Raw genomic sequence first — 57,671 nt, forward strand, 5'->3', positions numbered from 1 at the left:
GATCACAACGCCAGTCAATCTCGCTGAATCCTGCATCTTCAGGTCGTTTGGGTATATCTGCAAATGGGGCTATCGCCCCACTTTCTTCTTATCTTTCGTCGACGATTTAAAGAAGTGCTTCCAGAGAATCTACAATCGCGACAGGATGGTAAGCTGCCAGCGTCGTCCTGTCATGGACACCCCATGTGATACCGATAGCATCTACGCCAGCATTTTGCGCCAAATGCATGTCGTGTGTTGTGTCCCCCACCATCACAGCCTCTTTTGCCTCAACACCAAGCTGAGCCAAAAGCTCATTGAGCATCAATGGGTCAGGTTTTGAAGCCGTTTCATCCGCAGTGCGAGTCGCCACAAAAAATGCTGACGTGCCGGTATCCGCAATGGCCTTATCTAAGCCCGGGCGGGATTTGCCTGTCGCAACCGCGAGCAAATGCCCTCTTTGCTTTAGCGTTTCCAAAAACGCAAAAGTAGAAGGATACAGGTCAATAGGCGTATCGTTATCGACACGAAACTGTTGCCCGTAATGGCGTTTCCACTCATCCAGTTTTTCTAAAGGCGCCCCGGGATAGAGAAATTCATACCCTTTGTCGAGGCTCAGGCCAATCATCTGTTTGAGCTCATCACCAGACAACTCTGGCAAACCACCCGTGAGATGGGCAGCAGCTTCCAGACTGGAAACAATACGCGCGACAGAATCCATCACGGTGCCATCCCAATCAAAAATGACCAACTTATAGTTAGCTAACACGTGGCGCTTTCCTTAAACCTTCCAGTGCTCTTTCTAATTGCTTATCCATCGGGGCGGAGATATCCATCAGTTCTTCGGTTCCCGGGTGGGTAAACTTGATATTGGCTGCGTGCAGGAAAAGACGGCTCAAACCAAACTTCTTGGTGTAAGCATCAAACCTTGGATCGCCATAGCGATCGTCCCACGCCAGTGGATGTCCCACATATTGCGCATGCACACGGATTTGGTGGGTACGGCCAGTTATTGGGCTAGCTTGCACCAAAGTCGCTTGCTCGAACTGTTCCATCACTTTAAAGCGGGTTTCAGACGGCTTACCATTCGGGTTTACACGAACAATGCTGTTCACTTCGTTTTTAAGAAGTGGCGCAGTTACCTTCTTCATAGAAGGCTTCCAGTTACCCATGGCTAGAGCAAAGTAGTATTTCTGCACCGTCTTCTCACGGAATTGCGCCTGCAAATGACGCAATGCTGAACGCTTCTTAGCAATTAGCAAGATGCCTGAGGTATCGCGGTCGATACGGTGCACCAGTTCTAGAAAGCGTGCGTCTGGGCGCAATGCGCGCATCGCTTCAATGGCGCCGAAGTGCAGACCACTTCCGCCGTGAACCGCAGTGCCTGACGGTTTGTTGAGCACTAACATGTGATCGTCTTCATAAATCACACATTTTTCCAACTCTGCAACACGATTCAGTTTGGTACTGGGTGCCTCAGCCTGCGCTGTCTCTGGGATCTTGATAGGTGGTACGCGAATAACATCGCCCGCCTGAAGCTTATATTCAGGTTTTATGCGTTTTTTATTAACTCGCACCTCTCCTTTACGCAGAACGCGATAAATCATACTTTTAGGTACGTTTTTAAGCCTATTTCGGAGAAAGTTATCGATCCGCTGGCCTGCAATGTCATCTGAAATGTCGATGAATTGCACTTTAGGTTTTTCAGTATTCATAGGGCGTAGATTCTACATTGCATCAAAGTAGTTTGCTGCAAAAAAGTGTCCCTGCTATAGTTGCGCCGTAAAGCAGAAAAGTTTGAAGCTTTTTTGCTCGCCACGACTAAAAAGTCGACAAATAGAGTAAATCTTTACCGCTTTATCTCAGACCCCTAACCGCCACTAGCACTATTTCTGAGTAGTATCTTGATCAGCTGGCAGTTAACGGTGTCTTAATCATGCAGCACTCGGCGTAAGACATGAGGAATAAAGCACCCGTTAGTTTGTTGGCACGACGGGATAAATAACCAGTGTCAAAGAGACTGTCGCCATTTGTGGCGAATAGCCGACTGAATAAACCGGAGTGAATATCTTAATTCCGTATCAGTGGGTGGATAAGTAGTGCCCTAGAGCGTCCCTGATTCCCCAGCCGTGAGGCTGCATTAACATCAGACTTGGGACCTGGCAGCATTGCGTTCTTTCTCTCGTATCCGACAACTAATAACAACAAATAATCGAGAACAATTTGATATGAAAAGAATGTTGATTAACGCAACTCAAAAGGAAGAGTTGCGCGTCGCATTGGTTGACGGTCAGCGCTTATACGATCTGGATATCGAAAGCCCTGGCCATGAATCGAAGAAAGCAAACATCTATAAAGGCCGTATTACACGTATTGAGCCAAGTCTTGAAGCAGCATTCGTAGACTATGGTTCTGAGCGTCACGGTTTCCTTCCTCTTAAAGAAATTGCCCGCGAATACTTCCCAGACAATTACAGCTACCAAGGTCGTCCAAACATCAAAGAGGTGTTGAAAGAAGGCCAGGAAGTGATTGTTCAGGTTGATAAAGAAGAACGTGGTAACAAAGGCGCTGCCTTGACCACTTTCATCTCTCTCGCTGGTAGTTACCTTGTTCTGATGCCAAACAACCCTCGTGCTGGCGGTATATCCCGTCGTATCGAAGGTGAAGAGCGTAGCCAACTGAAAGAAGCAATGTCTGGTCTGAAACTGCCTCAGGGCATGGGTCTGATCGTTCGTACTGCTGGCGTTGGCAAATCTGCTGAAGAGCTGGAATGGGATTTAAACTACCTGCTGAACAACTGGGAACGCATCCAAGGCGCCGCTGATTCTAAACCAGCGCCATTCCTGATCTATCAGGAAAGCGATGTGATTGCGCGTGCATTCCGTGATTACCTGCGTCGTGACATCGGTGAAGTGCTGATCGACAGTGAGAAAGTTTACAATCAGGCTCGTGAGCGTATTCAGGCTACCCGTCCTGACTTCCTGAGTCGCGTTAAACGCTACGAAGGTGAAGTTCCACTTTTCAGCCACTACCAAATCGAAAGCCAGATTGAATCTGCCTTCCAGCGCGAAGTGCGTCTGCCTTCCGGTGGTTCGATTGTTATCGACCCTACCGAAGCACTGACTTCTATCGACATCAACTCCGCTCGCGCGACCAAGGGTTCTGATATCGAAGAAACCGCCCTGCAGACAAACCTTGAAGCAGCGGACGAAATTGCACGTCAATTGCGCCTGCGTGACCTTGGTGGTCTGGTTGTTATCGACTTCATCGATATGACCCCAGTTCGCCACCAACGTGAAGTAGAAAACCGTCTGCGTGAAGCTGTCCGTATGGACCGTGCACGCGTTCAAATCGGTCGTATTTCACGCTTTGGTCTGCTGGAAATGTCTCGTCAGCGTCTGAGCCCTTCTCTGGCAGAAGCCAGCCACCACATCTGTCCTCGCTGTACAGGTACTGGTGTGATTCGTGATAACGAATCTTTGTCTCTGTCTATCTTGCGTCTGATCGAAGAAGAAGCGCTGAAGGAAAACACCGCCCAAGTAATGGCTGTAGTACCCGTTCCGGTTGCTTCTTACCTGCTCAACGAAAAACGCCGCTCAGTGCAGCACGTTGAGAAGTATCACAACGTCCGCGTTATCGTTGTACCTAACGCCAACATGGAAACCCCACACTTTGAAGTGGTTCGTATCCGCGGTGGTGACGAAGTGACTTCACTGTCTTACCGCCTTCCAGAACAACTGGAAGCAATGCGTGAGACTGAAGGCAAAGACGACGCACCAGCTGAGCGCGTTGTTAAGAAACGCGAAGAGCCAGCATTGCAAAGTTTCGCTGCCCCTGCTTCTCCGGCACCGGTTGCCAAGCCAGCAGCAAAAGCAGCAGTTGAAGCTAAACCTGGTCTGATCTCTCGTCTGGTATCTTTCATCTCTGGCCTGTTCGCAAGTGCGCCGGCTGAAGAAGAGAAGAAAGAAGAACCAAAACGCGAGTCTCGTAACCGTCGTGACCACAAGCGTTCTCAAGATCGCACCCGTCGTGGCTCGCGCAATGGTCAGCGCGACGAAAACAGCAAGAATGGCGAGCGCAATGAACGAAGCGAGCGTGGAGATAAGAAACCACGTCGTGGCAAAGAGCGCGCTGAAAATAACGAACGTTCAAATGAGCGTCCGGAAAAACAAGCTAAGAAGCAAAACCGCAAGCAGACTGACAAGGCAGAAAAAGCTGACCAACGTCAACAGCAAGCGAAAGCGGCTAAGCCAGTAAAAGAAGAGTCTCAAGCTAACAAGCAAGAGAAAGCGGAAAAGACGGAGAAAGTAAAACAGCGCCGTCAACGCCGTAAACTGAACAAGAAAGTCCGTGTTGGTGATACTGAAGAAGTTGAAATCGCCGCAGTAAACCCACTTCACGAAATGGGCAAAGCTGTAGCGGAAGAAGCGAAAGCAGAAGCGACCACTACTGACGCACCTCAGACCGCCGAGACGAACGATAATGGTGAGCAACGTGAAGAGAAGCGTCGTAACCGCCGTTCACCTCGTCACCTGCGTGCAAGTGGCCAACGTCGTCGTCGCAGCAACCGCGAAGACGAATCAGCAAACGCTGAGCAAGGCCTTGACCAACTGGACATGATGGAAACGGCTGTTTCTATCGTTGAAAAGCGCAACAAGGTCGTTCTGAAGTCTGGTGTTGCTTCTCCAGAAATGGCAATGGGTAAAGTATGGCCTTCGAAAGCTGCACTGAAAGCCCCGGTTGTGGCAGAAGCAGTGACAGAAGCACCTGTTACTGACGAAGCTCCAGCACCTAAGACAGTTGCTGTTGGTGGTGTAGCCTTCCCTGAAATGGCAATGGGTAAAGTCATTGTTCGTCGTTCAGCACCCACTGTGCTGGAAGAAAAAGCGAAGTACGAAGGTGCTGACGCCCTAAACGAAGAACTGCCAGTTGCTGTTAATGCACCGGAAGAAGTAGAAGCACCTGCTGCAGAGCCAGTTGTCGAAGCTGTAGCTGAACAGGTAGAAGCGCCAAAAGCTGAAGAAACCAATGTGAAGAGCGTGATGGAATCTAGCGAAATCCCTGCTGTAGAAGCAGAGAAACCTGCTAAGCCTGCTATTCGCATCGGTCGTGCAACGTCTCCAATGACAAAAGCGCCAGCACCGGAAAGCGCTGAATCAGCGATTGAAGTAGCCATTGCTGAGTTCCGCAGTGAGCGAGCTGAAACGCGCCAAGCAGGTAGCCAAACGGCAACCAACAGCGCCGCAGCGCCAGCGACCAAGCCGAACTTCCAGTAAGAAGTGATGAATCAGAAAGAGCCATGCCTAGCATGGCTCTTTTTTTATGTATCTGTACCCGAACAAAAAGCCACCTCTTGGGCTTTTAGGGTCTTATTCATCAAACTGCCATCGCTTTGATGTCTAATCAGTTTGGCTAATTGCAGCACGTCTTTTTTGTTATAACCCGCTGTTCTGCCTAGACGTAACCTGCTTTTAAGTTTCACAAATACGTTACCAAGATTGAACAAAATCACACTTTTAGGTAGTATCGCCGTCTTTGTCGAATTGCCAACAACCCACTTTTAGAGAAGTAACCGAACAAGATGTTTGAATTCCCCAAGTTTCCTAAACACTCGGCCAAGAACGACATTCTGTCGGGTCTGACTGTTGCACTCGCTCTGGTACCAGAAGCCGTTGCGTTTGCTTTCGTTGCAGGCGTTGACCCAATGGTTGGCCTGTATGCTGCGTTCATCATGGGTCTACTGACTTCTATCCTTGGCGGTCGCCCTGGTATGATTTCTGGTGCGACTGGCGCAATGGCTGTGGTCATGGTCAGCCTGGTCGCAGAACACGGTATTCAATATCTTTTTGCGGCAATCATGCTGGCGGGAGCTCTTCAAATTCTGGCGGGTGTATTTAAGCTCGGTAAATTTATCCGTATGGTGCCACACCCGGTAATGATTGGTTTCGTTAACGGTCTGGCTATCGTCATCTTCCTTGCTCAACTTGGTCAATTCCAGGTGCCTGGCCTGAACGGTGAAATGGAATGGCTGCAAGGCGAGCAACTGTATCTGATGCTTGGCTTGGTGGCGATTACCATGGCTATCATCCATTTCCTGCCCAAAATCACCACCGCAGTACCTTCTTCTCTGGTTGCGATTGTGTCTGTGACTGCGGCTGTTGTCCTGCTGGATCTGGATACCCGCACAGTTGTCGACTTCCTGCGCTCAATGAGTGGTGACGAGAACGCAACGCTTGCTGGTTCACTGCCGACTTTCGCTTTCCCAACTGTTCCATTCAATCTGGAAACACTATACATCATCCTGCCATACTCTTTGATTCTGGCAGCTGTTGGTCTGATTGAATCTCTGTTGACCCTAACCGTCGTTGACGAGATGACCGGCACCCGCGGCCGCGGTAACCGCGAATGTGTAGGCCAGGGTGTCGCGAACGTAACCTGTTCCGTATTCGGTGCGATGGGCGGCTGTGCGATGATTGGTCAGTCGATGATCAACGTTAACTCTGGTGGCCGTGGCCGTCTGTCTGGCATCGTTGCCGCACTGGCCCTGCTCTGTTTCATCCTGTTCACCTCTTCGCTGATTGAGATGATCCCACTGGCAGCGCTGGTTGGTGTGATGTTCATGGTGGTTATCGGCACATTTGAATGGGCAACGTTCAAGCTGGCCAGCCGTGTACCAAAACGCGACTTTTTCGTTATCGTGCTGGTGACTGTTGTTACCGTTATGACTGACCTGGCGATTGCGGTTATCGTTGGTGTGATTGTGTCGGCGCTGATGTTCGCATGGGAACACGCGAAACACATCTATGCATCAAGCCACATCAATGAAGAAGGTTCAAAAATCTATGAAGTGAATGGTCCATTGTTCTTTGGCTCAGTGGCTAACTTCCTTGAACTATTTGATGCTCAGAACGACCCACAAGACGTGATTGTCGATTTTGGTAAATCCCGTGTGGCTGACCACTCAGCCATCGAAGCGATTGAAACGCTGGCTGAGCGATACAGCAAAGCGGGTAAGACGCTCCACCTTCGTCATCTGTCACAAGACTGTTTGGCGCTGCTGACTAAAGCGGGCAGCCTGGTTGAAATTAACCACATCGAAGACCCAAGCTACAAGGTTGCAACCGACGTTCTGGCGTGATGAATTTCAATGATGAAGAAGCGGGCTGAATGGCCCGCTTTTTTATTACCTATTCTCTTCTTCGCAGAGCGATAGATAATGTTGGAAAGACTTTAACTCACCGGCTTCAAAATGCTCTTTGAGGGCTTCCATACGCTCAATACGATCAACGCGAAAGCTTCGATAATCATCCCGTAGCTCACACCATGCCACCAGCGTCCAGACTTTGCCCCAAAATACCTGGCCTAGAGGGTGAACAATCCGCTCGGAGTATATTCCTTCGCCAGTTTTATATTTGATGCGGACTTTTTGTTTTTCAGTCGTCGCTGCGCGCAAGCTTTCTCGCCATACGGTGCATTCTGATTCAATGTAAAAGTCAGGCACCGCAAGAGGCAAAGCGTCAATCTGGGCTTTAAGGTGTTCTGGCAGTATGGACTGGATTTTTCTTGAGGCAGATTCAGAAGCAGCCGCCAAACTCTTATCTGACCATGCTCGTACCATTTGCATGCCAAGTTCCAATGCGACGATTTCTTCTTCAGTAAACATTAGCGGTGGAAGGTGAGAGCCTTTGCCTAACAGGTAACCAATCCCTGCTTCGCCTTCAATGGGAACACCGGACAATTGCAGGGATTGGATATCACGGTAAATCGTGCGCTCACTGACCTTCAGCTCTTCCGACAACGACTTGGCCGTCACCGCGTAACGTTTACTACGCAGCAGTGTTAAAAGCTCAAACAAGCGCTCCGATTTACTCATTCACTCTTCCTAAGCTGTTTCAGTCATACAAGGACTCATTTTAATTTGCTCGTGGGCCATCACTAGCGTTGAAGCATCAATATAAGACACCATCTTCTGAGCACCTTCATCCTTCATGAAGTTGTCTGACGCTGCCTTAGCATCAGCGAGTGTCGCCCAGTAAACAATGTCTGTCCATTCTTGTGTCTGCTCATTAAGACTCAGCGAACGGTAAAGATAGCCTTCACATCCTTTAATAAAGGGAATAGTGCCTTCTGCTGCCTCAACAAATGCCTTCATATCCGCGCCGTCTTTCAGTTTGAATCTTACGGTTTCTACAATGTTATCCATGGTGTTATCTCCTTTCGTGTGGGGTTGAGAAGAGATTACTGACACCTACTGACAGATCGTGTCAGGAGCGTTTCCCAGAAACAAAAAAAGGTCAGCTTTTGGCTGACCTTCTATTTCAAGAGCTTAAACACATTACGGTAAATCGAAGACCAAAGCAGTGACGTTTTCTGAGCCGTTATTTTTCAGCAAGAGTTGGGAGAGCCCGCTAACTTTTGCACCGTCGCCAGCTGAGAGAGCATCGTCATTCACTGACAACTCACCCGCTACGACATGCACATACACATTGCTGCCCATTTCCGGGGTGAAAGTTTCCGAACTATCGTTTTCAAGGATTAACTGCAGTAATCGGGCATCTTGTTTAATGTGCAATGTGCCATCACGGCCATCAGGCGTTGCTATCTCAGTGAAGCCCAATGCTTTACCAAAGTCCTTCTGCTGATAACCTGGTGCTCCACCCTTCTCATTAGGCTGAATCCAAATTTGCAGGAAGCGAAGGTCACTGTCGGAAGAGCCATTGTACTCACTGTGGTAAATCCCCTTCCCTGCAGACATCAATTGAAATTCACCGGCTGGCAGAGACTGGATATTCCCTTCACTGTCTTTATGCTCAATCACACCGTCCAGAACATAACTTATGATCTCCATATCACGGTGACCGTGAGTATCAAACCCAGTCGATGGTTTCACCACATCATCGTTAATCACACGAAGCGCCGAGAAACCCATTTGCTCAGGGTCATGATAATGACCAAAAGAGAAGGTGTGGCGACTGTCCAGCCAACCAAAGCTTGCACGGCCACGTTTCTCAGATTTACGGATATCAATCATTTCGACCTCCTTTGCGCTTAACTTATTGCTTTAAAGGTTAAGCAATCCCAATCTTGAATAAAACCAGAGAGATTTGAGTTTGATGTTCAACTTTTTCGAACATCAAAAAGGAACAACAAAGGGCATGGCGCCAGTCAACTCGCCCGAAAGTAGTGGCTCAATGCGAGCATATTCAGGTCGTTTGGGTATATAATTGCCGTCTTCAAAGCACTAAAAAAGACCAAAGAAAATCGATGTCGCTAAGCCCAGAATTAGAAAGTTTGCTCGAGCCAGTGCGCGGGTTTCTGCACTGCGAAACGCCACAGACGTGGATTGATGAGGCCATTAAGCCTGAAAACGAAACCATACTTCTGCGTGATCACGCTAACTGCGAATTAAAAGCCAGCCAAACCGCAATGTGGCTTATCCGCAAGTACGCCATTGACGCGTCCAGCGGCGAGCTACTTTTGGAGTGGGCAAAACCCTATGAAGATTTCGTTTACCGTGGCATGCGTGATGGGATTTTCCACGCTAAAAAGAATGGGCTGAGCGCTCCACTAAAACCCAAGGAAGGTTTCGAACACGGCCCAGATTTAATCGACAAAATGGTTCGACTGATTAAAGAAGAATTCCATCATTTCGAGCAGGTCATCGAAATCATGGAAAAACGTGATATGCCATACAGCCCGCTCAATGCCGGCCGCTACGCACGAGGATTGATGTCAATTGTCCGTACGCATGAGCCAGCGATGCTTATCGACAAGCTGATTATTGGCGCTTACATCGAAGCTCGCTCATGTGAGCGCTTTGCCAAAGTCGCACCGTACTTGGATGAAGAACTGCGTAAGTTTTATATCTCTCTGCTGCGGTCAGAAGCACGCCACTATCAGGATTATTTGAAACTGGCGGCAGCCATTGCTGGCGGAGATATTTCCGACCGCGTGAAAGCGATTGGTGAGAAAGAAGCCGAACTCATCCAAACACCAGATGATATGTTCCGTTTCCACAGTGGCGTGCCGTCACTCGCCGCATAACTCGACAAAGTCAGGGCCTTGTCCCCTGACTTTTTCTTTATACTGTCTGTGACTTGCACCGACAGCCAATGTTCGGTAAACAGGGAATGACACTGAACAATCAAGGATTACTATGTTCAAGAAACTCAAAGCTTCTTTAGGTATTGGCGCAACCAAAGTCGATACCATCCTTCACAATGAATCTGTTTACCAAGGCGAAACCCTGCGAGGAACCGTTCATATCAAGGGTGGAGATGTCGAGCAAGAGATTGACTCCATCACACTGAAACTCTGCACTGAAGTCAAAGTTGAGTCTGACTCTGGTGTGGGTTATCAGGTCTTTGTCCTTGGTCATATTCAGGCAAATGATCCTTTCACCATTCAACCGGGTGAAGAAAAAGAAGTGCCGTTCGAACTAAAACTGCATGCCGAAACGCCAATTACGGCCGTCAATGCAAAGCTCAACCAGAGCCATGTTTGGGTAGAGACTGTTCTGGACATCGATTTCGCCATCGACCCAACTGACCGAGATTATCTGGAAGTTCGCCCACTGCCTGCAGTACAACGTGTGCTTTCCGCCATTGAACGTGAAGGTTTTAACTTAGTGAAGGCAGATGTAGAGAAAGGACATTTGCGTGGCAATGGCTTTGCCTCTGTTTCTGGCTGTTATCAAGAGCTTGAATTCAAAAACAGCGGCATGTTCAACAAGAAGGAAATCGAGCTTTCTTTCATCTTGGATGGTTCGGTTATCCACTGCCTTGCCGAGATTGACCGTTCATTCGGCCGCGGTGATACCTATCGCTCGTTCACCATTTCCCGTGATGCATCTGAAGGCGAAGTCTCACAGGCGCTGGCACCGATTTTGAGCGTCTGACATAGTACTGCAGCAATAATTGATAGGGCCTCATAGGCCCTTTTTTCTGACCTTTCGCCAAGCCTTCCAGAACCTCTCTACTTCCATCTCACAATCACAGCTTGTCCGCTTTTTGATAGTTAATACAGATCTTGTTTTATTAAGCATAAATCAACAATAACTGTAAACATTATTAACACTTCGAATATTCATTACCCGCATATTTAGCACTAACTAATTAAATTTATTATTCAATCACTAATGAGCTCAATTAGAAAACACTAAAGCTAAAAAAACCACAACGTCTCATATGTGAGTCATTCAATATAAAACCACATTAGTAGTATCAACATGCAATTGAAACATTTCCTTAACCCAAGTGTAACAATCCAAAGAGGAAGCTCATGAAGAAGCGATTAATTGCAGGTTTTATCCTTGCGAGTGTTATATCTATCGGCGCTAAAGCCGAATGTTATGGAAACGTCTATGCCATGAATGCAGGACGCGGACATGTTGGATTTATGATTGATTTACAGGAGACAAAAAAGCTGTCAGGCACCTACAACGGTGATCGGGCAATTAAAAAATCGCGCGCTGAGTTCAGCACCTCAGCCATGGCTTACGACAAAAACACCAACCGTATTTATTATGTGAGTGCGCCGAGACCCGAAGCCTATTATGTTGAGGGATTAGGGCAAGATACGTCGGCGGATGAATTTGCAAGCCTTGATTTCCATGCGTCCAAGCTAAAGCCTAACCAACTCGCTTATTTCGATTCTCAGACCAATACGCATACTATCGTCGGCAACATTCCCAGCGTTTTTCGGATGGCTTTTGAGCCCGCCACCGGGACTTTGTATGCGTCTGACAACCGAAAACTCTTTACTATTGACCCTTCAACAGCCAGTACCACTGACATCGCAGAGTTTGACAAGCCAACACTCGGTTACTCTGGTTTTTCAAGCTGGGGGGACTTTGTGTTTTATAAAGGCGATTTGCTATTTATTACTAACGGCAGAACCTTCAGCATCAACACCAGTAATGCTGTTGCCAAATTGGAATCTTTCCACTTTGTTGACTTCATCACTGCAGCCACCCTTGATCAGAACGGACAGGTTTTAATTGCAGCAAAAAACCAAAACGTAACGGGTAATATCAACAGCACCAAACTGGTTCGGCTGAACCCGGAGACAGGTGAAAAAGTCGTTGTTGGTTTATTCCCAAATCGCATTAGTGCTATGGCAACTAACACTCAGGAAAGTCACGAGTGCTATGACGCGACTATATTTCCAAGTGAGCGCAACATTGAAGTCTCAGATGTGTCAGATGACACCGTTACTGAAGGACAAAATGCAACCTTTTATGTGTCTCTTAACCAAAAGCTAAAAGCAGACAAGGACGTTGTTCTAGCAATAAAAGATAATACGGCCAAAGTGAATGTGGATTATAGCGCTGATGTAACGATTGGTTATGATGGTACAACCAAAGATGTAACACTCAATAATGAAGGCGTGAGCGTCAATTTTGAACCGGGCGACAATATATTCAGCGTTATTGTCCCCACTATCAACGATGACAACGATGAGCCTGCGAAAACCTTTACTCTTGATGCTTGGGTAAAAGAGGATGAATCAGACCTCAAATCAGGCACTGGGACCATCAATGATAATGACGAGCCATCGTTTAACTGTAACAACAGCGATAAGCTTTATTCTTACATACGAGGCTCTGACATTGATGCGCCATTTAGCGGCGGTTTAGTCATGGACTGTGAAAAATCAACAGTTCAGAAGTACTACATGACATCGAGAACCAAAGGAAGCATATCCTGGAAGACTGAGCTGGGTGGTTCACAATCGGTCGACGCGATGAGTATCGGCTACATCGGACAATCGGAGATCAAAACACTCACCAATGTAAATGCCTATATGACTGAGTTCTATAAAAATTACTGCCAACATGGTGATACTCTTGGAACAAGATTGTCTAACACCATCTATGTCACTATCACAGCAGACGAAAATGGGTTGCCTTCCTGTACAACAAGGTTAATTGGTACCTACTGTTTGGGTGAAGGCACTAAGTCAAAGACTGTGGATGTTACCCGAAAAGGCTGCAAAACCTCGCCATAATCATGGCTAAACAATTGATTAAAAGGCCTACCGTGTAGGCCTTTCTCTTTTCTTCCCAGACAGATTATTCAGGAGAGGTGTTGGCCAAAACCCACCACGATCACAAATAAGCAACAAACCTTCAAATGAAATCCATCACAAGAAATACGTAGTATTTGCTTACTTTCCTGAAGCCACGACTAGCCTTATTCCACCAAGAATTCATGGCCTTAAATAAATAAGATCCGAAAAAATACGTAGGAAACATCTACGTAGTGATGATGGCAATTCATACAATTACTTGCGCGGTATTACGAATTCATTGTTATCAAATTGTTATTCATCGTGTCGTTGGAATTTCTATAGCAATAAGGAAATGCGACATGAAACCTCTACATTCAAAAACTGAAAAAGTACTGGCAGCATTTGCATGTATTTGCCTCTCTGCCGTCCTCAGTTTTTCTGCCTTTGCCGCGGAGAAAACCTACCGACTGACATTAGCCGAAACCTGGGGACCTAACTTCCCCATTTTCGGTGATGCCACAAAGAATATGGCTGCCATGGCGGAGAAAATGTCCAATGGACGTCTTAAGATCCGCATCGACTCATCTAATAAGCACAAATCTCCATTCGGTGTCTTCGACATGGTGAAGTCAGGCCAATATGACATGGGACACTCAGCCTCGTATTACTGGAAAGGCAAAGTGCCAAACACGCTGTTCTTCACCACCATGCCATTCGGTATGGTCGCTTCTGAACAGTATGGTTGGTTCTATCATGGAGACGGCATGGCACTGATGGAAGAAGTCTATGCCCCACACAATCTTCTTTCCTTCCCCGGCGGTAATACCGGCGTTCAAATGGGTGGCTGGTTCCAAAAAGAAATCAACTCAGTGGATGACTTGGAAGGCCTTAAGATGCGTATTCCCGGCTTTGCTGGTGAAGTATTGGCTGAGCTAGGTGCGAGCCCGACAAACATCGCCCCCGGTGAGCTTTATACCGCTCTGGAAAGACGCACCATTGATGCGTTGGAATGGGTAGGCCCAGGGCTGGATTTACGTATGGGCTTTCACAAAATTGCTCCTTACTACTACACAGGCTGGCATGAGCCCGCGACTGAGCTGCAATTTCTCGTCAACAAGCGAACCTGGGAACGCCTGCCTGAAGATCTGCAGGAAATCCTTCGCGTAGCCATGCGCACTGCAGCTTACGACATGTATATCCAAAACGCGCATGCCAGCGCAGAAGCGTGGGAAGAAATGACCGCCGAATATCCCGACATTCAGGTTAAACAGTTCCCTGATGATGTGATTAATGCCTTGCGCTCTGCCAACACCAAATTACTGGCGAACTACGCCGACAAAGATGCGCAAGCGAAAAAGATCCTCGACTCCCAACAGGCCTACCTGGACAAAATACGCCGTTGGACCTCCATTTCTGAGGAAGCTTATCTTCAAGGCCAATAGAAGGCATGAAGTTGTTTTTCGCCGGGATATCCCACCCGGCGCTTTTTTGTTCATGGAGTGAGCATGTATACGCTGTTATTACTTGAGCGATCCATTAATAGAATCGCTGATGTGCTGGGCTGGATAGCCAGTACCCTTTTCCTGCTGCTCGTTATCAACGTGTTTTACAACGTGGTGATGAGGTACGTCTTCAATCAAGTATCGATTGGTTCCCAAGAGCTTGAATGGCATCTGTTTTCCGCTGTGTTTTTACTGGGTATCCCCTATGCCCTGAAAACGGGAGGACATGTCCGTATTGACGTATTTTACGAGCGCTGGCCTCAGAAAATTCAGGCGGTCATCGACTTACTTGGTTGCCTTATCTTGCTGTTACCTTTCAGCTTTCTGATTTTTTATTTCGGTCTCGACTTTACCAGAGAGGCCTACCAATTAGGTGAAGGCAGTGGCGACCCCGGTGGCTTACCGCATCGTTGGGTCATCAAAGGGATGATCCCTGCCTCTTTCCTTTTTCTGTTTTTGATTGGCATATCGAAGTCTTTAAATGCCATTCAACGCTTGATGTCCAACGACCAAATAAAGGAGTAACACCATGATTGGTATTGTAATGTTCGTGGTTGCTCTCTTTGCACTGCTACTTGGCTTTCCTGTCGCCTTCACGTTTGGTGGTATCGCGCTGATATTCGGTATTTGGGCAGAAGGCGTCGAGATGTTTGCCTTCATGCCGTTTCGCATTATGAGTGTGATGGAAAACACTGTGTTGATGGCAGTACCCTTATTTGTATTCATGGGGCTGGTGTTGCAAAAAACCCGATTGGCAGAGCAGTTGTTAGAAGCGATGGCTCGACTGTTTGGCGGCGTTAGAGGCGGATTGGCCATTTCAACCGTATTAGTTGGCTGTCTGCTGGCGGCCTCCACTGGTGTTGTGGGTGCCTCTGTCGTGGCAATGGGGCTGATTTCCCTGCCAGTGATGCTGAAGTATCAATATGCAAAGTCACTGGCCTGCGGCACCATTTGCGCGTCAGGTACGCTGGGACAAATCATTCCTCCTTCCATCATCCTAATTTTACTCGGTGATGTACTCGGCATTCCCGTGGGCGATCTGTTTCAAGCTGCTGTTTTACCGGGTCTGATATTGGTTGGTGCCTATATCGCTTACATCCTGATTTATGCCTTTCTTAATCCACAAGCCGCCAGGGCCATGACACGCCTGCCCGATCAGGACAGAACCGCAGAAATCATCGATGCACTGAAAGCCGTTATCCCGCCCCTCGCGCTCATCATTGTGGTGTTGGGTTCCATTTTCGCGGGTATTGCAACCCCTACAGAATCAGCCGTTTTAGGTGGTGTTGGCGCTATCGTGTTGGCATTGGTTTACGGACAGTTTTCAGTCCGCCTGATGTTTGAAAGTGCTGTAGAAACCGTCAAAGTCACCGCGATGGTGTTCGGTATTTTGATTGGCGCGACCGCCTTCTCAATGGCATTTACCTATACAGGTGGCGATTATCTGGTTGAAGAGTGGCTGACAGCATTGCCGGGCGATAAATGGGGCTTTCTGATCCTGACCATGCTCGTTGTGCTGCTGCTGGGCTTTTTTATCGACTTTGTGGAGATCTGCTTCATCATTGTGCCGATATTAGCGCCAGTCGCTCAACTGATTGGTATTGATATGGTTTGGTTCGCCATCCTGATTGCGATGAATTTACAGTCCTCTTTCTTAACGCCGCCGTTTGGTTTCAGTCTGTTTTACCTCAAAGGCGTCGCCCCACCCTCTATTACCACTGGAGATATTTACCGGGGTGTATTGCCGTTTATCGCCATTCAGGCTGCGGTACTGCTCAGTATTCTGATCTTCCCGGCTTTCTATGGCCTTGGCGGAAACTAAGCAAAAACGCGTTAAGCGATTAATATTACAAAGACCTTTGCATTTTAAAGGAGAGAGGGACATGTCACTTAAATTGAAGATCATTTTGATGACAGTGATCCCTCTCGTGGTTATCAGCTACGTCATCGGCTGGATAACCATTAACCAGTCCCAATCCCTCGGCGTAAAGGAAATCTCCACCTTCCGCGAGAGTATGCTCACGACCAAAGAGCAAGCACTGGAAGACTACGTTCACCTTGCTATCCAGAGCATCGATTACCTGTACGATGACACATCAAGAAACGAGTCAGAGCTTAAACATCAGGCCTTGGAAGTACTGCGTCAGCTTCGCTACGGCAACGATGGCTATTTCTTTGTTTATGACGAAGCGGGCTTTAACCTCGCTCACCCCATCATGCCAGAGTTGGAAGGCCAGAATCTTATCAATCTAAAAGATTCTAATGGCAATTTCCTGATCCAGAATCTGCTTGCTTCAGCCAAGGCGGGCGGCGGCTTTCATCAATATTTATGGCATAAACCCTCTACCAATGAAGTCGTCCCAAAGCTGAGCTATGCCATATGGCTACCCAAGTGGAAATGGATGGTAGGTACTGGGCTTTACATTGAAGATATTGGCGAGCAGATCGAAGGGGTCAAACAGGATGTTCAAACCAGTATTAATCATACCTACATCGCCATATTGGTTATTCTGGTTTCTAGTGTGCTCATCATGGTGGTGATTGCGCTGGCAGTTAATTTACACGAGCACCGAATCGCTGATGAAAGGCTACGTGAGTTGGCGTTTCGCAATGTGATGCTGCAAGAAGACGAGAAAAAGTACATTTCCCGTGAACTACATGACTGCGTTAACCAGTTACTGGTATCTGCAAAATGCCATATTGAGTTGCTGTCAAAAGAGCTACACCAGAACGGAAGTACCACTGCCGGAGAACACCTTCAGAAAGGCGAAACCTCTCTGATAAAAGCGATTAAAGAAGTACGTAACATTTCGCGTAACCTTCGTCCTTCCGCGTTAGACGATATTGGCCTTAATGCTGCGCTTGAATTGCTAGCATCAGACTTTGCTACTTCACAGAACATTCAAATCGACACCCATTTGGATGATTTTGATGACAAACTGCTTCCGGAAGTCACCACCACCTTGTACCGGGTGGTGCAGGAGTCCTTGGTGAATATTGAAAAGCACAGCCAATGCAGAAACGTCGACATAATCTTGTCAAAGTTGGGGGAAAGATTGCAGTTAATCATTCGCGATGATGGCAAAGGCTTTAACGTTTCCGAAGCGCTCAAAGGTCGGGGGATCGGTCTAAGAAATATGCGGGAGCGCATCGAATTTATCGGTGGTGACTTTGAAATCAGTGCAGAAAAAGAGCGGGGAACGGAAGTGAGTATTCTGTTGGAACTCAGCACCATAATCATGGAGAGAAATCATGGATGACATTCGTGTATTGCTGGTCGATGATCACCGTGCCGTTCTGGAAGGGTTTGTTGCCCGCATCGAAAATGAACCTGGCGTTGCTGTCGCAGGTACAGCGGTAAACGGTGTAGAGGCGCTTGAGAAAGCCAAAGTTTTGAAACCTGACGTGGTATTGATGGACATCAGTATGCCAGTGCTCAACGGTATCGAAACCACCAAACTATTCAGTCAAAACCACCCCGAGACCAAAATACTCATTTTGACCATGCATGATAACCGTGAGTACATTCAGAAAGTGATGGAGTCCGGCGCTTCTGGCTACATCCTCAAAGATGTCTCGCTGGAAGAAATGATCAATGCGATTAAAACCGTTAATGACGGCGCCAGTTACTTTTGCCAAAGCTCTAGTAAGGCGCTTTTTGATATGGTCAAAGAGTCCCGAAAATCCGAGAACAAAAAGAACATACTCAGCCAACGCGAAACAACCGTGCTTGCTCTTGTTGCAAAGGGCTTGAGCAGCAAGAAAATCGCCCAGCAATTAGATATCAGTGTGCGCACCGTGGAAACCCATCGCCAGAACATCAAGCATAAGCTGAACGTCTCCTCTACCGCTGAAATGGTCGACTATGCACTAAGGAACAATCTTACTTAGTCACCCAACTTTCTTTGTTGTCGGCTCTTATCAACGTTATGCGTCTTTCAATATTGAGTTTCCGACAAGTCTTACTTCTAACCTTTCATCGCCTGACGTTGTGTTCTGTACTGACCTTTTAGCAAACAGCCAAGGATAGGAACCACCGATGACAGCGCAGATAGAAAAAGAGCTCAGTAGCAATGGCGTATTACGATTAACCTTGAACAACCCCCAGCGGCGCAATGCTCTCTCACAGGCTATGATTGGAGCGCTTCACCAAGCCATCACTGACACTTCTATTTCATCCGATGTAAAAGTGGTTGTTCTATCTGGCAATGGCCCCGCATTCAGCGCTGGACATGATCTCAAAGAAATCACTGCTGCCCGAAATAATGACGATAAAGGCCGTGCCTTTTTCACCTCTCTCATGAGCCAATGTGCCGCGATGATGACTGCCATTGTGAACTGCCCTAAACCTGTGATCGCAGAAATCGACGGTATTGCCACCGCAGCGGGTTGTCAGTTGGTGGCCAGTTGTGACCTCGCCTATGCCTCTGACACGTCTCGTTTTGCCACACCGGGCGTGAATATTGGTCTTTTCTGTTCTACCCCGATGGTTGCTCTTTCCAGAAACGTTTCGAGCAAGCATGCCATGGAAATGCTGCTCACCGGGGACATGCTTTCTGCCGCTGATGCAGAGCGAATGGGGCTGATTAATCGCGTCACTGAAAGCGCTTCTTTAAAAGCACTGACACAGGAAGTGGCGGATAAGATCGCAGCCAAATCCTCTCTGACACTGGCTATCGGAAAAGAAGCGTTTTACCGCCAGCAGGAAATGAATCTAAAAGAAGCTTATGCCTACGCCAGCGAAGTCATGGTAAACAATATGCTGACGGAAGACGGCGAAGAAGGGATTAGCGCCTTCGTTGAAAAACGTCCTCCTGTCTGGCGAAATCAGTGAGGTTCAGCGATGTCGAATCTTTATAACATTGGACTGGACCGTAACCCTGCAAACTACCAACCACTGACGCCCCTTGGCTTTCTCGAGCGCACAGCATCAAACTATCCAGACTCGCTTGCCATTGTTCATGGCGACCTGAGAATTACATATCAAACCTTCTATGACCGAAGCCGTCAGTTAGCGTCGCAGCTGGCCAATCTCGGCCTTGGTCGGGGTGACACAGTTTCTGCTATGTTAGCCAACACGCCCGCCATGCTGGAATGCCATTATGGCGTGCCTATGGCGGGCTCAGTTTTACATTCCATCAATACCCGCTTAGAAGCTGCCACCATTGCTTATCAGCTTGATCATGCGGAAGCCAAGGTACTGATTGTTGATCAGGAGTTCTTATCGGTCGCCAAGGATGCACTCGAACTGGCAGAGCGTTCGCCAATTGTCATTGTTTACAGTGATCCTGTATGGGTTGAAGAGACTAAAGAAACACCCAACTCAACCTATCAGGACTACGAAACCTTTATCAGTCAGGGGGACAAATCCTTTCGCTGGTTGATGCCAGAAGATGAATGGGATGCCATTTCCATCAACTACACCTCCGGTACAACGGGCAACCCGAAGGGTGTGGTGTGTCATCACCGTGGTGCTTACCTTCTGGCTCTAGGGAATGTGTTCACTGCGGAGATGCCCAAGTATTCGACGTATCTCTGGACACTTCCGATGTTTCACTGCAATGGCTGGTGCTTCCCATGGACGATGTCAGCTATCTGCGGCACACACGTTTGTCTTAGACAGGTTCGCGCAGAGCCAATCTGGCATGCACTAACCGAGCATAAAGTCACTCACCTTTGTGGCGCGCCGATCGTCATGGATATTATTCTGTCTGACCAAACCCAGCCACTCTCTGACAAAGTGGCGTTTTTCACCGCTGCCGCGCCTCCCCCGGAGAGCACACTCGCGAAGATGCAGCAGGCAGGTTTTGAAGTCACTCATCTCTATGGTTTGGCAGAAGTGTATGGCCCTGCTGTCGTGAATGAATGGCATGATGAGTGGGATGACCTGCCGATTCAGGATCAAGCCAAACTCAAAGCACGGCAAGGGGTTCGATATCTACCGCTCGAGGCCTTGGATGTGATGAACCCAGAGACCATGGAGCCCGTCCCTGCAGACGGAAAGACCATTGGTGAAGTCATGTTCCGCGGCAATGTGGTGATGAAGGGATATTTCAAGAACCTGACCGCCACTGAGTCTGCATTTGCAGGGGGATGGTTCCACTCCGGTGACTTAGCGGTGAAATACCCAGATGGCTACATTCAGCTTAAAGACCGCTCCAAAGACATCATTATCTCAGGTGGCGAAAACATCTCATCCATCGAAATTGAAGATGTTCTCTACAAACATCCTGCCGTTGCAGTTGCTGCTGTGGTTGCCTGCCCTAATGAAAAATGGGGGGAAGTCCCCTTTGCCTTTGTTGAGCTCGGAGAAGGTAAAGTCGTCTCAGAGCAGGAATTAAAAACATGGTGCAGCAATCACATGGCTGGGTTTAAAGTCCCCAAACACTTTGCCTTTGCCATGATTCCCCGAACGCCAACAGGGAAAATCCAGAAGTTCCAGTTGCGGGAGCAGGTTAAGCAATCCAAATAGGCTTCATCGCGTGTTTTCTTGTACTGAAAAAGCCGCCAATGCGGCTATTTACCTCTGTCTCACGCTAGTACAGAAAACGCCATCTTCAACACCGCATTCACTTTCTCGACATCTTCTCCACGCGCACGCTGCGCCAAAGCTGCGGTTAATTGTGCATCGATGTAATCTGCCACAAACTGGTTAGACATGGTTTCAGGTATCTCTCCGCCTTCCCTCGCTCTCTGAGCCCAACCCTCGATGAAAGCCATAAATTGGTAATGAATTTCAGCTAACGCATTCTGTGTTTTGTCCCCGAGTTTAGTTTGGGTATCCCGCATTTTGACCATCAGGCACCCATCAGGTAACTCTTTTCGCTCATTGCAGACGAATTCCACCAATTCCGCCAGCACACCGCTTAGCGAAGTTTGGCTTTCTAACGTGGCAATCAAAGGGGAAAATGTTTGCTCAATATAAGCTGCTAGCGCTGCCTCCATTAATCCGTCTTCATTACCAAACTCCCTGTACAGACCGGGTTTGGACACTTCTGCCAGCTTGCAGATTTCGTTGATGGAAACACCTCGGGTACCTTCTTGCCAGTAGGCCTTCATTGCCACATCCAGAATACGTTCCCGGTTGATGGTCTTGGGTCTTCCCCTGGCCGCTTTGGTTTTTTCTTGGGTCATATTTAAGTACCAGCTGGTATTTTATTATTGACAGTATGTTCTGATTGGCATTAATGTACCACCTAGTATTTTAATAAACAATTCGAAAAGGACATCTACCATGGCGCAAGATACTCGCGGAAAAGTGCTGCTGACCGGCATTTCAGGCTTTATTGGACTCCACTGTGCGAAAGAAGCACTTGTACAAGGCTTTGAAGTTGTTGGCTCTGTTCGAAGTGAAGCGAAAGAAAATGAAGTTCGCGCAACACTTGAAGCAGCGTCGGTAGATACTGCCAACCTGAGTTTTGCTCATTTGGACCTGACCTCTGACAATGGCTGGGATGAAGCAGCAGCAGGATGCGATTACATCATGCACATTGCTTCTCCTTTCACGATTGCCAACCCTAAAACCGAAGATGAAATGATCATCCCTGCTGTTCAGGGTTCACTTCGCGCCTTGCGCGCAGGTAAAGCTGCTGGCGTTAAACGTGTTGTTTTGACGAGCTCCATCCTTTCGATGATGGGTACGATGAAGACAGGTACATTCGGCCCTGACAACTGGACGGATACCAACTCAACCGAGATCAGCACTTACACCAAAAGTAAAACGCTGGCGGAGCGTGCAGCGTGGGAATTCATGGAAACTCTTTCAGATGAAAACGCCATGGAGTTGGTTGTGGTCAACCCAGGTGGCGTATTCGGTCCTCCGCTTGGTAGAAACATCACAGGACAAACGATGACGCTGACCGACCAAATGCTTCGCGGCAAAGTGCCTATGGTGCCGAATATATCCCTGCCTATGGTCGATGTGCGCGATTTGGCTGTGTTACATGTTAAGGCACTGTCTGAAGCAGGTGCAAAAGGGAAACGACTTATTGCCGCCACTGCCGATCCGGTAAGCTTTTTGACAATGGCACAAGTGATGAAAGACCAAGGCTACAAAGGTCCAAGCACTCGAAAAGCGCCAAACTTTCTGTTGAAGTTCACTGCATTGTTTGACCGTGAAGCCAAGGGAATGTTGGGAATGCTGAACATGAATCTCAATGCCAATAACTCAGAAACCCAAGAGATCTTCGGTTGGACACCAAGACCTGCCGTTGAATCCATTCAAGATACAGCCAAAGCGGTTCATGCACTGCAAAGCTAATCCTGCTTACCAAGCGCTAACAGCAAAGAAAAAGGCCGCGATTGCGGCCTTTTTCGTTTATTCCACTCACCCCATGGTCGGCATAGTGAAATGACTATCGTGGGTTTCCAGCCTTACACTGGCTGGCCAGCGAGTGGTGACGGTTTTCATTCGGGTATAGAAACGTACGCCATCGTTGCCGTGCACATTCAGAGGCCCAAAGATTGAACGCTTCCAACCGCCGAAGCTGTGGAATGCCATCGGCACTGGAATTGGTACATTGACACCCACCATTCCTGCTAACACGTCTTCACTGAACTGGCGGGCGGTTTCACCATCGCGGGTAAAAATGGCAGAGCCATTGCCATACTCATGGCGGTTAATCAGTTCTAATGCTGTTTGGTAATCAGGCACGCGGACTACAGACAACACAGGGCCAAAGATTTCATCCTGATAAATGGTCATGTCAGGCGTCACATCATCAAACAGGGTTGGGCCGACAAAGTAGCCATTCTCATGTCCTTCCACCTGACAACCACGCCCATCGACAACCAGCTTCGCGGACTGCTCAACGCCCGCATCAATGTAGCCGACAATTTTGTCGCGATGTTGTGCCGAAATAACTGGCCCCATGTCGTTTTCAGGGCCGTCTACAATACCCGGGCCTACACGCATTTTGTTGATGCTTTCTGACAGCGAAGCCACCAGCTTATCGGCGGTTTCATCACCCACAGCGACAACAACAGACAGCGCCATACAACGCTCGCCCGCTGCACCAAAGCCAGCTCCGACTATCGCGCCGCTTGCCATTTCAAGGTCGGCATCAGGCATCAAGATACAGTGATTTTTTGCACCACCGAGTGCCTGACAGCGTTTACCATGCGCAGACGCCGTGGAGTAAATGTATTCCGCGATAGGTGTTGAACCAACAAAGCTCACAGCCTGAACACGGGGATCCGTCAGCAGCACATCAACCGCTTCTTTGTCGCCGTTGACCACGTTGAACACGCCGTCCGGCAATCCGGCTTCTTTCAGTAACTCAGCCAGCATCAGACCCAAAGACGGATCCTTCTCAGAAGGCTTCAGAACAAAGGTGTTACCGGTAGCAAGGGCAATCGGGAACATCCACATTGGCACCATCGCGGGGAAGTTAAACGGGGTGATACCTGCACACACGCCAAGCGGCTGCATAATAGAATGACTATCAACCCCAGAGCCCACATTCGCCGAGCTCTCCCCTTTTTGTAGATGAGGAATGCCGCAAGCAAACTCGACGACTTCCAATCCGCGGGTCAACTCGCCGACGGCATCAGAGTAGACTTTACCGTGTTCGTTGCTGATAAGGCGAGCCAACTTATCCTGATTCGCTTCAAGCAGCGCTTTGAATTTGAACATCACACGGGCACGGCGTAATGGTGGCGTTTTCTTCCATGCAGGAAAAGCGGCATGCGCGGCAGCCACCGCCGCCTCTGCTTCTTCTGCTTTGCTCAATACCACCTGACGGGTCTGCTCGCCAGTCGCCGGGTTGAATACTGCGCCAAATCGTTCAGTACTGCTTTGTGCGATTTGTCCGTTAATAAAGTTATGAACTGTTTCCATGTCTTGGGTCTCCATGTCTCAATCACATCAATCCGGCATTTCGCGCAAAAGTCGCCAAATTGTTATATCCGAGTGTTGCGTATGTCAGTGGGTGCGCAATCGAAGGATCTTGCTCTGCTTCTACCACTAACCAACCTGAGTAATCTGCCTGTTTCAGCACATCCATCACCGCCGCATAGTCAATACAACCATCGCCCGGCACGGTGAACACACCATTTAATACGGCATCTAAAAAGCTGAGCCTGCAGTTTTTGGCATCGTCCAGAACTGATTGGCGAATGTCTTTGCAATGCACGTGATTAATTCTGTCGGTGTGACGCTTGGCAACAGCAATCGGATCGCCACCAGCAAAATGCAGATGACCGGTATCCAGCAGCAAGCCGACTTCCGGGCCTGTTTCCGCCATCAGACGGTCCACATCCGCTTCGCTTTCAATCACGGTGCCCATATGGTGGTGATAAGCGATCTGTACCCCGTGGGATTGGGTGTACTTCGCCAGTTCCGTCAATTTTTGTCCGTATTCCCGCCAGCGATGTTCAGGAAACGCCGGACGCCTTTCGACAGGCATGTTTTGATTTCCGTGAACACAACCTGTCACTTCCGCAAACACCATGACCTTCGCACCGAGTGTTTTCAGCAGATTCAGGTGCGATTGCATCGCTTCTATTTCCTGCTCAACACTTCTGCTCAGCAGTTCACCGGAATACCAGCCAGATACCAGCTTCAGGTCGTGCTTTGCCAAAATCGGGCCCAACACATCAGGTTTACGCGGAAATTTGTTTCCCAACTCAAACCCTGTAAAACCGGCCAGTCTGCCTTCAGAAAGGCATACCTCTAACGGCGTTTCAGCGCCCAGAGAGGGCAAATCATCATTCGTCCACGTCAGTGGGTTAATCCCTAATTCAACAGCCATGATCGTCTCCTTACTCTCCGCGTTGACGCCAGGTTTCAATCAACCCGAGATAATTCGCCTTCACGGCAGCAACCAACCCTTGGTTATCCAACTCACCGCGCATCCACTGACGGCTTGGCTCACCAAAGATGGTGCGGCCGACAGCAAAACCCCTAACGGTTTTCGAAACTGACGAAGCAGCAAAACCCGCTTTCAGCTCATCGGCTGGTGCATCCAATCCCAACAGCACCACGCCACGACAATGCGTATCGCGTTGTTCAATCAGTTCATCTACCGCCTGCCAGCCTTGCTTGGTCAGTGGAGGCAATTTCCACCAATCTGGTTTGATGCCCAAATTGTAAAAACGGGTCATCGCGCGCAAGTAAAGAAAATCTGCTTCTTTCGCGGAGCTCACCTCGATATCTTTCGGCAAAATCACTTCCACCAACAACTCGTTCCCCGTCGCGCAACAGGCTTCATAGACTTCACGAAGCATGTTTTCCTGCTCCAATTGCAACCCCCGGGTATCGTCGGGGTGATAGAAAACAAGGCATTTAACGACCTGTTCTTTTGGCCAGCTCGCGAGTTGAGTACCAATGTTGCCGTGTTCAAGCCGCAATGGACGCGAGCCCGGCAGCTCGATAGGTCGACCTACCCACCAGCGCTCACTGACATGATTGCCAAACCCTGTTGCAGCGTTCAGCACTTCCATACCAAAGGTAGAGTCGCACAGAATCCCCGCTTTTCCTTTCAGGCCAGATTCCTGCGCCACTTCCTGAGCCGCTTGCCAGATGAGTTTTTTGAGATAAGGGATATGCGCGACGTCTATCCCTGCTTCCTGAGCCATTTCGACAAACTGGGAGCGATGGTCGAAAGCCAGCACACACAAGTCGCTCCAGGCCAGCTCGCGGGTGGTCACTCGGTGAAGGTGGTTCAGCACCCCATCCCTGTCTGGACGTGGGATTTCGTGCTCATGCTGAAGGTAGTAATCCAATTCTTCTTTGGTAGGCATGGCAGGAGAACAGCCGTGACGGGAAACCACCAGCGCGCCACAGGCGTTCGCATAGCGGCAACATTGCTCCCATGATTCATCATTCAGGTAGCCGCGAAGCAATCCCGACATAAAGGCATCACCCGCGCCGAGTACATTTAGCACTTCCACGCGCACGCCTTTCACCGTGATGCCGTCATCCAGAACGCTGCCAATTTCATCAGTGAATACGCTGCACCCCAGTGGCCCGCGTTTACACACCAAGGTCGCATCCGTAAAGGTACGGACAGATTTCAGCGCCTCCACGGAATCTTCCGAGCCACCAGCAATGTGGAACTCTTCTTCTGTGCCGACAATCAGGTCAAACAGGCCCAGCACTTCCTGAAGCTGGCGGGTGACTTCATCTGATTCGATGTAGCGGGTTTCACCGTCTCCCAGCGAGGTCAGGCCCCAAAGTACCGGGCGGTAATCCACATCCAAGGCTGTGCGAACGCCATGTTTGCGTGCGTAATTCAGTGCAGTGATGACCGCTTCACGGGAGCTTGGATTAGAAAGATGGGTGCCCGTAATAGCCAAGCATTTGGCCGAAGCAATGTATTCTTCATTAATGTCTTCTGGGGTGATGGCTTTGTCGGCACAATTGTCGCGGTAGAAAATCAGCGGGAAGGTATCTTCATCTTTGATACCAAGCAGCACCAGTGCCGTCAGCCTTTCTTTATCGATGATGATATTGCTGGTATCGACGCCGACACGTTCCAACTCTTCCGTCACAAATCGGCCCATGTGCTCGTCACCAACACGTGCCAACATGCCGGATTTCAGCCCCTGCCTTGCGGTACCGTGAGCAACGTTGCCCGACGAGCCACCCAAATATTTGGCAAAGGTTCGCATGTCTTCTAGGCGCGAACCGACCTGCTCCCCATACAAATCAACGGCGACTCGCCCAAGGCAAATCACGTCCAATGTTTTTTCTACCGTCGTCATTCCCGACTCCTGTCAGATTTCCCATCCTGTTCAGTGTGGCTGAACCTGAAAAATACACTTCATCTAACCGCATTATGAAATGTACGTTTCATTTTATACTAAGATCGAAACGGTAAGATCGCAACCAATGAAACAAACATTTCATGTACTATCTCACTGGTTGGATCATCCTTAAGATCACCACTAGACGACTGGTCTAATTTCAGATAATCTGCTTCACCATGAACACAGAAACCCAATCTACCCGCCAGCACATTCTCGACGTCGGCTACCAACTTATTGTTGAAAAAGGCTTTTCGAACGTCGGTCTGGCGCAACTGCTTAATCATGCCGGGGTGCCGAAAGGCTCCTTCTATCACTATTTCAAATCCAAAGAACAATTCGGCGAAGCCTTGATCGAAGAGTACTTCTCTCAATATCAGGCCAAACTGGATGCGCATTTCAGTAACCCTGCTCTCAATGGTTTTGAGAAGCTCATGGGTTACTGGATGAAATGGATTGAAGTGAATGACGGCATGTGTGGCAGTCAGCGTTGTCTTGTGGTGAAGCTGAGTGCTGAAGTGTCTGATCTGTCTGAGTCTATGCGTATTTCGTTGCTGAATGGCGCAAACCGTATAGTCGCTATGCTTGCTGATTGCGTTCAGATTGGCATTGAAGACGGTTCAATTCAGGTCAGTAACGCTGAACAAGCTGCCAGTCAGCTTTATCAACTTTGGATTGGTGCAAGCTTGATGAGCAAGCTCAACCAGAATGTAGATCCGATGAAACAGGCGCTGGAAAGTACAGAACGCCTGCTCAAAGGACAACACGCTTTTTAATCAAAAGGTGCAGCCGCGCCGATAAAGCCGCCAGATACACTTGGCGGATTTTTTTACCTAGTTACTAGACGACTGGTCTAGTAGTGATATCACAACGTAAAGGGAATCAGCACATGTCAGTTTCGTTGGAAAACAACCGCATTGTTCTAGCTTCACGCCCAGTTGGCGCGCCTGTTACCGATAACTTCCGTTTGGAATCTCAGGCGGTTCCGGCACTGAAAGAAGGCGAGCTACTGCTTCGCACCATTTACCTTTCACTCGACCCTTACATGCGTGGCCGCATGAGCGATGCCAAATCTTACGCTGATCCCGTTGAGCTTGATGATGTAATGGTCGGTGCCACAGTTTGTCAGGTAGAAGACTCACTGAATCCAAACTTTGAAAAAGGTGAATGGGTGCTGGCATACACAGGTTGGCAGTCTTACGCCGTATCTGACGGCGAAGGTCTGCTGAAACTGGGTAAATCCCCTGCTCAACCTTCTTTCGCGCTGGGTATCATGGGTATGCCGGGCTTTACCGCTTACATGGGTCTTTTGGATATCGGTCAGCCGAAAGAAGGAGACACCCTGGTTGTCGCGGCCGCGACTGGCCCTGTTGGCGCAACAGTGGGTCAAATCGGCAAACTAAAAGGCTGCAAAGTCGTCGGCATCGCAGGCGGCGAAGAGAAGTGTCGCCACGCGGTTGAAGTACTGGGCTTCGATGTTTGTATCGATCACAAAGCGGAAGACTTCGCAGAACAACTAGCGGCTGCTTGTGACAAAGGCATCGACGTTTACTACGAAAATGTTGGCGGTAAAGTATTCGACTCGGTACTTCCACTGCTTAATACCGGTGCACGCATTCCGCTATGTGGCTTGGTTTCTCAATACAATGCGACAGCACTGCCAGAAGGCCCAGACCGTATGTCTCTGCTGATGGCAACCTTGCTGATTAAACGCATCAAGATGCAAGGGTTCATCATCTTTGATGATTACGGTCACCGCTACGACGAGTTTGCAGCCGACATGGGCAAATGGCTGATGGAAGGCAAAATGCAGTACAAAGAACAAATCGTTGAAGGTTTGGATGCTGCACCAGAAGCCTTTATGGGTCTGCTGGAAGGCAAAAACTTCGGCAAGTTGGTGGTGAAAATCGCCGAGCCAATCGCTCTCTAATTCCCGCTCCACAATTGAGAAGGAATTGAAAAAGCCCGCCCGGTTTGCGCCCGGCGGGCTTTTTGTCACTTCACCTTCGAAAGCAACGTGTTAGGTTACACTGTAGTTAAGAAAGAATTTCACGCAGGGGATGCAATGAAAAACTGGATCGTTTTAATTTTCACTCATGGCTTTGCCATCGCTATCGGTTTCGCTGCTGGCATTTACGCACTACCCATTCTTATCGCGCCGGAAGGCCCTTCTGTTGAAGTGATCGAATCAACCGCGTCTAAAGCCAATTACTCTGGTGAATTTCGTAAAGACCTGAAAGACAGCGACACCTTCCATTGGGGTGAAGGCAAAGTGTCTATCGGCCCAGAAACGATTTCACTGATGGGAGAGCTCGCGCCAGGCCCAGACTATAAACTCTACCTTTCACCTGAGTTTGTTGAAACAGAAGCCGACTTCAACCGCTTGAAGCCACAAATGCAACGCGTGGGCGATGTAAAAACCTTCCAGAATTTCTTGGTAGAAGTCCCTAGTGATGTCGACCCATCGCAATTCAATACCGTGATTGTTTGGTGTGAATCTTTTGGCGAGTTTATTACCGCAGCGCGTTATAAGTAACATTATTCAATGGGCAGGTTCTCTTGCAAGATGACCTCAGTACGTATTATTTTGCTTCCAGTTGCTGGCGCTGAACCTGCCAATAATTCAAAAGCTCCTCTCGCAACGTCATTCATATTTTGGTGAATAATAGCATCCACTGCGTGACTAATTAGGTAGTCCCGAGAGCTAGAAGTTAGGTTGTGTGCAATCACCACAATATCTCGTTCTAGACCCAACTCTACCAAGGCACTGACAACCCCCCTATTACCTGAGCCTACGTTGTAAATTCCTTTTAAATTAGGTTGGCAACGTATAAGATCGACCACGTTGTAATGATTATCCTCTGGCCCATCCTTACCAGCTAACACATCCAACACTCGAATGCTTGGGCATCTTTCTCTAAGAGCAGCTCTAAAACCCATTTCGCGGTCTTCATGGCTTTGATACATTGAACTTCCGCATAAAATCGCCACTTCACCTTCATCAGCTCTAAGAAAACGCCCCATCAACGCTCCTGCCGTTTTACCAGCAGCGCGGTTATCCATACCCACATGGCTAAGCTGTGGAGAGACCGAAAGATTAGAAAGTAACGAAACGACAGGCATCCCTGTTGCTCTGATGGCACTCAAGCGCTGAGTTGTGCTTGGGTGGTCAATACCGAGGACAACAAGCGCACCAGCCCCCTCATTCAGAGCCTGCTCGATCGCATGGCTAAACGCTACTGGGTCAATACGTCGATAGAAATGAAAACTCACTGGTCTCTCGTAATGCCCACCAAAAGCCTGCAATGCCAATTTCAGGTTTTCATCAATCGAAGGTCCAGCGCCTGAAGGTAGGATGCAATGTATAACTCCTTTGAACTTAATCCTTCTCTCCTCTAGCGTTTGCCCCAACTTGGTATCTTTTAACTTTTGATAAGCTTCCCAAACCCTCTCAGCTGTAAGTGCCCTGACATTAGGTCGACGATTTAGGACACGATCAACAGTTGCCGTGCTGACTCCCGCTAGGTCAGCAATATCAGACAAGCGGAATTTTTGTTTTGGTTTCATCGTTAATTCCTAGTTGAGCTTTTATTATGATTTTATTTGAGGCTTTTAATTTATAAACATCAAAAACCATCATTTTTCTACGTTATCAAAAATAAGAAAAAACAAATTTATAATTGATAATGTATTTTCAATAGAGAGAACACGCTGTTTCTAATTGATGTGATTTGATGAAATCCACCATACTCCAAAGTCATTGCAATTGCTAAACACCCCCACAAAAAACCAATAATACCTATAAAAACAAAAGTATAGTTAGTTTATTACTTTCAAGAAAGAAGCGAGACTCACACTATTTTCAAGGGGGGCTTTTGTTTGAGCACAAGAGAAACTAGTTCTAACCTCCTATTATCGGTAAAAAGTAATTGATGTTTTTTGATTTTATTGACCCTTATTGAATTACACGGAGGTCTTCAGTGAAAAATGTAGGTTTTATAGGGTTAGGTGACATGGGATCACAGATGGCAATGAACCTCAAGAAGAATGGGTTTCAGCCAATTGGCTTTGACCTTAGCGAATCAAGGATGGAAGCGCTAAGAGAGATAGGAGGAGCAACCGCAGCAACCTGTTCTGACGTCGGCACATATTGCGATGTTGCTTTTGTTATGGTGATGAACGGGACACAAGTAAAAAACGTCGTGCGGCAGTTAGGGGAATCAATGCAGCCTGGTAGCACGATTATTGTCACTGCAACAATTCACGCCTCTGAAATTCGTGAAGCTTACGCCATTGCTCAGGAAAAGGGACTGGAGATGATTGATAGCCCTGTCAGTGGGGGTTTGGGCGGTGCACAGAATGCAACATTGACACTCATGCCTGCAGCCAAATCCAGCGTCCTCGAAGCCAATCGTCCCCTGTTAGAGGCCATTTCCAGCAACATTCTCTATGTCGGTGAACAAGTAGGGGCAGGACAAACCGTGAAAGCCTCGTTGCAGGCCTACATTGGTGCTTCTTTCACCGCTATTTTCGAATCATTGGTACTCGGAGCCAAAGCTGGTGTCGATGGCAAAGTCCTCTTTGAAGTTTTTGGCAAAAGCGCCGCCGCTAGCCCTCTTTTTAACAATTGCGCCAAGCTGATTCTGGACCGGAAATTCGAAAAAACGGGAAGTCATATCGCCACCATGTATAAAGATCTCAGCATCACAATGGCCATGGCAAAAGAAAACGGCGTGCCTATGTTTACGACCGCCTCAGCTTTCGAGTTATTCCAGGCAGGTAAAACCATGTATCCCGAAGGAGATAACTGGTCGATTGTAAAAATGCTCGAAAAAATGGCTGATACCAAGGTGGAATGGTAAGAAGAATCTATGGCGGCAGTGATAAATGAATCTTTCTGATGCACTAGGTACTTTCAATACCCCTGCGAAACCTTACCTTAACGTCACTGTCGCTATAGAAAGAATGAGCGTTACCCACTTACAAGTTAAGACATTGAAATAGAATGAAAGCAACACATAAGTCTAATACTCACTGGCCTAAGTTAAGTCGTGCCTATCGATTGAATAGCCACTAACGATTTCAGCTAGCAGATGAAAAACCTTAACCTAATGCCAATAGCTACAGAGTAAGAGATAAGAAACATGTCAGGTAAGAAAGCACTGGTCGTTGAAGGTGGAGCCATGCGCGGTATTTTCGCGAGCGGTGTGTTAGATGCGTTTTTGGACGTTAATTTTAATCCTTTTGATTTCGCCATTGGCGTGTCTGCTGGTGCCTCTAACCTGTTGGGTTATCTTGCTCAGCAGCCAAACCGCAGCTATCAGGTCATCACTGGTTTGGCGACCGATGATGCTTTCTTTAACCCTGCACGTTTTGTTCGTGGCGGTAATCTGGTTGACGTTCAGTGGCTGGAACAAGAGTCTCTACGCCGCTTCCCTCTCGACACAAACACCCTGTTCAACAACATTCCTTTGCTGGCAACCGTAACCAACGTGGATACTGGTGATGCAGACTATTACTGGGTGAAGCCAGACAATATGTCAAAAGTGATTGAAGCGACCACTGCCCTGCCGATCGCTTATCGCCCGACGCCGTGTTTCTCTGGTGGCTGTTACACCGATGGTGGCGTTGCCGATTCCATCCCGGTTGCAGAAGCCTATCGACGCGGTGCGCGAGAAATCACAGTTATCCTGTCACAGCCTGGCGACTATGAAATGTCTCCAATGAAAATGCCTAAGCTGATGGATCAACTGCTGAAGAAGTACCCTCACGTTGCAGATGCGATGCGTAAACGTGCCGAGCGTTATAACGCCTCGCTGGCGTTTATTAAGAACCCGCCAAAGGATTGCGTGGTGAATGTGATTGCGCCACCAGACACCTTCCCTGTTGGTCGCTTTACCATGAAAAAATCCAAATTAGATGAAGGCTATGGCATGGGTATTCAAGCGGGTCAGGCATACATGTTCAATATGTACAAAGACGTGTTAAAGCAGCAAGTGCTGGAAGAAGGGTCGACCAGAAAGGTTCGGGATTTGGTGGCTTGAGCAACATTCATTAGCAACTAACCTGTATCGGTTTAGACAAAAGCGAATTCGCAATTATCACCTTAGGCGTTCGTTTCGCGAAGGCTTTCTGGCGCATGGATAAAAAGCTACTTTGGCATACGCGTCGGCAATTTGAATTCTATATCTCTCCAGAGACCTGCTTCCTCACCATCTTCTGTTCGATTAAGAGGTGGATTGGATAAACAGTGCGTTTCGATGACCTTTAAAATCGAATCCACATAATTAGTATCAAGATCGCTTTTCTTGAGGCTTTCATAGATATCTATCCATGTATTGAAGTGTATATAGACCAGAGGTTGCCAGAGCGCGCAAAGCAGCAAGTATTCTCTGTGTGTTAGTCGATTTGCCAGATACGCCATGCGCGCATGCGCTAGGTCAATCATAGAGTCTGTGAGTGTATGATCAGCCAGTTGCTCACGCTCCAGAGCATAATCGAAATTTGTCGATGCAAGAGAATTAAGAGTACGGCGAAATTCTGGTGAAAATTGCAAATCGATAGCAATTCTATCTGCATCATCGAGTCTAGCCAGCGCCAATTTCTGATGCGCCCAATAGCAATTTATAACCACCTCAAGAAACGAATTCAGAAATGAAGAGGTATCTGGGAAATCAAGCTCTTGGACAAGAAACCCTGATAATAAACCTCTAAACTTCACCGCTTCTTCTGGAGGGTTTTCAAAGCTGAATTGAGACCGGAACCCTTGAGTCCGAGTGATGTACTCAAAACCGAGTTCACCGTACAGACCCAGAAGTAATGGGCCGGAGTATAGGTTAGCCCAGCAAAGTGGCCAAATTTCTCTAGGTGATTCAATATTGTCGTCATAGCAAATTGCCCCAGAGAGCATTGTCCACGCTGGTGCGGAAGTGCCAAAGCAAGAGTTGTAGGTGAGGCGCCCCTTCCAACTGGTAACCCAGTCCGTAATTCTGGTGGAAAGTTCTGGGTTTTGTTCTTCATTTGCCAACGCATATCTGTGTAAATTGAATATCGCCGCGAGGTCTAGCAACTCATCATTAACTCGCGACTGTCCGAATACTGTCAAAAGGTACTGTACGATATCGAGGTTACCTGTGCTAGCCGCATGCACAACCGAATCTATGGGGATCTCTTTCCCGACTGAGCATAAATGATTAACTAAAGTTTCGATGTAGTATTTATTGCAACCACATGAAATCATTGAACTTAGCACATCGAAAAGATCATGTGAGCCTATGAGCAGTGCTTTAAAGGCGTTAGGCTTGTCGTTCAACGCGCAATAAAGAAGAGGGGTTGTGTTATGCGCCCAGCTTGAGACGAACCGGTACTTATGACAGTCAACGCCTTGGGCAGTGAGTGCTTCGATGATTTCGACATTGTCCGTAACCAACGCTTCAAGCAGCGCGAAGTATCCGCTCGTAGGGCGATCTCGAATACGCTTGTTTTTCAAATCGGCCTGCCAGTTCGGCTTTGCGGAAGTTATAACCTCCTTGAGACCTGCCATAAACCTTTCTAGCTGCGGGTTACCTGGTCCTCCCACTGACTTATAAGACATGACAGAGTCGTAATCCGACTGATACAACTTTATCTTTCTCTCTGCCACCTGAATAAGGTGTTCGATTTGCTGAATGCTCAAGTCAGAACTATCAGCCCAATCTTTGTTGAGGTGGTCAAATAGGAGGTTGAGCAGAGTAATATCTGTCACTGGCATGCTCAAAAATTCAAGTAACGTTTTATAGTCAAAACTTGGAGAAGTTTTTATTATATCTTCGATGATGATTGCGTCAGATTTCTTCGCAAGGGCAATACGTGCCAATCTTGGAGAACTGAATGATCTCTGCCTTAGCACTTGGAACACCGTGCCTTTATCGTTCAAAAGCGCAAATTCAACTGGCAGGATATTTCTCTGTAATGGGCGAGATAAATCACACCCGGCTGCTTCAAGCTGATTCAAAAGGTGAATATCTTCTGCAAGTATTGCTGCCTCAATAGAAAGAATTGGCAACCGCCAATCTTTTATTATCGTGCCTTGCTCGAGAGCTCCTCTCCAATCAAGCATATTGGCGATTTGTAGCATTTTAAACTTCGCGATAATCTCAGGGTTTTCAGTTTTTAATACTGCGTCGTCAAGACCATCAGGTGGATCACTGTCTGTCCATCCATTTTTGCGTCGGTATTCAATCAAGGTGCTAGGTATTTCGTACACCAATCTATTTGACTCGTCCGGAGAATAGCTAGGGTATAAAAAGAGATGATCGAAGACTGAGCTCAACCCATCTTTAAAATCGAAGAAGTCGGCGTTAGGAACCCGATATTCCCATCCAGCGATTCCGCAATGAAAAGCTGAAGCCGTTTCATTGTTTTTAAAGTCAACAAAAAGTCTTTCAATATAGTCTTGTCCTGCCATTACGGGCAGTGAGGGAATAGAGTCTCCATCACTGTTTTGCCACTCATTTTCAATCCAACCGTAAAGATCTTTATATACATTGTCTTTGGGCGCGCAGATATTATTGAGCCCTAAAGTCTCTACAAAACCGGAAAAATCAGCGAGGAGATTATATTCATGTTCTCCACCAAAGCATTGTTGCCAGAGTTTTAAAACACTTCGAGGAATTGGCTGGCCGCATGCAGACTCAACAGCGTCTATTTCTGCTACGGTGATAGGTTCACGCGCTCTGAATATAGCTTTATTTCGATAGAAAACCACGCCTTGAGCGGCCAATTCAGCGCGTTCGCTGTCTGTAAATTCGCCCATACTAGCCATCTTTTTTTCAGGAGCTATTTCAATTTCTTTGACGTAAGAACCGGCTCTAGTTTTAGCCAGAGCCTGCAACAATCTCCCAAAGAGGCCTTTCACAACTTCATCTCCTTGCTACTTGCCCTTTCTTCCCTGTACATGGTTGGATTTCAGCCTCACAAAAAATTTGAAAGATATGCCATCGCGATAGTACACAGTAACGTGAGAAGTACAGGTTTCAAAAGTAAGAAGGAAACTCAGTCTGTTTTGTACCTCCTATTCAATCGTCAAACCGAAACCAACCAACAAAAGGAATGAATGCTGGCAAACAGAGAATCGTTGTTATGTAGCGAACGACGTAGAATGAAAACTGGGAATAAACACAACTAAGTACCCCTACCAGCTTTATGCCCCCAAAATTCACTTGCCCACCCGTCTCTATTTCTGTAGTTTAAAAATTCATCACCAAAAAAGAGTCACTTATGATTTTCCAATCTCTACCACTCTGGCTACTACTTCTTATGCCCTTCAGTCGGTAGAGTGACTCGTTTCCGGCTGTGAGTAGAACAGCCGGATGTCGTCCTCTCACAGCCTTGATTAAAACAACAAACCAACATCAAGGAAGTGAACGATGAATGACGCGTCTGTCAGTACGCAAGACTCCTCCGATTACCGAACCGGTATCATTTACGCCTTAATTGGCACGGTGCTTTTCTCTATCAAGCCTGTGCTTATCAAGCTCGCGTACACAATGGGTGGTGATGCCACTGCAATCATGAGTCTTCGCGCGGCGTCTTCCCTTCCAATTTACTTCCTCATCCTGCTCTGGCTATGCCGTAATGCCAGTGAACGCAGCAAAGTACGACAGTTTGGTTGGCAAGCAGCGCTGGTTGGTGTGCTTGGCTACTACTTCGCAGCATTGCTCGACATCATGGCGCTGGAGTTTATTTCAGCTCAGCTGGAACGCTTGTTGATCTTCCTGTTTCCATCATTTGTGGTGATCATCAGCTGGGTCTTTATGAAAGAAGCACCGCGAAAAGGTACGTTTCTCTCCATTGCCATTGGTTATGTCGGCGTTGCCATGATTGTGCTACATGATTTTAGCTCATTTGGTTCACAGGTTTGGCTTGGCAGTGTGATGGCAATTGCGGCAGCCTTGGCCTTTGCTATTTATCTGGTGTTGAGCAAGAAAGTGATTGGCCAGATGGGTTCCCAACTTTTCACCAGTATTGGTATGGGCAGTGCGGGTCTGGTGATCATGGCTCAGTATCAGGTAAAAGGGGCGCAATTCAGTGATATGTCGAATGAGCTTATTGCGCTGGGCGTCGTGCTGGGTTTTTTCTGTACGGTATTGCCTTCGTACTTTGTCGCTGCGGCCATGGCAAGGTTAACCCCTTCTGTGCTGAGCCTGACCAGCAATATTGGCCCAGCAGTGACCGCACTTTTTGCGATTACTCTGCTTGATGAAGCATTCACCATCTGGCACGGCCTAGGGATGATTCTGGTGGTTTATGCGGTGGTGAGAATCAACAAGAAGTCATAATTACGATATTTATCAAAAGGTAACGTATCGAAAAAGAGCAAAAAATGATCGCCAAGTTTGAGAATACATCGGCTAAACTCAACCCCCTATCAAGTAGCTATACCAATCACAGTAGGTAGCTGATCAGAAATAGCGCAGGAAAAATGCTCGAGAACAAGGCGGAAAATTTCGATAAGTAGTTATTCTACAATCAAATTTTTCAACGCAGTGATCGAGCATTTTAACAAGCTAGGATGAGCAGATATTTACTACGACTGGTATTGACATGAATACTGAAAAAGGGAGTCAAGAATGGGTGAAGCGCCGGCAGCCTCAAATTACCTGTACTATTTCATTCTGATGATCATTGCTTACCCTATGGGCGTCGTACTTTGTGGGTGTTTATTTTACGAAAAACGCCACCAAGACATCGCGGCGACCTACTATGGCCTCTTAGGTTTGGTTTTAGCGGGGTATTTCCTCTACAAACATATGCAAACCGACGTGGTTTACGGTAAAGAGGCGATTGAGATATATCATGCCAAGCAAGCTCAGGAAGCTGCTTGGCAACAAAGTAAAGAAGAGCGCCGACTGAAACGGACTCAGGAAGAGACATCCACCCCATAGCGGAAACAGCTCGTCAGATGATCGTTGACCATGCCCGTCGCTTGCATGTAGGCATAGCAAATCGTGGTACCCACAAATTTAAAGCCTTTCTTTTTCAGCGCTTTACTCATGGCATCAGATTCGGGAGTGGAAGTTGGGACATCCCCTAATGTTTCCCAATGATTGATGATGGGTTTCCCACCCACAAACTGCCAGATGTATTCGTTGAAACTGCCAAACTCTTTCTGGATTTCCAACACCAACTTGGCGTTAATCACAGTGCCATTCACTTTGAGTTTGTTACGGACGATGGCTGGGTTTTCCAACAGCTCGGCGATTTTCTTTTCGTCGTAAGCTGCTACGGTTTCGATGTGGAATTTATCAAAAGCTTCTCGGTAACCTTCTCGCTTTTTGAGAATGGTGGTCCAACTTAATCCTGCTTGCGCGCCTTCCAGAATGAGCATTTCAAACAATTGCTGATCATCATGAACAGGCACACCCCACTCTTCGTCGTGATATTTCTGGTCCAGTTCGCTTACATTCGCCCAGCTGCAACGTTCCATGTTTTCCCCGTATTTTGTGTGAATAATAATACTGTATATTTATACATGTCAATTGCGATTCGCGCAAAAAAAAGAGGACGCAATCATGAGACTGCGTCCTCTCTTTTCAGGGGGATTAATTCACTTTCACCGTTTGGTGCATTTCCAGCGATTCAAGTGCGCACTCAGCGAGGTACAGCGCCAATTCGCCGTCCACGCCAGTACATTGCGGCTCTGCTTTGCCTTCCAGTACATCAACAAAGTGTTGCCACTCAGCAATGTAAGCCTCTTTGTACCTTTCCAGGAAGAAGTACTGAGGCTTAGCCGCAGCACAGCTTTCATCGCCCCAATGTTCAACCTGATGCTCGCGAACATTGCCAGCTTTCAGCATGCCTTTGCTGCCATGCAGTTCGATACGTTGATCGTAGCCATAACCAGAACGGCGGCTATTGATGATGGTCGCCATCGCACCGGATTCGAAATGCATGACCACAACGGCACTATCGATATCGCCAGCTTCACCAATCGCTGGGTCAACCAAGCATGAGCCGTGCGCTGATACTGAAACCGGATCTTCACCCATGATGAAACGTGCCATGTCTAAATCATGAATCGACATGTCTCGGAAAATGCCGCCGGATACTTTCACGTATTCAGCAGGTGGTGGCGATGGGTCGCGGGACGTGATCACCAAGGTTTCGGCTTTACCAATTGCGCCAGACTCAAACAAATCTTTCAGGGTACGGAATTGAGGGTCGTAGCGACGGTTAAAACCAACGAGTAGCTTGGCATTATTTTCATTCACGACATTCAGGCACCCCCTGACTCGCTCCAAGCTCAGGTCTATTGGTTTTTCACAGAAGATCGCTTTGCCCGCTCGCGCAGCTTGCTCAATCAAATCCGCATGGGTATCTGTCGCGGAACAAATCACCACGGCATGAATATCCAGATCTGCCATGGCTTCTTCGGTCGTCATCACCTCGGCATTATATTCATCTGCGAGTTTGGCAGCGCCTTCATGATAAGGGTCTATCACCGCTTTGATTTGAGTCAGCGGGTGAGCGTCTATATTCACTGCGTGGACTTTCCCTATTCGCCCACAGCCGAATAACGCGATATTAAACATGGCCTCTCCTTTTGCTACTGCTATTTTTGATTGTTGTGTTTGTTGGCATATTCAGGACTGTTCACCCACGCATGGTCTTCTTCCCAGGTGAACAACCATTTTCTTACTGGCCCCGCCATGACATTCAGGTAATAGCTATCGTAACCCGCTATGGTCGCCACAGGGTGATAGCCGCGGGGAACCATGACTACATCGCCGTCGTAAACAGCCATGCATTCATCCAGGTCACGCTCATCGGTATAAACCCGCTGAATGCAGAAACCCTGAGACGGGTTCAGTCTGTGGTAATAGGTTTCCTCAAGGTGTGTTTCTTCCGGCGGTGCGTCCCTGTCATGTTTGTGGCTGGGGTATGAGCTGGTACAGCCTTCGTCAGTATAGACTTCCACCACCAGCAGGCTGTCTGCGTTCTCGTTGTCTGGGAGAATGTTGTGTACATAGCGTTTGTTATTGCCGTTTCCTCTCGCTTCTGCGCCAACTTGTTCAGGACTGATAAGGCGAGAAGGAAAGGTGCCTTTGCCCGGAGCGCGACATACTGCAAGCTCAACATCCGTGGTGGCAGTCAGTTCAGCAGCATCACCCGCAGTGATATAGAGCGAGTACGGTTTTTTCTTTTCAAATGGCCCTGAACGGTCGCCAATTTCACCCAGAGATTCACCTGCCAATGTGGCATTCGCCTTACCGCCCACCAGCACAAGACAGATTTCCTCGTCACTGCTGGCATTGAAGGTAATCGTCTGATTTGGAGAGAGTTGGTAAGCCTGAAAGCCTACAAATTTCCAGCCTGCAGAGGCGGGAGTAATGTTCTGATAGCGCCCTTTTTCATCAGGAAGACTGCGTTTGGATAGCAAGTCAGACATAACGGCTCCTTGTCGTGACTGATCATGTAATAGTTGAAGATCCACTTGCCAATAATAGAACATATTTTTCAATTCTCAACAAAGTGAAATTTATGTTTCATATTCCGCGCTATAGTGAAACAAAGAACGTGATGACACAACTCAGCCAAAGAGGTAACGCTATGGATTTGCACTCCCCTCCCCGACTGTCATTTTTCGGCAAAGCAAATTGTGACATTGAGGTTTTTCACAAGATCTGTACGTCGCAATCCACCAACAAAGCCGACTATCCCTTGGCTGATGACGTCATTGATAACGTGGTGGTGTTTGATGGCGATGCCATGCGATCAGCGGGATCAAATGTCGGAGCCTTTCAGGACGAAATAGCTCATGCGCTGCAATACGGACCGGGTGTGATTGCCATTAAACGTTTCTATGACAACACCACCGTCATTGATGAAATGAGCGAGGTATTTGAAAAGATCCTTGAAGCGGAGAAGGGATTTGGTGCAGGAGACCACTTTGGTAAAACAGGTCCACAAGCCAATGGTCGGATCTGGAATGTGTTTCAGAAAAGTGCGGAAGCTGACCCGAAGACCTTTGTTGATTACTACAAAAATCCGCTACTGACTTCCGTCAGTGAAGCCTGGTTGGGGCCGCATTATCAGGTCACGGCACAGGTCAATATTGTTCGCCCTGGCGGTGAGGCGCAGGTTTCGCACCGTGATTATCATCTTGGTTTTCAGGTGCCGGAAGAAATAGTTCGTTACCCACTGCATGCACAGCAGATGTCAGCGATGCTGACGTTGCAAGGTGCAGTCGCGCATACCGACATGCCTTTAGAAAGTGGCCCAACCAAGCTGCTGCCTTTTTCCCAGCAATACCCGCTTGGCTATATCGCTTATCACCAGAAAGCGTTTCAGGACTTTTTCGAATCCCACTACATTCAGGTGCCTTTGGAGAAAGGCGACGCTGTGTTCTTTAACCCTGCTTTATTTCATGCAGCAGGTGCAAACGTCACCGCAGATTTCCATCGCAGTGCCAATCTACTGCAAATCTCTTCAGCTTTCGCCAAGCCAATGGAAACCGTCGATTCTGCGGCAATTTGCCGAAAAGTCTATCCAACCCTCCTTACCATTTGGCAAAACGGTTCACTGTCATCGGCTGAAAAAGCCACCATCGCCACAGCCGCTGCAGATGGCTATGCCTTCCCAACCAATCTGGATACCGATCCACCGATTGGCGGACTGGCACCGGAAACCATGGAAGCCCTGCTTTGCCGAGCGCTGGATGAAAACATGGATTCGGACACCTTTGACATTTCCCTTGCTCAATTGAAGGAAAAGCAAAAAGCATAAAAAAAGCCCGGCGGTTGCCGGGCTCAGTGTTTTCATGATTGCTCACGATTTAGATGATGCTGACACCGTCTTGATAGACGCTTTCTGCATCTGTCCAAATGGTGATGGTGTCATGTACGGCGTGGTCAAATACATACGCCTGCAACTCACCGACTTGTGCGCCGCTCAGACCAAGGATGGAAATCATCTCAGATGAAAGCGTGGCTGATGGAGTGGCAGCAGCGCTGTAAGTCCAGCCACCTGCTTCCAGATTGAATGAATCATTACCCTCTCCAAGGTAAGCAACAAAACCATTCCATTCACCTGGATCTGTGAAGGTGGTCGGCTGAGGCAGATCGGATTGCTCATGGATAGCAAACGCACTGATAGAGACTGACTGATCACCATCATCACCGATTGCTGCCTCTACCTGAGCGATAGGATTTTCACCTCCCGCAGTCACACCGTAAGAGACACCGGTGAAATCCACGTTGGCATCGCCTTGAATGATCAACTGGTCGAAGCCCCGGTCACCCAAATAAACATTGTCGTGCGTATTGATAAAATTGATGTCTGAGAAGTCTTCTGCATCAAACAACAGGAGGTCGTCGCCCTCGCTACCGCGGTAGATATCCAAGCCAGTACCGCCATCAAGGATGTAGTCTCCATCAAACCCGGCATCAAGGTAGTCGTTGCCCGCTCCACCGTAAAGCTGATCACTGCCACTACCACCTTTCAGCAAATCGTCGCCTTCACCGCCATATATGACGTCATCACCCGCATTCCCGTAGAGCACATCATTGCCGGCGCCACCATGAATGGTGTCATTCCCGGTACCGCCACGAATGTCATCATTACCATCGTTGCCTTCGATGTAATCGTCACCCTGCTCGCCCCAAATGGTGTCGTTACCTTCACCGCCAAACAGCATGTCATCGTCACCCTCGCTGTCTGGTGTTTGTCTAAGAGAAACATTGTCAATCAGCGCACCATAGGTGTCGGACTTTCCTTTGCCTTCAAAGCGGATGCTGATGAAATCCATGCCCTGTGGAATGGTCACGTCAGTTGCAAACGATACATAGTGATCATTGGCTTGGGTGTTATCGAAAAACTGGGAGTAGATAACATTGCCCTGTTGGTCGAAGACTTTCACTTCAAACTGACTGGTAGAAGTATCAGAACCGCGGTAACGGTTAGCGTAATCAAAAGACAGTGACAGTGTGGCATCACCGTTTTCGGCAAGACCTGTGATGTCGACATCCTGCTGCACCCATGTGTTGGTGTGGCTGTCGAGTTCTAAAACCGTGTTGGTGACGTCATTCTGTGGCGTACCGCCGAAAGTGCCTTGTTGAAGCTCAATCTTGTTGCTGCCCGGTGTGTACCAACCCGTGACCTGATGGTCGTCCAACAGGCTCCAGTGATTGGTGGTGTTGTTACCGTAATCTTCAAAATCGCCGTTAATAAGAAGTTCACGGGTGCCATTAACATCAAAGCCATCGTTACCATAGATAACGTCATCGCCTTCGCTGCCGTAGACTTCGTCGTTGCCGTTGCCACCGTAGAGGGTGTCATTACCCGTCAGGCCATCGATAAAGTCGTCGCCTTCATAGCCATTGATGGTGTCGTTAACATCACCCACGGTAGACGTTGTCAGCGCGACGTTGTCAATCAATGCGCCATAGCTGTCAGATGTACCCTTGGCTTCAAAGCGCAACGAAATACCCGTTGTCCCTTCAGGTACCGAAAAGTCGATTTCAAAGTTCACGTAGCTGGTATTTGCTTGGGTATTATCGAAGAACTGGCTGTAAAGCAGGTTGCCCTCGTTATCCAACACCTTGACTTCAAACTGACTGGTTGATGTGTCCGAGCCGCGATAGCGGTTGGCATAATCAAAAGAAAGGTTGAGTGTTGCGTCGCCAGATTCAGTCAATGTGGTGACATCGACATCCTGTTGCACCCAGGTGTTGGTGTGACTGTCGAGTTCTAAAACCGTGTTGGTCACACTGTTCGTCGGTGTACCACCGAAAGTACCCTGTTGCAGTTCGATTTTGTTGGTACCCGGTGTGTACCAGCCCGCAACCTGGTTGTCGTCGAACAGCCCCCAAGTGTTGGATGAATCATCACCCCAGGCTTCAAAATCGCCATTGATAAGAAGATTATTGCTTTGTTCTATGTCGCCATAGAGCGTATCGACACCGCTAGTGCCATTAATAATTGCCATACCTTTGTCCTCTGTGCTTTTTTTATATCGCACTGACCAAATAGGGCTGAACAGCATGACCGGTGCGGAAGAGACTTTCAGAATAGAAGCACCGAAAAATCGAGCCTGGGCTGGACGCGCGTTTCAGGGGAATATTCAGGGACGAGACAAAATGAGACAATTCCTTCGACGGATGATCAATCAAAACTCAGTCCATTTCCTGAGTCCTGATTATTTACAGTATGAGATACGGACATACATTAGGGCTGACTTAAGTATGACCAAAAACAAAATCCGGCACGAGGCCGGATTTTTAGACAATATCGTCATTTGTTTTAGATGATGTCGTCACCATTCAGAGTAAAGTGCTCTGCATCTGTCCATACCGTGATGGTCGCACCAGCACTGCTTTCGAAGACATAAGCGTCCAACTCGCCGACCTGAGTATTGGTCAGACCCATGAAAGCAATCATGTCTGCTGACAGTTCGGCCGTAGGTGCAGCGCCTTCACTCAACGTCCAGCCACCTGCATCCAGGTTGAAGGTATCGTCACCCGCACCAAGGTAAGCAACGAAACCGTCCCAATCACCCGGATCAGTCAACGACTCAGCCTGGAATGGGTCTGACTGTGCGCTGATAGCAAAAGCATTTGCCGTCACAGTCTGGTTGCCTTCATCACCAATCACAGCTTCTACCTGTGCAATTGGCTTAGGACCTGAAGTCAAACCATAAGATTTTCCGGTAAGGTCTACGTTTACATCACCGTCAGCAATCAGCTTATCGAAGCCACGGTCACCAATGTAGATAGTGCCTTTTTCTTTCAGGAAGTTCAGGTCAGAGAAATCTTCCTGATCGAAGTACATGGTGTCGTTACCTTCACTACCTACGTAGAGGTCAAGACCCGTGCCGCCATCAAGGATGTAATCATCATCATAGCCTGCTTCAAGGTAATCGTTACCTGCACCACCGTACAGCTTGTCGCTACCGCTTGCACCGCGCAGGATATCATCGCCGTTACCACCGTAGATGGTGTCATTACCCTGACCACCCAGGATGGTGTCGTTACCGTCGCCGCCGTAAAGGATGTCATCACCCTTGCCGCCGTTGATGTTGTCGTCGCCTGCATCGCCGTAGACCACATCGTCGTCGTCACCCGCGTGGATAAAATCATCACCATCGCCGCCGTAGATGGTGTCTTTATCACTCACAGTCACTTCTTTAGTGGTTTCAGCGAAATCGGTGTAATCAAGCTCTCTCAAGTTCTCGTAGGAGTGAGGAACTAAAGTCAAATCGGTTGCTGATGTAATTTCAGGGCCTTCGATTTGCAGCAGGATTTTGCCGTTTTCTTCCAGGTTCCAATAGTGATGATTGTTACCATCCAGATCCACGTCAATGATCGCGAACTTGTATACGTTGGTGCCGTCGGTGTACTTCAGGGTGTAATCCAGGTTCACCGCGTAAGTGTTGTTACCAATGGTCACGGTCTGGGTTTTATCGTCTGAATACTCATTACAGTAGTTGTCACCGTTAAGCACGCCATCGTCATCCTGGAACGTCACCTCGGTCATACCGCCATCAAACGCCAGCTTTGATGGGAAGCACCAGGTGTGGAATTCACCGCCTGATGGCATCGAGAAGTCATCACCCATCACGAACACTTTCGCCGTTGGGTCGGTTTCAATGGTTTCCGTTGCGACATTCCCGCCGTAGATGATGTCATCACCTGAACCACCATGGATCTCATCATCACCCCACTGACCATAAATAGTGTCGTTACCTGCACCGCCATCAATGTAGTCGTTGTCGTTAGACTTCATTGTCTTCTCAATGGCGATATCATCGTAGTTGAGAGAGTTAACATTTTGGTATGAATTGGAAACCAGTGATAAATCGGTCGCATCCGTAATTTCAGGGCCGTCGATTTGCAACAGCAGGTTACCGTTCTCGTTCAGGTTGTAGTAGTGATGGCCATTACCATCCAGATCCACATCAATAATCGCAAAGGTATATACGTTGCCGTCTGAATCGCAGTACTTCAGTGAGTAGTCAAGGTTAACCGGATAAGTCTGACCGTCGATAGTCACGGTCTGCGATTTGTCGTCTGAATACTCATTGCAGTAGTTATCACCATTGAGCACGCCGTCATCGTCTTGGAAGGTCACTTTCGTGGTGGTGCCGTCAAACGCCAGTTTTGGTGGGAAAGACCAAGTGTGAAAATTACCGCTGTCCATGGTGAAATCTTTACCCATTTGGAACACGGTAACGGTTGGTTCATCACTGAAGTTTGGAGTCGAAGTGTTACCAAAGATGATGTCGTCACCGTCACCACCAAACAGTTTGTCGTTACCGTTTTCACCGGAAATGTGGTCATTGCCTTTGAGGCCATAAACAGTGTCATCGCCACCGCCCGCTGTGATAGTGTCATCCAGATCAGCTGGGTTAACAGTTTGTGGCTCAGTGATGTCGTCGTAGTTCAGGCTACTAACGTTCTGGTAAGAGTTAGGAACCAAGGTCAGGTCAGTCGCGCTGGTGATTTCAGGGCCGTCGATTTGGATCAGGATTTTGCCGTTTTCACCAATATTGCAGTAGTGGTGGCCATTACCATCTGAATCTACATCAACGATCGCAAAGGTATATATATTGCCGTCGCTGTCGCAGTATTTAAGACTGTAATCAACGTTCGCTGAATATTCCTGACCATCAATAGAAACCGTCTGGGATTTGTCGTCAGAAACTTCGTTACAGTAGTCATCACCATTTAGCTGACCATCGTCATCATTGTAAGTCACGGTTGACGTAGAGCCTGTGAAGCTGAGCGTTGGCGGGAAAGACCAAGTGTGGAAGTTGCCACTGTCCATGTTGAAATCAGCGCCCATCACAAATACTGCACCGGTTTTCTGATCGCTGCTGCTACCAATATCGCCGTAAAGAGTGTCTGCGCCTGAAGTTCCGTTAATGTCTGCCATCACCAATGTCCTCGTCATCCATTTAAGGTTACGCTGACAAATGAAGGTATGAATATTATTGAGCATCCGTTTGCTTTTTAGAGGATGCTCATATTCGAGAAAACTAACATAAGTCAGCGACTGCTGTGACAACAGTTTTATTGATAAGACAGGTTCAAACAACAAATCTATTGCAGATTCAGAATATAGTCAGCGAGTGGAATTAGTACGGTTGAAAAGCATAATGAATGAAGTGCCATTGGAATGATTACAAAAGAATTAGTTTAATACAGCTCCTCGGCATCATGTCCAGATAGTTAACACAGCTAGTTTAGGATATTGGAAGAACAACAGAGTCCTTCTAATGATTACCTGCCTTAAACCAATCGTGACGTGCTTTTTGAATAAAAAAAGCCCGGCAAATGCCGGGCTGAACAAATAGAGATGAGCGTCTCTTAAAAGATATCGTTACCGTCTTGTGTGAACTGCTCGGCGTCAGTCCAAACAGTGATGGTTTCACCTGAGCTGTGCTCAAACACATACGCATCCAGTTCGCCAACTTGGGTATTCGTCAAACCCATAAAGGCAATCATGTCTGCTGACAGTTCAGCTGTTGGTGCTGCATCTGCATCATAAGTCCAACCAGCTGCTTCTAGGTTAAAGGTGTCATCACCCGCGCCAAGGTAAGCCACGAAACCATCCCAATCACCCGGGTCAGTCAACGACTCAGCCTGGAATGGGTCAGACTGCGCATTGATTGCGAAAGCATTTGCCGTCACAGTCTGGTTGCCTTCATCACCAATCACAGCTTCTACCTGTGCAATTGGCTTAGGACCTGAAGTCAAACCATAAGATTTTCCGGTAAGGTCTACGTTTACATCACCGTCAGCAATCAGCTTATCGAAGCCACGGTCACCAATGTAGATAGTGCCTTTTTCTTTCAGGAAGTTCAGGTCAGAGAAGTCTTCCTGATCGAAGTACATGGTGTCGTTACCTTCACTACCTACGTAGAGGTCAAGACCCGTGCCGCCATCAAGGATGTAATCATCATCATAGCCAGCTTCTAGGTAGTCGTTACCTGCACCACCGTACAGCTTGTCGCTACCGCTTGCGCCGCGCAGGATATCATCGCCGTTACCACCGTAGATGGTGTCATTACCCTGACCACCCAAGATGGTGTCGTTACCGTCTCCGCCGTAAAGGATGTCATCACCCTTGCCGCCGTTGATGTTGTCGTCGCCTGCATCGCCGTAGACCACGTCATCGCCACCACCGGAATGGATAAAGTCGTCACCATTACCGCCGTAAATGGTGTCGTTGTCTGAGTACAGTTTTTGTTGCTCGACAGTGATAGTGAAGGTGGTGTCGTTAAAGTCGTTATCACCCAGATTCCAGAGGTCTTCCCACTTGGAAGTATCACCGTCTACTTTTTCATGGTCTTTGCCATCGCCGTTTTCTGCCGCGTTGGAAACATAAACCACTGAACTTGCTGTACCTTGAGTGATGCTTGAAGCTGTGCCGGACAGATTCAGGTTAACCGAGCCCACATCGAAACCTTTACGGTCGCCATCTGGAATGAGGAACATACCGAAAGACACACCGCCGGACACGTCGATATCAACGCTCAGGTCTGACACGTTTTTCACGTTATCTGCGATAACTTCTGCGCGGAGAATGTTACCGTTCGCGTCAACCACGTAGTAACCAATGCTGTTGTTGTAACCTGCGCTGTGGGTAAAATCGCTAACAGAGATAGTGACTGTGTCTTCACCTTGCAGGTTGTAAACCGTCGCACCGTCAATGTGCTCGAGATCGAAGGTTTTGCTCGCTTCGTTACCGCCGTAAATAGTGTCATCACCATCACCGCCGTGAATCTCGTCGTCACCGTGCTCACCATAAATGGTGTCGTTACCCGCACCACCGTAAATGGTGTCGTTGTCGTCTTCCACGTTCACTTTTTGCTTCAGGGACACATTGTCGATCAACGCGCCGTAGCTATCTGAACGGCCTTCTGCTTCGAAGCGGATAGTCACGTAATCAACACCTTGCGGCAGTACAACTTCGGTAGAGAATTGCTCGTAGTGGTCATTCGCCTGAGTGTTAGCGAAGTACTTGGAGTACAGCACTTTGCCTGCACTATCAAACACTTTCACTTCAAACTGGCTGGTTGCTGTATCTGTGCCACGGTAGCGGTTCGCGTAATCGAACGACAAATCCAGAACCACATCGCCATCAGCAGACAGACCTGAAACGTTCACATCTTGCTGCACCCACGTGTTGGTGTGGCTGTCGAGCTCCAGAACAGTGTTAGTCACGTCGTTTTGTGGTGTACCGCCAAACGTACCCTGTTGCAGTTCAATTTTGTTCGTGCCTGGCGTGTACCAGCCAGTGACTTGATGGTCGTGGAAAAGGCCCCACTGGTTAGAAACGTTGTCGCCGTAAGTCAGCTCGAAGCCGCCGTTGACCATCAGCTCGCGTTCGCCAACACCAAAACCTTTGTTACCGTAGATGGTGTCGTCGCCTTCACCGCCTTTGATGGTGTCGTTACCTTCGCCACCGTACAGCGTATCGTTGCCTTGGCCGCCATCAATGTAATCATTGCCTTCAAAGCCGTTGATCTTATCGTTCAGGCTGCCATTGGCATTATTAGTCAGAGATACGTTATCAATCAGCGCGCCGTAGCTATCAGACTGACCTTTACCTTCGAAACGCAGTGTCACTCCTGAGGTGCCTGCTGGTACAGTGAAGTCGACTTCAAAGTTGTGGTAGCTTTCGTTTGACTGGGTGTTGTCGAAGTATTTGCTGTAAAGGACGTTACCGTCGTCGTCCATGACTTTTACTTCGAACTGGCTGGTCGAGTGATTGTCGCCTTTATAGCGGTTTGCGTAATCGAAAGAGAGTGACAGTGAAGCATCACCTGAAGAAGTCAGGTTGCTGACGTCTACGTCTTGCTGAACCCAGGTGTTACCCGTTGAATCCAGTTCAAGCACGGTGTTAGATGAGGAATTGGTTGGCGTGCCGCCGAAGTCACCTTGTTGAAGTTCGATTTTCATACTGCCCGGCGTGTACCAGCCTGCAACTTGATGATCTTGGAACAAACCCCACTGATCAGACGAATCGTTACCCCAATCTTCGAAGTCACCATTCATCAACAGATTTTGATTGTTGTCATCACCATACAAAAAATCTGCGTTAGTCGTTCCATTGATCTCTGCCATACCTATGTCCTCATAATCTTGATCTTGGTTTTATGTGGCGCGAATGAAACTGCTGGAATATATCTACCGCTTTCCTAAAGTAGACCCTCACTTACAAGTGCTTGCTTATATATGAGATTACTAACATTCATTCCGCGCTTGATGTGACAAGAGTTTTAATGACAAGACACTCAAGAACAATAGACTTGAAGCAAGATCACGCTAATCTCAGTAGCGCTTTCTAGCCCTTATTTAAATAGTGATGAGTTAAGTATGAGTTTTAACCTAATAGAGGAACTAGAGCGGGGTTCAATAGCAGCATTATTGGAACTTTTCTGACACGTTTTAAACAAAAAGAGAGCAATTGACTCAGAAATTATTCACTCTCCCAGCCAATCACATACGCGACGATGGAAATGGCCGTCAAAAATTGAAAAAGCCCGGCACAACCAAGTACCGGGCTCACATTACTAGGGCTCTGAATTAGATGTTACTACCGTTAGATTTAACGATCTCAGCATCCGTCCAGATAGTGATTTTTTCGTCCGCATAGGTGAAAACGTAAGCGCGGAGCTCTGTCACCTGCGCGAAGCTCAAACCCATGAACTCAATCATCTCATTGGAAATGGCAACAGACGCAGATGCATTTGCATCGTAACTCCAGATACCGGCATCGACATTCAGTGTGTCGTTACCAGCGCCAAGATGGGCAACAAAGCCGTCCCAATCGCCTGGATCAACCAGAGAAGCGGACTGGAAACCATCAGACTGAGCATGAATCGCAAAAGCGTTCACTGTCACCGCTTGGTTTCCTTCAGCGCCAATCACCGCTTCAACCTGAGCAATAGGTTTAGGACCAGAAGTGACACCATATGAAACACCAGTAAGGTCGACGTTAGCATCACCAGTAACAATCAGTTGGTCAAAACCACGATCACCGTTGTAGATATTTCCGTTCTCGGTAAGGAAGTTCACATCAGAAAAATCTTCCTGATCAAAAAACATGGTGTCGTTACCTTCACTACCGATGTAGATATCAAGGCCCGTTCCGCCATTCATGACGATGTCATCGTCATAGCCCGCGTGCAGGACGTCGTTTCCTTCGTCGCCAAACAATGAATCATTGCCACCTGCACCGTAAAGGGTGTCATTACCCGAACCGCCGTAAAGTACATCGTCGCCAGCACTGCCATTGATAGTGTCGTTACCTGCACCACCGTAAATGGTGTCGTTGCCTTTGAAGCCAGTAATGGTGTCATTGCCTGAGCAGCCATGAAGAACATCGTCACCCGACGTACCATTAATTATTTGGTCAGACGCTGTGGTACCTTCCAAAACACGCATTGAACGTGGTGCAGAGAAATCCAGGTTCTGGCCGTTTCGCGCACGCACATTTTCCAGTTGGCTGTTCGGCGTCACACAGTTAAAAACGCCTAAACGGTTGTAAGAAAGGTTGTCCCAATCTGACAGCATGACTGCTGTACCTTCTGATGGCTCAACACGCACTTCATGCGCACGAATCCAGCTTGGCAGTGAGTAGCCTGAACGCTGCCCCACTGGCAGACAGTACCTCTCACCGGTTTCTAGGCTCACGATACAGCCCAGTTTCTCGTTGCTAGCCACAACACGCATTGAGCGTGGTGCTGAGAAATCTAAGTTCTGGCCGTTGTAAGCACGGACATTGGTCAGTTTCTGGTTTTCAACGGTACCTGGGAATACCGCTAAACGGTTATAGGAAAGGTTATCCCAGTCTGACAACATGACAGCCGCCCCTTCAGACGCCTGAACATAAACCTCGTGAGATTTGATCCAGCTCGGGAGTGAGTAGCCAGACCGTTTACCCACAGGCAGACAGTAACGCTCGCCAGTTTGGAGGCTAACAATACAACCCAGTTTGTCATTGCTGGCTACAACGCGCATAGAACGTGGTGCAGAGAAGTCTAGGTTCTGGCCATTGTACGCACGAACATTAGTCAGTTCGCTGTTGGTGACAGTACCCGAAAATACCGCCAGACGGTTGTACGAGAGATTATCCCAATCAGACAGCATCACTGCTGCGCCTTCTTCCGCCTGAACACGAACCTCATGGGACTTGATCCAGCTTGGCAGGGAGTAGCCTGAACGCTGTCCCACCGGGAGACAATATTCAGCACCTGTTTCCAAGCTGACAATGCAACCTTTTGGCGTGTCATCCGAAGACTCGTTTGCGTTTACTGCACTGCTAATAGATACCGCAATAGATAGTCCTACTACCCATGTCAGCATGCTAAATAACTTATTCATAACCTATTGCCTTTATTTGAAGGATGTTTGGGTATCTTTGTTTTTTTAGTGGGGCATGGTTGCTGCTATTTCACATAAGAACATGGTCAGGAAAGGCCTTTCTCCAACCCAAAAGATGTGCCGTTCAACAATACGAATTTGAGGGAAACATCCTTGTGCGTTGCAAATACAAAATGCAGTTGTTCCAGTCACACACCGTGGGAAGCAGTCATCGTTGCCGCCATCAACATCACCATACTGTTTTATCAAACAGTCAGTGTTTTGATTCACTTTAGAGACAACTAAATAACAAGTTAGCCACGGTGTAAACGTTTTATACGTATTCAAATAGGTGAGCAAACAAGGGTTCGAATGTTAATAACAATATCAAACCTAAGCATGAGAAATAAATTAGATTGGAATGATTTAAGATGGATTGTTTGGAGTGAAAAAATACCAAATATTAGTGAATTAGAATAAATTTCGGTAAGGATTTATTTAAAATTCATCATTCATGGCGGAAATGTAAAACACATTATCAATACTTAGAATCATATAAGCCACATTTAAACAATTAAAAAGTACGATCGCTTAGATCGTACTTTATTAATAGATAGCCCGCTGTATTTATACGGTTTCTTCAATTGTCAGGTTGTTTACCCATTTGTTTCCAAACACACGCCTGATGGTGGGATACAACTTCACGATTTCTTCAGATGTCATCATCAAAAATACATAAGGTAGCGGTAATTCCAGCCACATCGCTGCGATGGCGGTCATTGGTACTGCCCACACCCACTGGCAAACCGCATCCATGTTCATGCAGAATTTGGCATCACCACCTGCCCTGAGTACGCCCACAATCAAAGTAATATTGGTGTTTCTGACTAAGGCACTGATAGCGAGAACAGGGAAGCAAAGTGAAACCAATACCAGCACATCGTCATTCACCTGGGTATATAGAGACAAAATATAACTTTGCGCCATCAGAATAAGAGCCGATGCTGTCAGCCCTGTTAGCACAGCTGTTTTGAGTGCATACCTTGCGTATTTCTCGCTGGTCTCAAGCTTATTTGCACCAAGCGCATTACCCACAATAATCGCCGTTGCGCCCGACAAACCCGAGGCCACACATAAGGTAATGGCTTCAAGAGGAGAAATGATTGCCATTGCTGCCAGTTCATTTTCACCGATGCGCCCCATGATCAGTTGATACGTGAAGATGCCACCACTCCATATGAGACTGCCAACAATCACAGGTGCAGTTACATTCACATATTTCTGGAACGTGGATTTTCTGAATCTGAAATCAGCGGGGCCGAGAATCAACACCTTGTTGTAGAAAATAATGACCAGTAGAGACATGAACACACGGAACAAACGGGCGATCACGGTACCCCATCCCGCTCCTGCTAACCCCATCGCGGGCAAACCAAAGTGACCGAAGATTAAGATGAAACTCAGTACAATATTCAGCGCGATTTCAATGAAGGACATGTAGAAGGTAGTTTGGGTTTTACCTAAAGCGCGCAGCGCGGCATCCATCGCAATTGAAGGGCCTGCGACCAGAAGTGCAATACTGATGATTTGAAGATATTCGGTTGCGAGCGCGGCTGTTTCACCTTCCACCTTAAACATGGCTGGCACCACTTCCGGTGATGTCCAACAGAACAGGAAAATCAAAAAAGACGCCAAAGACGCCACTAATGCGCCCAGTGCAAAGTTACGTCTCAATCCTTCTGCGTCATTGGCTCCCCAGTATTGGGCAAGTAGCACTCCCATGCCGGTGCCTGTTCCCCAAATGAAGATACCCGTAAACCAAAATACACGAGCGCCAATACCCGAAGCTGCCACTTCTTCGGTACCCAACTGGCTGACCATTAGGTTGTCGATGAAACCGCCACTGCTGAATAACAAACTTTGTAGAGCAAGTGGCAAGCCCAGAACTAAAGCCCGTTTTAAGAAATAGGTGAAATTATCTTCTGACATCGCATCTCCTTTTGCCGACTGACATGGCCGGAACACCCCGGCTTTTTTGCTTCGTTTTTTAATAAAGTTTTTTCTTTACTGTACAGAAGTTCGACAGTGGAAGGCGATGTAATCACCATGTAATTTGTGCTGATTAGTTTCGACGAATATCATCAATATCGCGCGCATTAAGCATCAATCAGCGCCGAAATTCCGGGATACTCACGATTTCTTCGATTGACGCGCTCTCATTCAACTCAACTCATCAGCGCACCGAAAGTGTCAGACGCTGTGGAAGGCGTCTCACAATTGAACTATTTGTTTAATAACTGACAAATAACTCAATGCCTTTCATTGACTAGCAAAAAAAGCAGTTTGTCAGTACGTGCCTTTCAAGGAGAGAAAACCGTATCTGTGCGCTTTAGGTTTGTTAGCCTTAGTCAGTAGCGACTGGAGTGATACGCACGTTCAAGCATGCGTCGCTTTGTGCGACTTATATTAATGCCATTTAGCGGGAGGCTAAGATGTTAGGCAAACTTAAGCTTGCACAGCAACTTACCGTATCTTTTGCAGCTGTCATCGCACTGCTGCTTGTTGTATCTGTCGTGGGTTATGGTGGTCTTTCTGAAGGCTTTAAGAATTTCACCGATTACCGCGGCTTAGCGAGAAGTTCCAATGAAGCCAGCGAGGCACAGTCGGCACTACTCAGCGCCCGACTTGCAGCGTTAAAGTTCCTGAAGACCCAAGACCCAGCCCAAATCGGCAAGGTCGAGAAAGAACTGGCTCACATTGACGAAGTCATCGAAAAAATTCTTGTTAATGAAACTGACCAGAACCGCATCAATGAGCTCAGCGAGTCCAAAAAACTGATGGCCACATACGGCGAAACTTTTGCTTTGGTGGTTAAAGACTTTGCAGACCGAAACGCGGTAGTCAGCCAAGAGTTAGATCCTAACGGCCTTAAGATGCGCCAGACGATGACAAAAATCATCGAGGACTCATCATCAGACGGTGAAGTTGATTCCCTGTTCTATGCAGCCCAAGCTCAAGAGAAGCTCCTACTGGGAAGACTTTTTGCCGCCAAGTTCCTGATCAGTAACTCTGATGACGATTTGAACCGTTCATTGACTGAACTTAACAATGTCGTCGCTCCCCTCAACAACCTCAAACGCCTGTTGGTTTCTTCCGCAGAGCGACAAATGGTGAACGAGTTTTCTGATGCACACCTTGGATACATTTCGGCACTCCAGAAAACCGCAGAAATTATCAATGCGAGAAACGAGCGTATCTCGAACACCCTTGACGTGATTGGTCCGCAGGTGACGACCAATTTCAACGACTTTAAATCCTCCATTCGTGCCGCTCAGGATACCCTGGGGCCAGAGGCTCAGTCTGACAGCCAGTCTTCAGTTCAAACGGTGATTATCGTGTCTGCCGTTGCCGTCTTGGTGGGGGTTTTCCTGAGCATTGTGGTCACGCGTGCAATCCGGAGACCTATTGGCGGTGAGCCAAGACAGATTGAACAGCTTGCCCGTAACATTGCAACCGGCGATCTGACCCAGTCTTTCGATAGCAAAGGTCAGCCGACAGGCATCTTTGCCGCCATGGGCGATATGAACAGCAACCTCAAAGAGATTGTCGGCCAGTTGTCCAGCTCAGTGAATACTCTGAACAATGCCTCCGGCACCTTGGTCAACGTCACTGAGGAAACAGCCAGAAATTCTGAGCTTCAGGCAGACCAACTCGGTCAAACCGCAACCGCGATGCATCAGTTAACCTCTACGGTGGATGACATCGCCCAAAATGCGCAGCGTGCGTCTGATGTGGCCAATGAAGCTGATCGTTACTCACAGGAAGGCCAGAGTGTGTTGGATGATACCCGCCAGAGTATCGAAAACCTTGTGGGTAACATTGGTGAAGTTAGTCAGATTATTGAGAACCTGGAAAACGAAACCAAAAACGTTGGCAGTATTCTGGATACTATCCGTGACATTGCAGAGCAGACTAACCTGCTGGCACTGAATGCCGCGATTGAGGCTGCCCGAGCCGGTGAACAAGGACGGGGCTTTGCGGTGGTTGCTGATGAGGTAAGAAGCCTCGCCAGCCGTACCCAACAGAGCACAGAAGAGATCCAGACGCTGATCACCCGTTTGCAGAACGAATCTAAACGTTCGGTAGAATCCATGCGTAAAAGCGCATCTGAAGCGGAAGAGACATCGACAAAAGCAAACAAAACCCGCGATGCACTGGTTTCCATCACAGAGTCGGTATCGAACATCCGTGACATGAACCATCAAATCGCGGTCGCAGCAGAAGAGCAGAACACTGTGGTGACCAGCATTAACCAAGCGGTCGAACAGTTGAATGAGCTGGGTAAGAGCACGGCATCCGGTGCAGACAAACTCTCGAAAGAAGCCCACGGACTTACTTCGATTACCAGCGGCGTAAACCAGATCGTGGGTAAATTCTCGATTGGTTAACCCATCGCACTTCTTCTCCATGTAATGAATTAGCCCCCTCCTCCGGGGGCTATTTCATTGAGCAATGCAAGCCTCTTCCGGTTATAAACTTCGGAATGTACTCCTCCACATCTCACCATGACTCCCATAACTGTAAAAAACCATAACCACGCGACTCGCATGTGAATCACTTATTGATTGATTGTTTCACTTTTGTTGGATTGAAGATTCGCTGCGCGTTATTGGTATTACGACCGAGTGTTAAGTCAGTAAGCCTTTTTTGCATAACCCGGAATCAAGACCTTCTCACAAAAGCGGAAGCTCGCAATTCTTGCAGAGGTGCCAGCCAATTTAGGAGAGACCCATGCTAGGCAAAATTACACTTGCGAAGCAATTGACCCTGTCTTTCTCAGCCGTCCTTGCTTTGCTACTCGTAGTATCAGTCGTTGGCTACAATGGCTTGTCAAATAGTTACACGAATACCCGCCAGTATCATGCATTAGCGATAAACTCTAACCATGCAGCGGAAGCTCAGTCTGCCCTACTCTATGCCCGTGTTGTCGCTCAAAGATTTTTTAAAACGCAAAACCCGGAAGATGCTACCTTGGTCGGGGAAAAGCTGACTAAGGTGGAAAAAAAGATAGCCTTCATCCTAG

42 protein-coding genes (1 of these 42 running past the window's edge) are annotated in these 57,671 nt (G+C 47.9%); 23 read left to right on the forward strand and 19 right to left on the reverse strand.

What is annotated here, in order from left to right; translation table 11 throughout:
• Nucleotides 1–106: 106 nt before the first annotated feature.
• A complete protein-coding gene (locus tag D515_RS16320) occupies nucleotides 107–748 on the reverse strand; it encodes an HAD family hydrolase (RefSeq protein ID WP_002540120.1) in 642 nt (213 codons plus the stop codon).
• Nucleotides 738–1,694, reverse strand: coding sequence for a 23S rRNA pseudouridine(955/2504/2580) synthase RluC (gene rluC, locus D515_RS16325; protein ID WP_002540121.1), 957 nt, complete (start codon nucleotides 1,692–1,694; stop codon nucleotides 738–740). The genes D515_RS16320 and rluC overlap by 11 nt, the downstream gene beginning before the upstream one ends.
• Before the next feature lie 522 nt (nucleotides 1,695–2,216).
• Between rluC and rne the strand changes: the two genes are divergently transcribed.
• On the forward strand, nucleotides 2,217–5,255 hold the full coding sequence (rne, locus tag D515_RS16330) for a ribonuclease E (protein ID WP_002540122.1): 3,039 nt from the start codon (nucleotides 2,217–2,219) through the stop codon (nucleotides 5,253–5,255).
• A 305-nt stretch (nucleotides 5,256–5,560) separates the two neighbouring features.
• Nucleotides 5,561–7,117 (forward strand): SulP family inorganic anion transporter, encoded by a 1,557-nt coding sequence (locus D515_RS16335; protein WP_002540123.1) that lies wholly within the window; start codon nucleotides 5,561–5,563, stop codon nucleotides 7,115–7,117.
• A gap of 45 nt (nucleotides 7,118–7,162) precedes the next feature.
• On the opposite strand, the gene D515_RS16340 is transcribed toward D515_RS16335, so the two are convergent.
• The 3 genes from D515_RS16340 to D515_RS16350 form a co-directional block, all read right to left on the reverse strand.
• Nucleotides 7,163–7,852: a helix-turn-helix transcriptional regulator gene (locus tag D515_RS16340; protein ID WP_002540124.1), complete on the reverse strand. Its 690-nt coding sequence runs from the start codon at nucleotides 7,850–7,852 to the stop codon at nucleotides 7,163–7,165.
• A 9-nt stretch (nucleotides 7,853–7,861) separates the two neighbouring features.
• Nucleotides 7,862–8,182, reverse strand: coding sequence for an antibiotic biosynthesis monooxygenase family protein (locus D515_RS16345; RefSeq protein WP_002540125.1), 321 nt, complete (start codon nucleotides 8,180–8,182; stop codon nucleotides 7,862–7,864).
• A 132-nt stretch (nucleotides 8,183–8,314) separates the two neighbouring features.
• Nucleotides 8,315–9,010 (reverse strand): pirin family protein, encoded by a 696-nt coding sequence (locus tag D515_RS16350; RefSeq protein ID WP_002540126.1) that lies wholly within the window; start codon nucleotides 9,008–9,010, stop codon nucleotides 8,315–8,317.
• Nucleotides 9,011–9,243: 233 nt separating this feature from the next.
• Between D515_RS16350 and miaE the strand changes: the two genes are divergently transcribed.
• From miaE to D515_RS16400, 10 genes are all read left to right on the forward strand, one after another.
• On the forward strand, nucleotides 9,244–10,023 hold the full coding sequence (gene miaE / locus D515_RS16355; RefSeq protein WP_002540127.1) for a tRNA isopentenyl-2-thiomethyl-A-37 hydroxylase MiaE: 780 nt from the start codon (nucleotides 9,244–9,246) through the stop codon (nucleotides 10,021–10,023).
• Nucleotides 10,024–10,135: 112 nt separating this feature from the next.
• Complete coding sequence (locus D515_RS16360; RefSeq protein ID WP_002540128.1) at nucleotides 10,136–10,876, forward strand: sporulation protein; 741 nt, start codon at nucleotides 10,136–10,138, stop codon at nucleotides 10,874–10,876.
• Between the two features lie 383 nt (nucleotides 10,877–11,259).
• Nucleotides 11,260–12,987 (forward strand): hypothetical protein, encoded by a 1,728-nt coding sequence (locus tag D515_RS16365; protein WP_002540129.1) that lies wholly within the window; start codon nucleotides 11,260–11,262, stop codon nucleotides 12,985–12,987.
• Between the two features lie 362 nt (nucleotides 12,988–13,349).
• Nucleotides 13,350–14,432: a TRAP transporter substrate-binding protein gene (locus tag D515_RS16370; RefSeq protein ID WP_002540130.1), complete on the forward strand. Its 1,083-nt coding sequence runs from the start codon at nucleotides 13,350–13,352 to the stop codon at nucleotides 14,430–14,432.
• A gap of 63 nt (nucleotides 14,433–14,495) precedes the next feature.
• Nucleotides 14,496–15,017, forward strand: coding sequence for a TRAP transporter small permease subunit (locus D515_RS16375; protein ID WP_002540131.1), 522 nt, complete (start codon nucleotides 14,496–14,498; stop codon nucleotides 15,015–15,017).
• Nucleotides 15,018–15,021: 4 nt separating this feature from the next.
• A complete protein-coding gene (locus D515_RS16380) occupies nucleotides 15,022–16,314 on the forward strand; it encodes a TRAP transporter large permease (RefSeq protein ID WP_002540133.1) in 1,293 nt (430 codons plus the stop codon).
• A 61-nt stretch (nucleotides 16,315–16,375) separates the two neighbouring features.
• Nucleotides 16,376–17,752 carry a cache domain-containing protein gene (locus tag D515_RS16385; protein WP_002540134.1) on the forward strand — a complete coding sequence of 459 codons (1,377 nt, stop codon included), beginning with the start codon at nucleotides 16,376–16,378 and terminating at the stop codon, nucleotides 17,750–17,752.
• The gene (locus D515_RS16390; protein ID WP_002540135.1) at nucleotides 17,745–18,383 is read left to right on the forward strand and encodes a response regulator transcription factor; all 639 of its coding nucleotides are present in this window, start codon (nucleotides 17,745–17,747) and stop codon (nucleotides 18,381–18,383) included. The genes D515_RS16385 and D515_RS16390 overlap by 8 nt, the downstream gene beginning before the upstream one ends.
• 148 nt (nucleotides 18,384–18,531) lie before the next feature.
• Nucleotides 18,532–19,326 (forward strand): enoyl-CoA hydratase, encoded by a 795-nt coding sequence (locus tag D515_RS16395; protein WP_002540136.1) that lies wholly within the window; start codon nucleotides 18,532–18,534, stop codon nucleotides 19,324–19,326.
• A gap of 9 nt (nucleotides 19,327–19,335) precedes the next feature.
• Nucleotides 19,336–20,964 (forward strand): acyl-CoA synthetase, encoded by a 1,629-nt coding sequence (locus D515_RS16400; protein WP_002540137.1) that lies wholly within the window; start codon nucleotides 19,336–19,338, stop codon nucleotides 20,962–20,964.
• A gap of 59 nt (nucleotides 20,965–21,023) precedes the next feature.
• On the opposite strand, the gene D515_RS16405 is transcribed toward D515_RS16400, so the two are convergent.
• Complete coding sequence (locus D515_RS16405; RefSeq protein WP_002540138.1) at nucleotides 21,024–21,626, reverse strand: TetR/AcrR family transcriptional regulator; 603 nt, start codon at nucleotides 21,624–21,626, stop codon at nucleotides 21,024–21,026.
• Nucleotides 21,627–21,726: 100 nt separating this feature from the next.
• On the opposite strand from D515_RS16405, the gene D515_RS16410 reads away from it, so the two are divergent.
• Nucleotides 21,727–22,752 (forward strand): NAD-dependent epimerase/dehydratase family protein, encoded by a 1,026-nt coding sequence (locus tag D515_RS16410; RefSeq protein WP_002540139.1) that lies wholly within the window; start codon nucleotides 21,727–21,729, stop codon nucleotides 22,750–22,752.
• Between the two features lie 66 nt (nucleotides 22,753–22,818).
• On the opposite strand, the gene D515_RS16415 is transcribed toward D515_RS16410, so the two are convergent.
• The 3 genes from D515_RS16415 to D515_RS16425 are packed head-to-tail and all read right to left on the reverse strand — an operon-like array spanning nucleotide 22,819 to nucleotide 27,197.
• Entirely contained in the window at nucleotides 22,819–24,330 is a 1,512-nt protein-coding gene (locus D515_RS16415) for a CoA-acylating methylmalonate-semialdehyde dehydrogenase (RefSeq protein ID WP_002540140.1), read from the reverse strand.
• Between the two features lie 22 nt (nucleotides 24,331–24,352).
• Nucleotides 24,353–25,243 carry a myo-inosose-2 dehydratase gene (iolE, locus tag D515_RS16420; RefSeq protein ID WP_002540141.1) on the reverse strand — a complete coding sequence of 297 codons (891 nt, stop codon included), beginning with the start codon at nucleotides 25,241–25,243 and terminating at the stop codon, nucleotides 24,353–24,355.
• 10 nt (nucleotides 25,244–25,253) lie between these two features.
• Nucleotides 25,254–27,197 carry a bifunctional 5-dehydro-2-deoxygluconokinase/5-dehydro-2-deoxyphosphogluconate aldolase gene (locus D515_RS16425; protein WP_002540142.1) on the reverse strand — a complete coding sequence of 648 codons (1,944 nt, stop codon included), beginning with the start codon at nucleotides 27,195–27,197 and terminating at the stop codon, nucleotides 25,254–25,256.
• Nucleotides 27,198–27,418: 221 nt separating this feature from the next.
• On the opposite strand from D515_RS16425, the gene D515_RS16430 reads away from it, so the two are divergent.
• From D515_RS16430 to D515_RS16440, 3 genes are all read left to right on the forward strand, one after another.
• Complete coding sequence (locus tag D515_RS16430) at nucleotides 27,419–28,015, forward strand: TetR/AcrR family transcriptional regulator (RefSeq protein WP_002540143.1); 597 nt, start codon at nucleotides 27,419–27,421, stop codon at nucleotides 28,013–28,015.
• Nucleotides 28,016–28,128: 113 nt separating this feature from the next.
• Complete coding sequence (locus tag D515_RS16435) at nucleotides 28,129–29,169, forward strand: NADP-dependent oxidoreductase (RefSeq protein ID WP_002540144.1); 1,041 nt, start codon at nucleotides 28,129–28,131, stop codon at nucleotides 29,167–29,169.
• A gap of 135 nt (nucleotides 29,170–29,304) precedes the next feature.
• The gene (locus D515_RS16440; RefSeq protein WP_002540145.1) at nucleotides 29,305–29,775 is read left to right on the forward strand and encodes a DM13 domain-containing protein; all 471 of its coding nucleotides are present in this window, start codon (nucleotides 29,305–29,307) and stop codon (nucleotides 29,773–29,775) included.
• 2 nt (nucleotides 29,776–29,777) lie between these two features.
• On the opposite strand, the gene D515_RS16445 is transcribed toward D515_RS16440, so the two are convergent.
• Entirely contained in the window at nucleotides 29,778–30,806 is a 1,029-nt protein-coding gene (locus tag D515_RS16445; protein ID WP_002540146.1) for a LacI family DNA-binding transcriptional regulator, read from the reverse strand.
• A gap of 413 nt (nucleotides 30,807–31,219) precedes the next feature.
• Between D515_RS16445 and D515_RS16450 the strand changes: the two genes are divergently transcribed.
• Nucleotides 31,220–32,101 (forward strand): NAD(P)-dependent oxidoreductase, encoded by an 882-nt coding sequence (locus D515_RS16450; protein WP_002540147.1) that lies wholly within the window; start codon nucleotides 31,220–31,222, stop codon nucleotides 32,099–32,101.
• A gap of 282 nt (nucleotides 32,102–32,383) precedes the next feature.
• A complete protein-coding gene (locus D515_RS16455) occupies nucleotides 32,384–33,283 on the forward strand; it encodes a patatin-like phospholipase family protein (RefSeq protein WP_002540149.1) in 900 nt (299 codons plus the stop codon).
• A 107-nt stretch (nucleotides 33,284–33,390) separates the two neighbouring features.
• On the opposite strand, the gene D515_RS16460 is transcribed toward D515_RS16455, so the two are convergent.
• Nucleotides 33,391–36,135, reverse strand: coding sequence for an SMI1/KNR4 family protein (locus D515_RS16460; protein WP_002540150.1), 2,745 nt, complete (start codon nucleotides 36,133–36,135; stop codon nucleotides 33,391–33,393).
• Between the two features lie 511 nt (nucleotides 36,136–36,646).
• Between D515_RS16460 and D515_RS16465 the strand changes: the two genes are divergently transcribed.
• Nucleotides 36,647–37,558, forward strand: a complete 912-nt coding sequence (locus tag D515_RS16465; RefSeq protein ID WP_002540151.1) for a DMT family transporter — start codon at nucleotides 36,647–36,649, stop codon at nucleotides 37,556–37,558.
• A 291-nt stretch (nucleotides 37,559–37,849) separates the two neighbouring features.
• Nucleotides 37,850–38,164: a hypothetical protein gene (locus tag D515_RS16470; protein ID WP_002540152.1), complete on the forward strand. Its 315-nt coding sequence runs from the start codon at nucleotides 37,850–37,852 to the stop codon at nucleotides 38,162–38,164.
• On the opposite strand, the gene D515_RS16475 is transcribed toward D515_RS16470, so the two are convergent.
• The 3 genes from D515_RS16475 to iolB all read right to left on the reverse strand — a co-directional run bounded on the left by D515_RS16475 (nucleotide 38,140) and on the right by iolB (nucleotide 40,668).
• Nucleotides 38,140–38,706, reverse strand: coding sequence for a DNA-3-methyladenine glycosylase I (locus D515_RS16475; RefSeq protein WP_002540153.1), 567 nt, complete (start codon nucleotides 38,704–38,706; stop codon nucleotides 38,140–38,142). The two genes, D515_RS16470 and D515_RS16475, sit on opposite strands and share 25 nt — an antisense overlap.
• Before the next feature lie 115 nt (nucleotides 38,707–38,821).
• Nucleotides 38,822–39,811 carry an inositol 2-dehydrogenase gene (gene iolG / locus D515_RS16480; RefSeq protein ID WP_002540154.1) on the reverse strand — a complete coding sequence of 330 codons (990 nt, stop codon included), beginning with the start codon at nucleotides 39,809–39,811 and terminating at the stop codon, nucleotides 38,822–38,824.
• Between the two features lie 20 nt (nucleotides 39,812–39,831).
• Nucleotides 39,832–40,668: a 5-deoxy-glucuronate isomerase gene (gene iolB / locus D515_RS16485; protein ID WP_002540155.1), complete on the reverse strand. Its 837-nt coding sequence runs from the start codon at nucleotides 40,666–40,668 to the stop codon at nucleotides 39,832–39,834.
• Between the two features lie 161 nt (nucleotides 40,669–40,829).
• Here iolB and D515_RS16490 point away from each other — a divergent pair, with 161 nt between their 5' ends.
• Nucleotides 40,830–42,005: a phytanoyl-CoA dioxygenase family protein gene (locus D515_RS16490; protein WP_002540156.1), complete on the forward strand. Its 1,176-nt coding sequence runs from the start codon at nucleotides 40,830–40,832 to the stop codon at nucleotides 42,003–42,005.
• A 49-nt stretch (nucleotides 42,006–42,054) separates the two neighbouring features.
• On the opposite strand, the gene D515_RS16495 is transcribed toward D515_RS16490, so the two are convergent.
• The 5 genes from D515_RS16495 to D515_RS16520 form a co-directional block, all read right to left on the reverse strand.
• A complete protein-coding gene (locus D515_RS16495; RefSeq protein ID WP_002540157.1) occupies nucleotides 42,055–44,205 on the reverse strand; it encodes a calcium-binding protein in 2,151 nt (716 codons plus the stop codon).
• Between the two features lie 314 nt (nucleotides 44,206–44,519).
• Nucleotides 44,520–47,150, reverse strand: a complete 2,631-nt coding sequence (locus D515_RS16505) for a calcium-binding protein (RefSeq protein ID WP_002540158.1) — start codon at nucleotides 47,148–47,150, stop codon at nucleotides 44,520–44,522.
• Nucleotides 47,151–47,584: 434 nt separating this feature from the next.
• On the reverse strand, nucleotides 47,585–50,347 hold the full coding sequence (locus D515_RS16510) for a calcium-binding protein (protein ID WP_002540159.1): 2,763 nt from the start codon (nucleotides 50,345–50,347) through the stop codon (nucleotides 47,585–47,587).
• A 462-nt stretch (nucleotides 50,348–50,809) separates the two neighbouring features.
• Nucleotides 50,810–52,609, reverse strand: coding sequence for a calcium-binding protein (locus D515_RS16515; RefSeq protein ID WP_002540160.1), 1,800 nt, complete (start codon nucleotides 52,607–52,609; stop codon nucleotides 50,810–50,812).
• A 606-nt stretch (nucleotides 52,610–53,215) separates the two neighbouring features.
• Entirely contained in the window at nucleotides 53,216–54,577 is a 1,362-nt protein-coding gene (locus D515_RS16520) for an MATE family efflux transporter (protein WP_002540161.1), read from the reverse strand.
• Between the two features lie 503 nt (nucleotides 54,578–55,080).
• Between D515_RS16520 and D515_RS16525 the strand changes: the two genes are divergently transcribed.
• Nucleotides 55,081–57,036 (forward strand): HAMP domain-containing methyl-accepting chemotaxis protein, encoded by a 1,956-nt coding sequence (locus tag D515_RS16525; protein WP_002540162.1) that lies wholly within the window; start codon nucleotides 55,081–55,083, stop codon nucleotides 57,034–57,036.
• Nucleotides 57,037–57,379: 343 nt separating this feature from the next.
• Nucleotides 57,380–57,671, forward strand: partial view of a methyl-accepting chemotaxis protein gene (locus D515_RS16530; protein ID WP_002540163.1) — the start only. It continues 1,661 nt past the right edge of the window; only the first 292 of its 1,953 coding nucleotides appear in the window; its start codon is at nucleotides 57,380–57,382; the stop codon falls past the right edge of the window.

Source organism: Grimontia indica (assembly GCF_000333895.2).
Classification (GTDB): domain Bacteria; phylum Pseudomonadota; class Gammaproteobacteria; order Enterobacterales; family Vibrionaceae; genus Enterovibrio; species Enterovibrio indicus.

Bases quoted from the DNA above. Each gene is read 5' to 3' on its own strand.
- rluC (WP_002540121.1), bottom strand. From the start codon at position 1,694: ATGAATACTGAAAAACCTAAAGTGCAATTCATCGACATTTCAGATGAC.
- rne (WP_002540122.1), top strand. From the start codon at position 2,217: ATGTTGATTAACGCAACTCAAAAGGAAGAGTTGCGCGTCGCATTGGTT.
- D515_RS16335 (WP_002540123.1), top strand. From the start codon at position 5,561: ATGTTTGAATTCCCCAAGTTTCCTAAACACTCGGCCAAGAACGACATT.
- D515_RS16340 (WP_002540124.1), bottom strand. From the start codon at position 7,852: ATGAGTAAATCGGAGCGCTTGTTTGAGCTTTTAACACTGCTGCGTAGT.
- D515_RS16345 (WP_002540125.1), bottom strand. From the start codon at position 8,182: ATGGATAACATTGTAGAAACCGTAAGATTCAAACTGAAAGACGGCGCG.
- D515_RS16350 (WP_002540126.1), bottom strand. From the start codon at position 9,010: ATGATTGATATCCGTAAATCTGAGAAACGTGGCCGTGCAAGCTTTGGT.
- miaE (WP_002540127.1), top strand. From the start codon at position 9,244: ATGTCGCTAAGCCCAGAATTAGAAAGTTTGCTCGAGCCAGTGCGCGGG.
- D515_RS16360 (WP_002540128.1), top strand. From the start codon at position 10,136: ATGTTCAAGAAACTCAAAGCTTCTTTAGGTATTGGCGCAACCAAAGTC.
- D515_RS16365 (WP_002540129.1), top strand. From the start codon at position 11,260: ATGAAGAAGCGATTAATTGCAGGTTTTATCCTTGCGAGTGTTATATCT.
- D515_RS16370 (WP_002540130.1), top strand. From the start codon at position 13,350: ATGAAACCTCTACATTCAAAAACTGAAAAAGTACTGGCAGCATTTGCA.
- D515_RS16375 (WP_002540131.1), top strand. From the start codon at position 14,496: ATGTATACGCTGTTATTACTTGAGCGATCCATTAATAGAATCGCTGAT.
- D515_RS16380 (WP_002540133.1), top strand. From the start codon at position 15,022: ATGATTGGTATTGTAATGTTCGTGGTTGCTCTCTTTGCACTGCTACTT.
- D515_RS16385 (WP_002540134.1), top strand. From the start codon at position 16,376: ATGTCACTTAAATTGAAGATCATTTTGATGACAGTGATCCCTCTCGTG.
- D515_RS16390 (WP_002540135.1), top strand. From the start codon at position 17,745: ATGGATGACATTCGTGTATTGCTGGTCGATGATCACCGTGCCGTTCTG.
- D515_RS16395 (WP_002540136.1), top strand. From the start codon at position 18,532: ATGACAGCGCAGATAGAAAAAGAGCTCAGTAGCAATGGCGTATTACGA.
- D515_RS16400 (WP_002540137.1), top strand. From the start codon at position 19,336: ATGTCGAATCTTTATAACATTGGACTGGACCGTAACCCTGCAAACTAC.
- D515_RS16405 (WP_002540138.1), bottom strand. From the start codon at position 21,626: ATGACCCAAGAAAAAACCAAAGCGGCCAGGGGAAGACCCAAGACCATC.
- D515_RS16410 (WP_002540139.1), top strand. From the start codon at position 21,727: ATGGCGCAAGATACTCGCGGAAAAGTGCTGCTGACCGGCATTTCAGGC.
- D515_RS16415 (WP_002540140.1), bottom strand. From the start codon at position 24,330: ATGGAAACAGTTCATAACTTTATTAACGGACAAATCGCACAAAGCAGT.
- iolE (WP_002540141.1), bottom strand. From the start codon at position 25,243: ATGGCTGTTGAATTAGGGATTAACCCACTGACGTGGACGAATGATGAT.
- D515_RS16425 (WP_002540142.1), bottom strand. From the start codon at position 27,197: ATGACGACGGTAGAAAAAACATTGGACGTGATTTGCCTTGGGCGAGTC.
- D515_RS16430 (WP_002540143.1), top strand. From the start codon at position 27,419: ATGAACACAGAAACCCAATCTACCCGCCAGCACATTCTCGACGTCGGC.
- D515_RS16435 (WP_002540144.1), top strand. From the start codon at position 28,129: ATGTCAGTTTCGTTGGAAAACAACCGCATTGTTCTAGCTTCACGCCCA.
- D515_RS16440 (WP_002540145.1), top strand. From the start codon at position 29,305: ATGAAAAACTGGATCGTTTTAATTTTCACTCATGGCTTTGCCATCGCT.
- D515_RS16445 (WP_002540146.1), bottom strand. From the start codon at position 30,806: ATGAAACCAAAACAAAAATTCCGCTTGTCTGATATTGCTGACCTAGCG.
- D515_RS16455 (WP_002540149.1), top strand. From the start codon at position 32,384: ATGTCAGGTAAGAAAGCACTGGTCGTTGAAGGTGGAGCCATGCGCGGT.
- D515_RS16465 (WP_002540151.1), top strand. From the start codon at position 36,647: ATGAATGACGCGTCTGTCAGTACGCAAGACTCCTCCGATTACCGAACC.
- D515_RS16470 (WP_002540152.1), top strand. From the start codon at position 37,850: ATGGGTGAAGCGCCGGCAGCCTCAAATTACCTGTACTATTTCATTCTG.
- D515_RS16475 (WP_002540153.1), bottom strand. From the start codon at position 38,706: ATGGAACGTTGCAGCTGGGCGAATGTAAGCGAACTGGACCAGAAATAT.
- iolG (WP_002540154.1), bottom strand. From the start codon at position 39,811: ATGTTTAATATCGCGTTATTCGGCTGTGGGCGAATAGGGAAAGTCCAC.
- iolB (WP_002540155.1), bottom strand. From the start codon at position 40,668: ATGTCTGACTTGCTATCCAAACGCAGTCTTCCTGATGAAAAAGGGCGC.
- D515_RS16490 (WP_002540156.1), top strand. From the start codon at position 40,830: ATGGATTTGCACTCCCCTCCCCGACTGTCATTTTTCGGCAAAGCAAAT.
- D515_RS16495 (WP_002540157.1), bottom strand. From the start codon at position 44,205: ATGGCAATTATTAATGGCACTAGCGGTGTCGATACGCTCTATGGCGAC.
- D515_RS16505 (WP_002540158.1), bottom strand. From the start codon at position 47,150: ATGGCAGACATTAACGGAACTTCAGGCGCAGACACTCTTTACGGCGAT.
- D515_RS16510 (WP_002540159.1), bottom strand. From the start codon at position 50,347: ATGGCAGAGATCAATGGAACGACTAACGCAGATTTTTTGTATGGTGAT.
- D515_RS16515 (WP_002540160.1), bottom strand. From the start codon at position 52,609: ATGAATAAGTTATTTAGCATGCTGACATGGGTAGTAGGACTATCTATT.
- D515_RS16520 (WP_002540161.1), bottom strand. From the start codon at position 54,577: ATGTCAGAAGATAATTTCACCTATTTCTTAAAACGGGCTTTAGTTCTG.
- D515_RS16525 (WP_002540162.1), top strand. From the start codon at position 55,081: ATGTTAGGCAAACTTAAGCTTGCACAGCAACTTACCGTATCTTTTGCA.